Origin of the sequence: Desulfitobacterium sp. THU1 (assembly GCF_038181555.1) — a bacterium.
Taxonomy (GTDB): Bacteria; Bacillota; Desulfitobacteriia; order Desulfitobacteriales; family Desulfitobacteriaceae; genus Desulfitobacterium.
Genome location: NZ_JBBWUA010000015.1, coordinates 1 through 57,671, shown reverse-complemented (window position 1 = coordinate 57,671; position 57,671 = coordinate 1). Strand labels below are relative to the sequence as shown.

The following is a 57,671-nucleotide window of genomic DNA, read 5'->3' as shown; positions in this document are numbered from 1 at the left end:
ACTTGTAATGCAGCATGTTCTTCATTAAGTCCGTGCTGTCTTTGGGGAAAGTCTCCGGCAAACTTGCCGCTGTAGTATATGTATCCAGCAATTCATCAAATAAATCAGAAAGAGTAGTATCGCCATCAGTTTGATAGATGGGGACATTTTCCTGCCCACAAAAATCACAATTGCCAATAGCATTATAACCCTGAATGATCGCCTTGATTTCAGCATCCCTAAAGCAGTTGGCACAGCAATACATATTAACCAACCTCGCTCAAGTATTTTCCCATTAACTCCAAGTGATGCATCAATGATAGCTTTTTTACACTTCCAAGTCCCGGATATGTTTGATTTTCATAGTGATCCAGTAATGTCTTTAGTCCTAGGGTCATCGCAACCTGTTTCGGTTCTGCATTATACCAGACCGCTAGTTTGGAAACCGCTTCATAGAACTTTTTGGCGGGGTTGGCTATATCTTCATTTGAATCAGAAACAAAATGCCTTACTCTCAGTTCATGATTTTCAGCAAAATACACGATATGGATAGCAACTGCATACGGAGCAAAGCCAGCTTCAAGATATTCGTCTCCAATGACCGAATAGTCTGCAAACCCCAAACTACCATCGTCTTTATAATATAAATGGCTGTCAGAAAAGAATTCATCTGGCACTTTCAGATAATCAGCATTACGGCTTTGTTTCTCAAACTTATCGTCGAAAAGGACCCTATTCTGTCTTACTCTGCGTCTGAAGGCACTTTCGTCCAGAATCAGAACATATTTTGGATTAACACTAGCAAATTCCTGCTCATAAAAATCAAGATAATCTCGGTTAGTATTAATAACAAGCATCTCGTCCTTATTAGCATTAATCTTCGCCCAATGTTCCAGAAGCGATTGGGCATTTTCCTGCATGATTATGGACTTAATGACTGTCTTAGTTCCATAAAGCGTTAAGAAATCTTTTTTGTATGAAGCTTTTGAACCCTCTTTAGCGTCCCCCAGATCTTTCAGGAACGAGCCCACCAATGGATTCCTGATAATCGCGATTGGATGGCAAGCTTTAACGTATTCGGTCATCGTTTTAATCAACGTAGGGGAAAGCTTCACCGGCTCGACGATAGGAACTACATAATCTCCTAACAGGTTATTGGATACCAACTCCCGCAGAGCCAACAGTTCATATTGTCTTCCACGTACATAGGGAAAATACATACTCTCATCCCCCAAACTTCTGATTTAGAAAACGATTGAGAGCCTCAAATTCCTTTTTCACTGGATTTAAAAAATATATGAGCGATTTCAGTTCATATGGAACACTTTGAAAAAAACTAGCCTCTATTTTATTGCGCTTTTTCAATTCCTGGAGCGACATAGAATAAGCTTGCTCGATAGGTATCCTCGCAAACCAAGAGAAACACTCATCATAATAAAACACTTGAGAAGTAACGGGTAGTCGTCCAAAGAACCTTTTTAAAATTTGCTCATATTCCCCTTTATGCAACAACTTAAACATTGCCAGATGATTTAGTTGTGAATTATCCTCTGCGGGTTCTTTACGTAAACGTTTGCTAATGGCATTCTTTTTCGTGAGGACGTAAATACCGACCGGAGTATCTTGTAAAATAGCCGATATTTTAGTGAAGTTGCTTGCAGAAGTCACCACACATACATGATTAAACGCCTTATAATAATCCCTCAGTTGAGTATCGAGACGCTCAAATGAATCCAATTCAGTTTTTATTTCATACACGACCGCCTTACCATTAATTAAAATGAAATCAGCCTTGGATTTTCCGATTGGGATTTGGGTCAGTGCCGTTGTGGTGTTAATACTATGCTTACCCAGTAAAAGCTTATTCAGCAGAGTGTTTTGGTAAACATATTCGTTTCTATAGGATGCTGACATGAAACTATATACTTCGCTAATGAGTTCTCCATTATTCTTTGTTTCCGGATCGATAACATATCTTCGCACAACTTGACTATAAGTTGAGTTATTATTGTCATTGAGTAGTTTCTGGAAAATATTTTGGGTAAAGAGTTTATTCAATATCAAATTCTGAGCAGCCACAAAAACCCCCTCCCCTTTTCACTATATTTTCCAGTTCATAATATCATACTCTAAAAAGCTTGGAAACCCCCTTCATTGGACGTATTAGTTATTTTGATGCAAGCTATCGACAGCTCCTTTCACTTCCTGAAAAGCCACCCTCTCCTGTTCCAAACGAACACCCTGACCCCAAGTATTGTTTTGCAGGGAAGATAACATCCGGTGTTCATCTGCTGTCAACCGATTCAACTGTGTAAAGGAAGGCTTTTCTTCTCTGACCCATAAGTGCTGATGACTCATCAGTATCCTTTCATCCATAAGCAGCGACTGGGCCTGAGGTAAAAAGCTGCGGACTAGGTCCAAAATGGCAAATCCGTGGGTATCGATATCTCCCCAATAGTAGATCTCTTTCTCCTTCAACCAAGTCACGGACTTCAACACTTCGACACCGTATCCCAACCCGAAGATCACCAACGCTTCTTTGACATCAGGAAAGCATAAGCCATTGATTTCATTCTCGGTAATAAACACCTTGGATACCAGAGAATTAAATTCTGCCAGCTGTTCCACCGGAACAGTTAAATCAGAAATGCCCTGAAGATACTGCTGCTGATCAAGCAAGCGCAGCCTGACCTGAACCGGCTTGACCAGCAATCCGTAACGCAGCTCGAATGAGGAAGCGCTGTGATCAATGGCCTCGTCCGGCAAAATAATATTTAGTAATTCCGTCAGAAGTCCTTTCCTTTGTTCAATGAACTTGGTATCAATACCGGGAATATCCAGTTGCCGCAGATATGAGCCGCAGCGTGGATGACTGACAAACCAGCTTAGCGCAGCTAGAATACCGCTCCAATCAGCTTCGGCAGCAAGTACTTTGTGGGGAAATTTAACGATCCATTCCTGCAAGGCAGGCCATTTAGGTTGAATCAGCCTAGCTAACTCCAGGAACTTTTCTCCTTCCCGCTCTTTCCTTAATAAGCGCAGGGCATCCTGTATATTAGGGATAAGGGCATGGGTTGGCAGAAGGTTTCGGCCCGATTGACGGTGAACCATTTGCTTCTCCACCAGTTCATAACCAAAGCCAGTCTCCTGCTTGCTCTGATTTTTAAGCGACTTGATCCAGCGGGAGATTTCAGCGAAATTCTCGTTTACCTCACTGCTTCGCGGCCTTTTCAGGGGAATGCTCAAGGGAAATAAATCATCAGGCATCAGCAATGAACGCAAAATTCGACCCGAATCCCACTTCCGCTGTACCTGTTCTCGAATCCATGGAGGATTAGACCACTTAATGGACATATTGAGCCACCTCCCTGGCCTTTCGCTCTTGCTCATACTCCTGGATAGAAATATCCCGTAGCATAGATTGATGTTTAACATCATCATGATGAACGAAGCCCACATGGGCAATAAATTTGGCGATTGTGGGGATTTTGAGAAGGGGAGTGACAATTAGCAGCTGCAATTCCAGCTTTTTAAAGAGTTCCAAACCAAAGCGTGCCGATTCATCCGAACTTTTCAAAAACGCTTCATCAATGACCACGAAACGGAAAGATTGGGGCCGGGATTCCTGTCCTTCTAAACCAAAATGATAGACCAGACTGGCCGCCAGAATGGTGTAAGCCAGCTTTTCCTTTTGACCTCCTGATTTTCCGCCGGAATCAGTATAATGCTCATATTCCTCATCAGTTTCCCGCCATCTTTCCGAAGCGGCAAATAAAAACCAATTGCGAACATCAATGACTTTTTTGGTCCAGCGCTCATCCCTTTCTGTCTCCCCAGGCCGTCCCCGGAAGCGCTCAATAATGGCTTTCACCTGTAAGAATTTTGTTTCAGCATATTGTTCATCCTCAGGGCCACTCAAAGCCCCTTCAGTGCAGGCTTTCAGCTGAACCCGAAATTCTTTAATATCCGTATCATAGGTTTCTGCATACTCTAGACGAATATATCTTCCTTCGTTATAGTCGATGGCGTTCAGAGAACCGTTAATCTGTTCAATCCGGGTCTGGATGGTATCCTGAGCCTGTTTTAATTTGGCCTGGAATAAAGCGATTTGATTGATAGTGTTTTCATGTAGCAGTTGCTTAAATCGCTGTTCAAATGCTGGCAATCCGTCGCCTTGCAGCTGCACCAGCATCCGGTCATATTCAGGCAAGCTCTCCAGATCGGAATCAATCTCTCTTGTTTCTTCTGGGTATTTATAATTATAATCTTGCATGGCCTTAACCATCTTGTTTTTGAGCCGTGAAACTTCATCGGCCAATGTATTGCGTTCCCTTTCAATCCAGTCCAGATAGTCCCGTTCCAGCATTCTCCCATTGTCCAGTGTCAAACCGGAATTCCGAAAAGCGTCTGACTGGTGCTGTTCTAGGTAAGGATAGACCTCTTCCCGCATAGCCAACGTAGCTTCAGCCACAACCTTTACCGTGCTCTCCTTATCGCGCAACAGAGCTTTTCGATCATCTTCCATCGTTCTCTCATCTTTGTGGGCCTTCACCACAACCGTTACATGAGTTTCCTGCTTCTGCATCAGTTCAGTCAACTGATTTTGGAGCCCTTGTAGGATATCGTTTTCCTGCTCCAGTTTCCTCTTCAATTTTTCCTTTTCTTCAATGTCTTTTTCCGCTGTATTAGTGTCAATGTCGGCAAAATCGTCAATATTCACCATACCGGCAACAGCCTGAACACGCTCCTGACTTTCCTGCTGCTTCCGGTAGATTTCATCCATTTCCTCAAGATAGAATTGAGCCTCATCCCTCAAAGTCTGCTCGCTTTCCTCCAAAGCGGCAATTTTTCTCTGGTTGGAAAAGCCCAGCACATAGCGGCGGCGGTCATTGATGCCATGGCGATCGTCTTTTTCATGACGTTTGCCCCCAGTCTTCATCTGCCCAGATTGAGTGATGGCCTGAGCTTCCCGACGAAATTGCTCCATTGTCTCGCAACAAACATGAGCAAAGCGTTGGCGCAGCTCCTTGCTAAGCCAAACGCCGAATGGCGTACCAGGTCTGATGTTCAGCTTTTCGGCTGCAGAGAAAGAATTCTGTAGGCTGGAAGTAGACGGTCGGCCCACATCCTGAACCCGATAATAGACCAGCCGCATCCCCAACTGCGTCCGATCTACCCACTGCATGACGGCCTGATAATGACGCTCCGGCACCAGCAGCGATAGACTGAAGCTATGCAGCAGCCTCTCGATAGCTCCTTCCCAACTCTCCTCCCCTGCTCTGACTTCCAATAGTTCACCGACAAAAGGCAGTTCTTCTTCCCCGATCTGCAGAACCTGACAAAGTTGTCGGCGTTTCTCAACGAATTCCCGGGGAATACTGGACGTGCGGGAGCGAAGGGATGCCAATTCTTCATCTATTTGATCAGCCGCTCTCCTTGCCTTACCCTCCTCTGTAACGGCAGTTTTAAGATCTTCCTTTAAACCTCTCTGCACTTCTTCTTCACTTTGTTTAAATTCCACTAATCTCCTTTGATTAGCTAGAAAGAAAACCAAAGAATTAGGCGTAGGCAGCCTAAGTATTTGGGCATAGCGGGTATAAGTCTCCATATTTTTCTTGAGACGTTCAAGAGTTCGCCTATCAGTCTCAATATCCTGGGCTAATCTTTCCAGAGCATCCCCGCCATTAGCATAAATAGCTCTTTCAATTCCTTTGATCTTCTCAGCCAAATCACGCTGGATTACTTCCGCCTGTTCTCGCGCCGCCACGGCCAAAATAAGTTTCTGCTCCTGTTTGGCTATTTCAACGCTCAGCAAATCTAGCCTCCGTTCGGCGAACCAGGGACCTAGAGCCTGGCGTGCTTGATTTAGCAGCTTTTGTTTGTCTTCAAGCCGGAGACAGTGATTTCCCTGATCAACAAGAGGAGCCAGCAGCTGAATCTGCTGCTTGGCTTTAAGGACTGCTTCATGGGCCCCATTCAGATCGTGAAAATGCTTGATTAGCTTATCCACGTCTTTAGCCGTATCAGGAACTTCCAACATGTTGGTTCGAACAAAATCCGTCAAAGCCTCCACCTTTTTCATAGAGATGGTCTGCTGAAACAGATCCAGAGCCTGCTCCTGAACAATACCAAATTTACGCCGAAAGACTTCAGCATAGCGAGTATAGTCTTCATAGATCTGAATCCGACTGCCAGTCTTTAAACGTTTTTTCAGAGCTCGAACATCGTTGTTAAATCTGGCAAAGTCCTGTGTAATCCACATCTCTTTATCAGCTACAATATAAAAACGGACCGGAGACTTCTGGGGATCTGGAAACCAGAAAAATTGAGCCAGAGTAACATGTTGAGACAGGCCCTGATCCAAAAACGTTGCCAAGATAACGGAATAGTGATTGGTGTCCCGCAAGGAATCAGGCTGACCATTCCCCTCACTGCTTCGTTTCTGGCCAAAATAACCACGCACATAAGAGGTGACTGAACGCTCCTTGGCACTAGAATCAGCTGCTTTGTTATAAGCTACCTTCCGCGGATGGACCAAAAGGGTCGTCAAAGCATCAACTAAAGTGGACTTACCCGAACCCACATCCCCCGTCAAGAGACTGGTTTCTCCTTGGGGAGAAAAGGTCCAGACTTTGCCGTCGAAAGTACCCCAATTATAGACTTCAAGCTTATGCAAGCGAAATCCCGGTGTAGCGCCAAAAAGTCTGCCCGGTTCTTCGGACTCCAGATTTAATGAACTCATGACTTCACCTCTCCGTCCTCTAATTCACCGGCATTGGCGTAACGCCGATATTCTTCGAGTCGCTCGTTGAAATGGCTGAGCCACTCCCCTGTCACAAAATTGCGGAGGATACGCTGAACTTCAAAACGATCTTCATTGCCTCGTAAACGACGCAAAAAGCCCATTCTCTCCACTCGATCGATATGTTTATCAATGTCAGCCATTAATTTTGCTTCATTGGTGGTATCCCTCAAAAACAAGCTCATGCGCTCGGCTATCTGCTGCCTAGTGATAATAAGCCGCTGATCTCCGGTGGTTGAATCAAACTCGACCAATTGTTTCCGTAGGAGCACAAGCAAAAGGCTAACCGGATAGCTCAACCCATGACGAGGCACCAATCGGGGAATAGCCTCTTCACCTTCTCCGTAAGAACGCTGCTTCAAATATCCATAACCGTCCAGCTCATCTACAATTAAGGTGAGTCCAATTTTACCCACATAATCTTCAATTTTATTTTTCTGGACTCGAATAACTTCCCAATGGTCTTGATCCGTTTCTTTAAAGACAATATTTTTAAAAAGTGCGACTACAGTGCGTGAAAATGCCAAATCATCCATTACATTCATGACCTAGTCCTCCCCCACGGTTCATAACCTCCTAAATCTATAACTAGCAAATTCTTAAACCCGCTGAAATATTATTTTAGCCAGCTTGGCTACTCGCTTCGTTCCTTTTTCATCCTGCCATAATACTTCCTCCAGTTCGTCGGGATGAAACGACGCTCGTGAGCTTTCGCTGGCGATGACCAAATAGGTAATAAGTTCGCTCAGCCCCAGCTCTAGAGGAAAATGTCCAATAATTTGCGACAGATTAATCCTATCCTGAGATTGCAACAAGCAGTCAATCCGGTCTTTAAGTTTCTCCTTATCCACGTAGACCTGGGAGAACAGCGCTTCCACCGGAACATCGTCGCTTCCTGCGTCCATGATGTCATCCTTCAGTTCTGGCCGCTGGGGAGGCGAAAATAAAGGTCTATCCAAGGGAAGGCTGATTTCCGGTTTTACCCCATCAATTTCCATTGACCAGTCCGTGGGCGGGGTATTGCGGATTGCCAAAGCTTTTCCTTCAATTTCCCGCACAAGTTGGTTGATCCGGCGCTCTTCCTCCAGATAATTCTCATCCACATACCGCCTTAACTGCTGGGATAGAGCAGCTACAGTTTCTTGGACATGGGCGCCAGCATTCACCCAATCATGATGAATATAGCGGATATTTCGGCTCGGGCCCATTTCCTGCACCGGTTTCATCTGTAAAACTTTATCCAATGTGTCTTTAAAATCATCTTGATAGGATGAAGACATTAAAAATCTCCAGAATGTAGCAAAACTCTTTCCTTGCTCTGATTGGGCAATGCCGTCTTGTTTTGCAAAGATTGATTCCAATAATTCCCCTTTTCCTCGCTCCCAGGTGGCAATCCGTTCCCGCATCCCCCGGTCCAGTTCTCGAAAATTCTGTTCTACTGCCCGGAAGTCGGCCATAATCTCCCGCGCAGTCGTCATCGCCTGCCAAAAACGCTCCTTGATTTGCGTTTCATCCAACAGCTCTACCTGCCCCTTCTGCACTCGGATAATCTCCTGCTCAATCTCAACTTTGCGTCGTTCAAGCTCTGCCAAGCGTAAATTCGGATCGGTTTGAGAACGCTCCACTATCTGGTGCAGGAGTTCAAATACCGTGATCAGGCGTGATTCTGTACCGATAAAAACTTGTTGTCTTAAACTCAGTAACCACTCAATGGCTTTCTGGGCTAGGGAAGTTACATCAAAATAAGGCTCATCCTGTCCCAGTGGATAGAATTTCCGCAGCCAACCATGTTCATCATTGGCCCAGTCATCCAGGTATTCTCGTCCTGAGCGTGGAAAGAGGAAGTCATCACGTCCCTGATTGAGCAGCTCTATAAAGCCTTCCAGGCGGCTGATTAACTCTTGTTCAGCAATTTGCCGCCTGTTTTCGGCAATAAATTCTCTATAGAGAAAAGATGCCACAAAAGGAGCCTGAGATGAGGTTAACAAACGCCAAGCTGGATTCTTCTTGCGTAGTAATTCCAAAAACTCGAAAGACATATGTTCCGAAAACTCAGTTTTTTGCGATACCATCGAACGACTTTCCTCCATCTGATTCCTTCTCTGTTAAAATATAGATTTCGACAACTTACAGCTATTTCCTTTGCAAATCAAGAATTGTCTGAAATTTGATGAACCTAGAGTAGGCTATAGATTTATAGCAGCAAATTTTGAAATCACAGAAAACGTGACACTCGAAATTTCTAATTAAGAAATGGCTTTGTAACCTTTTTTCGCGACTCCATATATCGTTTTAGTAACATGCCAGGTTCAGCGGTTCGAAAGAGTTATCATTCCACTATAATAGCCTATATCGGTGGAGTGGTTACATCCTTACATCATCTCCATCCTTTTCAATTCGCATAAAATATCACACCCCAAACAAGCGACGCCCATGGCCCCGCTCACTTGAGCACCAATCCTTACTTCCCGCCAACCTTACATCTGCCCCTTTAGCCCATTGGTCAAGAAATCAACGATCTTCTTCTTATACGCCTCAAAGGTGTCCGGTTCCTTCTGTTCGAAATCCTTCAGCTCCCTGAGCAATTCCTTGAAGTTGGTGTCTATACTCTCATATAAAAAAGCGATCCGATTGGCTTTGGCCTTATGATAGGCAACTATAAGGTTGTTGCTCATTCTCGTGATGGCCTTGGCCGAGGTATCCTCCTTCTGCGATTTTAACTCCAGGCTCAGCCTCTCGGCTTTCGTCATGGCTTCTGCATAGGACTTGCTTAATCCCTCGGATTTTAGCTTTAGATCAGCCAGCTCCTTGGTCAGCTTGGCGATCTGGCCCTTCTGATCCTCCAGGGTCTTTGAGAGTACTCCAGTTTCCTGCACAGCTTGATCCCGCTCTTCGATCGCCTTGCTTCGCTCCTGAACTGCCTTTTGCAGTTCCCGGGCGGTCATGCTTTCCAAGTCCAGCTCAGCAATGAACTGGGCCCGCTCTTCCTCCGGCACGCCCAGGAGAATCAGCGCTTGGCTATAGCTTAGATCGGGCAGTGCTTGGGAGGTCACGTCCGCTGTGGTGAGCTGTTGACCCCCATAAGCAGTGAAGATGCGCATCAGCTGCTGGGCTGTTCTATCTGAATAATTCACAGACTCTTCCAGCCACTTCAACCATTCCCCATAGGGAACCAGCCCCCTGGCCTCCTTCAATCGGCGGCCGACCTCTATGGCACCGGCCAAAAGGATTTTCCCGGTTTGCTGTTTAATGATATTGATTTCCGACGCAATGACGAGGGGCGTTCGTTCTGTGAGCCATTCATCCATCCTGACTTCAGACCCTTTCCTTACTAACTATATCTCCATCATATGGAATATTGCTCACAGTGGTGAACACCTTCTATCAAACAGCCTGTCCGCCAATGCGAATACATCTTCGTATTGGCGGACAGGCTGTTTTTCACCCTTTAACCCCCTTTATTCTTTTGTTCCCCTCTTTGCCAGGAACTTTTACCTAGTGCCTGTTCATATGCTAAATAGACAGGCCAGAAGGCTATCGTCAATCGATGGAAAAGGAGGTGAGATCAATGGCCATCACGACAACGAAGGTGCTGCGGTTGACGTTTGCCACTTCCGGTGGAAAAAACCTTACCATCACCTTGCCCAATCCCAGAGAAGATCTGACAAAGGCTGAGATTGAAACAGTCATGGATATGATCCTGGCGAAGAATATTTTCTTCACCTCCGATGGCGAGCTAAGTTCAAGCGGGATACGCGGCTCGTGGTACCTCAACGGATGATCTTTACGATCCTCCGTTGGCTAAGTTATACCCCTTTTATTTTTCTGATCCCCCCTTATCAGGGACCTTTGCCTAGTGCCTGTTCATATGCTAAATAGACGGGCCAAGGAAGGCCATCGTCAATCGATGGGAAAGGGGGTGAAGATATGCCAGTTCAGTCGATACCTCTGGGTTCCACCGTAGCGATCAGATACCAGGTCGGGGAGACCCCTGCCGGTTCACCGGTGATCAGACAAAAGAGTCTGAACGATGTCAAAATTGATGCCTCGGATCAAGATATCTACGATGTAGCGGCAGCTCTATTCAGCCTAAGCATTCATCCCGTGATCCAGACGATCCTCAGAAAAAATTACGATTTAGTGGAGGAATAATCCCCCACTGACGTCAAGCTTAAGGAGGTGAGATCAATGGCTATCACGACGACGAAGGTGCTGCGGTTGACGTTTACCACTTCCGGTGGAAAAAACCTTACCATCACCGTGGCCAATCCCAAGGAAGGCCTGACGAAGTCTGAGATTGAAGTAGTCATGGATACAATCCTGGCGAAGAATATTTTCTTGACTTCCGGTGGTGAGCTAAGTTCCAAGCGGGATGCGCGAATCGTGGGTACCTCAACGGATGATCTTTACGATCCTCCGCTGAGCTAAGCCGGGCATAGAAAAACGAGACTGCGGTCTCGTTTTTCCCTCAACTCTTTAGTCGCTATTATCTACCTTTGGGCTATTCCATTTTCTAAATATCCTGGTATTTCTGTCTGCTACTGTTCAATAAAGGCAGCGGGATACACCCATAAATAAAATACAACTTCAGATGAGAGGTAAAGGTTTGCAATAACGTGACTTTTCGCACACCCTCTCTTCTTTCCTCATGCTAAAATAAAAGGATAATCTCAAAGGAGGGTCCAATAATGATCAGAAAGATTATCAAAATCGATAGCGAAGCGTGCAACGGTTGCGGACTATGCATTACCGCCTGTCATGAAGGAGCGATTGTGCTGGTAGACGGTAAAGCCAGCCTGCTCCGCGACGATTATTGCGACGGGCTTGGCAACTGTCTTCCGGCCTGTCCTATGGATGCGATCTCTTTTGAAGAAAGAGAAGCGGCCGAATTTGATGAGGAAGCGGTCAAAAAACATCTGGAAGGCCACCATCACCATCATGAACATCATGAACATACCTTAGCGTGCGGTTGTCCTGGCAATCATGCTGAGTTGCTGAGCCGTCCCGAATCCACCTACAAACCCGAAACTCAGCCGGAGACCAAATCTCAGCTAAACCAATGGCCGGTGCAAATCAAGCTAGCTCCCCCAAACGCCCCCTATTTTGATAATGCCCATCTCTTGATCGCTGCCGACTGTAGCGCCTACGCCTATGGGAATTTCCACAACGAGTTTATGCGCAACAAAATCACCCTGATCGGTTGTCCGAAACTTGATTCTGTGGACTACAGTGAAAAACTAACGGCTATCCTGCAGCAAAACTCACCAAAATCCCTGACCCTTGTCCGCATGGAAGTTCCTTGCTGCGGTGGTTTGGAAAGTGCTGTGAAAACTGCTCTCAAAAACAGCGGCCAAGTCATACCCTGGCAAGTCGTCACCATTACAACCAACGGCCGAATCCTCGAGGTTTAGATTTAACTAGGAGAGGATGGGCAACGAGTATTGGCTATTTGCAGGAATTGCTCTCTAGCATTTCAGAGGTAAACTTTCTTGTGATCAAATACGAGTACGAAGTGGAGCTATCCCTACAATTCTATTCCCCTGAAAGCTGCCATAATCGAGGTCTTCGATCAACTACAACCAAAAGCAGAAGGACTAAACACGCAGTTCAGTCCTTCTGCTTTAATTATTCCTATTCGCTTTTAAGCCAACTAAATATTACTCTGGACTTTCAAGACGCAGCGTTGAACATCTAAACAGAGTTCACACGCTCATGCCTCGCCGCTAGATCGGCCGCCGGGCGGCGTTGCGGCCTGCCAGTCGTCCAAAGGTGGTGCTCCGCCCGGCGGCGGCACCGGCCAGCAGGTTGATGTAGCTGCCGTGAAAATACCCTCCTGAGCAGTCTCCTGCCACGTACAGGCCCTCGATGGCGTTGCCATCTTTATCGACAGCATTCATGTCGGTGTTGATCTTGATGCCATCCATGGTGGCGATCAAGTAGCCACCACACTGGCGAGTGCCATAATAGGGAGCGGTGCGGAGTTGGGAAAGGCGGAAGGGCTCTTTGGCGAAGTCTTCATCCTTTTGCTTATCATAGAGCTCATTATAGCGATCGACGGTGGCCTTGAGGTTATCGGCAGGAATGTTCAGCTTCTTGGCCAGTTCCTCGATGGTATCGGCCTGGACGATGTAGCCCTGCTTCTGAAGATCGGGATTCATGACATTCAGGATATACTCCATGGGGAAAACCGATTCCGTTCCGTTGGCGTGGGGATAGAGGCGGGAGCAACCGTGGCTCTCAAAGCGGTTGATATCTTCAGGATGGTTGGCGTCCCAGATCATGGCATAGGTATGCTCCGGCAACAGGTTGAAAGCGGTATGCAGAATATGGTCATAGCTGCCGGATTCATTGGTGAACCGGCGGCCCTTCAGGTCTACCTTCAGGAAGGGCTGGGAGCCCATCCAGAACCAGCCCGCATCCTCCGGACCGGTGGCATCGGGTTTTACGCAGGCGCGGTCGAAGATCATAGCCGCATGGGTCTCGTCCATTTTACCGCCGGCCCATAGGCAGGCTTTGATCCCCTGCCCGGAACTGCCCGGGAAGGAATAATTGACCCCAGTCATCTTTAGGGTCTCGGGCTGGAGGGCCTGGAGCATCCCGGTGTTGTTGGAGTAGCCCCCCGTGCACACGATCACACCCTTGGCAGCGTTGTAACGGACATATTGATCGCCGGTTTTGGCAAGAATGCCAGTGACCTTGCTCCCGTCCTTGAGGAGCTTGATCAGCTCCGTTTCGTAGTGTACCTCAAGCCCTTTGGCCTTGTAATCGTCCAGGAGGAGTGACATGGAGAATTGGGACTTGTATTCCTTTCCTTCCCATTGGATGGAATGGCCCACATCATAAAATTCGAATTTTTCTCCGGTGTTGTGGTTGTCCACTTCATGGAGGATCTTTACATCATGCTTGGCCATCCGCTCGGTATACCAATCGATCGCCTCCCCGGAATTATCTGCCCACGCCTTGTAAAGCCTCTGGTCGCCATAACCTTGGGAGTGCTGATACATCATGCGTATCACGTCAAATTTATCCGGGTTATCCTTGTTGGCGATCTGCTGTTTGGTGCCAATAGCCGCAATGGTATCGCGGATGCCGGAGCCGCCGAAATCCGTGCCGAATTTCTCGACTAGGACCGTCTTCGCTCCTTCTTCAACGGCTGAGCAGGCCGCAAAGGTGCCGGAGGTGCCGGCGCCAATGACAACGACCTCATAATCATAGGTCTTGACAATCTGGCTGTCCGCAATCTCCGGTGCCTCCCCGAGCCAGTCGGCACCTGTGGCAGCAGAGGAACCTTGGGAGACAAGGACAGCCTTGCCGCCGGCTTGCGTGATGCAGTCGGCTGCTGCTTGCATTACCGCCTTGCTGGTGACGGATGCACCGGATACCCCGTCCACCTGCACGCTCTGACCGTCAAGGATCTGCGCGATCAAGGTATCCTTGGCCGCCTGGCCGATCCCTACCGTCTCGTTGGCTAGGTCAAGGGCTACATCGGTGATGCTGTTCTCATCAAAGGTCATGGTCACGGTAACCTCGCCTATCCCCTGGGCTTTGGCCGTATACGTGCCTGGGGTATAAGTCCCCCTCGGGGCGTTGGTATTCGAACTTGGCGAGCAACCGCCAAGGATACCCAGGGCACCTGTGCTCACGACACCTGCGGCGGCGGCTTTCAAAAAGTCGCGGCGTGAATAATCCCTTTTCATTTTAATCCCTCTCTTTTCGTGCTTATTTGTATTGGCAGCTACATTCTACCAACTTTACAAGTCTTCAAAAAGCAGTTATAATTTTCACAAGGCGCAAGCAATTGCTTGCGTTTGGAGGGATGAAATGGCTATTTTTAAGCTGAAGGCCTTTTTGATTTGTTGCGAGGAAATGAATTATACCAAAGCCGCGAACCGCCTCTTTATCTCCCGGCAGGCACTGAGTCAGACGATTCGTTCCCTGGAGACTGAGCTTGGCACGACCCTTTTCAGCAATTTACACAACCGCCTTTCCTTAACCGCCTCGGGAGAAACGGTGCGAACCTATGCGGAAGAGCTAATTCACACCTATGAATCCATGCTCATGAAGATTAGCGCGGTTGAGGGAAAGACCCTGCGGCTTGGTATTTCCAGCTCCCTTCTGCCGTTCTTCACCCCGAAGCTGCCCGGCTTCTTGGATGAGTTTGAAACTGCTCACCCGGAACTACCGCTGGAGTTATTGCCACTGACAGCTGATCAAACGATTGCCAAGGTCCTGTCCGGAGAACTGAACGCCGCCATTCTGGTCATGATGGACTGCGACATTCCCGGAATCACCGTCGCTCCCATCTGCAGCTTTCCTCTTGGGGTGACCTTTGCCGAAACCCACCCTTTTGCCCAAAAAGAACAGCTCAGCATCGAGGATCTGGCCGGCGAACAGTGTCTCGTTTGGGGTTCCCCAGAGTTGACTATGCAGCCGCTCTATGACGCTATGCAAAAAGCCGGGGTTCAAATCAACTTCGAAGTCATTCCCTCAGCCAAGACGGCGTTTTACCTTATGGAGAACGAGCATCGCGTAATGATTGAATACGCCTATCCGAATACACGGCAACTTCAGGTGGAGCAGAATTGCCCCCTTGCCGATCACGCCTTTTCGTGGAACCTGGCCTTGATCCATAAAACGCAGAAAAGTGTCTTACCGTCGCTTACCCTGCTCCATAATTTTCTGATCGCTAAGTATGAAGATCATACTTTGTCCCGCTCTTGCAAAGGACATTAGTGAGAACCCCTGAAAACATGCTGAAGTTCGTTTCCGCGGAAAGGCGGGCATAAGAACAGGCTACCCTGGAGATCTAGGCATCTCCGGGGTAGCCTTTGTCTTTGCCATTGTGCAGCGCAGTCACTCTCTTACTCAAAAACTGGTGCTGACTATATTTCCTATTGTTGCTCCGCTACAAAGCTTTGGGTTGGTCATTGTTCCCTTCAAGGAAACACCAAACTCCCTACGATCTCCAAGTCAGGAAACGCATACGACTGCACTGTATCCTTCTTCCGATAAGTCATAAAATAGTCTATATCCAAATCTTTAAACCCATACACCAAGATAACCTCCTGATCGGGATCAACAATCCAAAACTCCCTGACCCCGGAGATCATAAATGTGTTCAGTTTATCCACCATGTCTTTGGTCCGGGTGCTTGGGGATAAAATCTCCACAACTAGGGTTGGTGTGCCCATGTAGCGGCCTTTCTCATTTGTATTCCCAGCCATATCACAGGCCACAATCAAATCGGGCTGCATCACGTCAGGGTCTTTGAAGCCTTCTTTCCGGAAATGGACATCGAAAGGGGCATAAAACACTTTGCACTGTTTTCCTTTGAGATACTCCTTGAATTCAACATACAAGTTTCCCGAAATCTCCTGATGGATAGTGCTAGGAGAGCTTAACTGCACGATTTCACCGTTAATGAATTCTAAACGCAAATCGCTCGTTTCGTAGATTTCCATAAATTCTTCATAGGAAACCTTTTTGCCTCCATACTGATAGTCCAGAGCCTTCTCCTTCATGAGAAAATAACGGTCGCTGTCCGTGATATAGGGAGCGAGCCTTGCTGCCTTTTTACCGTTTTTAGTGATGACCACTTCATTGTCACTAATCACATAGTCCAAGTAGGCGCCAAGATTACTCTTAAGCTCCGTAGCAGTAATCGTATCGTGCAATTTATTTGTATTTTTATCTTCTAGTTCGTCCACAAGTCCAATCACCTCCGTACGATAATTATATAATATCGTACGATTACCATCAAGGTCGTTGAAGAGAACGATGGATCTATTTTCCTATGAAGATACCCAATTAAGATACCCAATTAAGATGCCCTATTAAAATAGCCCATCAAGACACCATTTCATCAGCCTTAACAACCGGCGCCTCCTTGCTCACGGGTGCCTCATTGCCTCGTACCGCACCCTTATCGCATTTGTTCCCCCAAGCATCAATCAACTCGTCATTCCGGTAAACACAAATGACCTCACAGTTATTGGGGCACCCCTGACATTCTACGCCACGGGTGTCAAACTGCATCTCCGTCATACTGAAGCTAAAATCCTGCTCCTGACCTGAGCTTTTAGCAAGCAGGGCCACCCCTAAGGCCCCCATTAAGTGAGCATGCTGATCCACATGAATGGTTTCCCCGGTTGCTTCCTCAAAGGCTTTAATCACCCCGATATTTTTGCTGACTCCCCCTTGGAAGACGATGGGGGCTTTAGTACGTTTGCCCTTGCCCACATTGTTCAGGTAATTCGCCACAACCGCCTTGCATAGTCCAGCCACAATATCCTCCTTCTTATGCCCGATCTGAGCCTTATGCACCATATCGGACTCCGCAAAAACCGTACAGCGAGCCGCTATTTTGGTGGGATTCTGGGAACGCAAAGCCAATTCCCCAAATTCCTCAACTTCCAGCCCCAGCCGCTTAGCCTGGGAAGACAGGAAAGAACCTGTTCCGGCGGCACATAAGGTATTCATGGCGTAATCCACCACGATACCGTCATCGACAATAATAATCTTGGAATCCTGACCGCCGATTTCAAAAATCGTCCGGACATCAGGGTACACGGACAGGGTTCCCACCGCATGGGCGGTAATTTCATTTTTAACCACCTGAGCATTGAGCAAAGCACCGACCAAGCGCCGGGCTGATCCAGTGGTGCCCACGGCTTTAACCTGGATATCTCGACCTTCAATCTGAGTTTGGAGACCCCCGATCACATCTTTAACGGCCTCCACCGGATTCCCTTCTGTCCATAGGTATTTCTCAGCCAATATCTTATTGTTTTGATCTATGATGACACCCTTTGTAGAAATGGAGCCGCTGTCCACTCCTAAATAACATTTTGCCATTCTTCTTTTTCCCTTCTCATTAGAAGCATGTCATGGAACGCTTCCAGTCTTGTATGCACACCGGTTTCTGAGGTCTGAGCATCAAAGCTGAAATACAAGATCGGCATCTTATAATCACTGCTAATATTTTGCATCATGGGCATGGAATTGACTTCAGGGGTGCAACCAAAGGGTTTGATGTGAATGACCCCGTCATATCCTGCCTCAGCCAGCATTCTCGCCCGGGCCACACTATCTGTACCATCAGCACCGATTTCATACTCTAGGTATTTCCCTGCCCACTTTAGCAAATCGCTGGATTTGGGATGATGGCGCAGTAAATAGGATACGGTGATAAACCGGGTGACTTGGATGCCCTTTTTAGCTAACTCCTTTTCGATAAAACAGCTACTAAAAGGCTCCATAAGGGTGTAGAGCTCTCCCACGATCCCTACCCTGAGAGGATTTTGGGGTTTATTGACCTCTAGTTGGCGAAACAGCGCATCGTATTTCCGATAAATCTTGTCCAACTGCCGGAAGCCTTCCACAGCTGGAAGCTCTTTGAGAAATTCTTTCTGTAGCCTTTCAAAGCTGCCCTCCTGAACTTCAAAACCAATGTTGGCCCGGATAGTGGCATCGATGGAATCCATGGCTTCGATCATTTTAAAGGTCAGTTGAAAGTAATAGGCGAATCGGACAAAGGATAGCTTGGGATTCAAACGCTTGAAGCGGTTAAAAAAGGCAACCGGGTTGACATTTTTGTTGTCGATGATGCTGATGAATTCAAAATCATAACCCAGATCTCTTAAGATCTGTTCTTGAATTTCACCATAATACCCGAAACGACAGCCGCCGCCGGACTGAACTAAGATATTCGCTCCTTTTTCTAGGGCCTCAATATAGTTGCCCAGATTATACTTAAAGGGCACACACACAAAGTCCGGGCTGTACTTTGAGCCTAGCTCTAAGGTCTTCTTAGTCGTTGGTGGCGGGGACAAAATCTGAATGTTTTCTAAGACATGTCTGATCAGAAATTCGATGGCGATATGATAATTTCCCATGTGGGGGAAACTCATGATCTTTTCCTGGCTAACCAATTTGCGCGTTCCTCCCGGCTTTTTTTCTTTCCATGATGATGTCAACGAAGCTTTCAATTCTTGTCTGCAAGCCTGCTTCTCCCTGCAGTTCATCCACAATCAGATTAGCCATGGGAACACCTTTTATTTTTCTCAGGCATAATTCATTGACTAGGGAATCAGGCCCGCAGGGGAAGGTAGAAATGAAGATGATCCCGTCTATTTCTCCCTGATAATGATCAATGGCACCAATGAGCTCTTTGTTGTAGGTCCAATATAGGTTCTCGGAGATGAGCTTTGACTTTTCGGACGTTTTCTTCTTATCAGCGATATTGGCATAAATCGGCACAATATCTAAGCTTTCCAGGTAATTGATAATGGGATAACCCACCACCCTGTCATAGGTGTTATAGTCATGAGAAACAATCAGGATCTTCAGCTTGTCTCCTGTCCGGATCAGGCTCTCCTGCTCTGCAGCCAACTGGTGTTCCTTCTTTGTTTGGATTGCTTTCGCTTTAAGATAGGCTTTTAATACCTGGACAGGATTTTTGCCCAGTTCTCTACCCATCCTCATAAACCCTTTGAATTCACTTTCCTGATTAGCCACATCAACGTTGTAGCTGAGCAGGTTCACATCTTTGAAGGTGTTTTTGACGATATCGTAGAGGGCATTGAACTTAGTGCATACTTCTTCATTTTCGCCAAAGCCGACAATCCGGGGCACTAAGATGTAATCTGCTTTTCCTCTTAGGTAAGCAAGATGGCCCATGTAAATCTTTGCCGAAAGGCAACTCTCGTCTATGGAATGATCAATGCCATCCTTCAATATCTTCTTATTGGTTTCCGGACTTAAAATGACCTGGCAGTTTAAGTCCGCAAAAAATGTCTGCCATAGGTATTGGTATTTAAAGTATAAAAAGGCCCTGGGTATGCCTATGGTGATTTCACCTTTCAATAGTCTGTCACTTCTTTCTGTCCATTTTATCGATTTGGGCCAATGTTAGCGAAATGCGGTTATTTGCGACTTTAGCCTCAACTGTTAATGCCCTAATGGTAATTCTAACCATTTAGGCGAAAATTACTCCATTGCGGCGTCAAATTACATTCTTAGAGGCAAATTAAAAACGCCGGCCTATTTGCCGACGTTGATTAATGAATCATCAGGTTATATTAATTTGCATTATGGAATAAATCGATTGAGCAAAATATCCTCCATATTTCTCCTGCCATCGATTACGGCAAGAATCCAAACCTTGTTTTCTTCAATCTTATATAAAATCCGCCAAGGCTGGATAATTAACTCCCGATAAAGGGTAATACCATGATATCTCAACTCCGGAACAACTCGACCTTGATGAGGTAGTTGCCGTAAATTGGCGGATTTTTGCCTGATAGTTGTATATATCCTTGCTGCGATATCTTTATTATCATCGACAATATAACTAATAATATTTCTTAAATCCCGCTGAGCGGTTTGCGTCCAAAGAACCTGATAGATCATATTATTCATGATTTTCCACTGTGTTTTGCATCGCCGATATGCCTAATTCTCGGTCCATGCTTGAGAAAAACTCTTCTTGGGATAGGAATTGGCCTTTAGCAATATCCTCTTCTCCCTGAGTCAGAAGCTTTAATAGCCCAACAGCATTTTTTAGTCTTTCGTAGGACTCTGTGTCCAGTAAGACAGCTCTGGCTTCTCCGTTTTGTGTAACGTAAACAGGCCGTCGTGATTCGTTAACCTGGTCCAGTACCTCGGCTGCATTGGCTTTTATATAAGAAATAGGTCTAATATCTTCTTTACCCTTCAATGCTAGATCACCACCCTATACAAATATAGTACCAAATATGGTCCGTCGAGTCAAAGATTTCTTGCCGAGACGGCTAATGCTACAAGGTGAAAAGTTATACTTACAAAACCTATTGACAACATAGGAGAGAATACGGTCTAATTGTTGTATTATTCTGAAGTGAGAGGAATTTTGAGATGGCTGTTGCAAAGTTATTAATAGTATTCGTAATAATGATGATTCTTCTTTGGCGAAAGATTCCTTTAGTTTACGTAGTCATCGGAGCTTCTGCGGTTTTAGCGTTTCTTTTCGGCACTGATTTGCCTGGATTTGCAAAAATGGTATGGGAGGCAACCAAGGATCCATCCACCATAGAAATCGAAGTAATTTTGGCCTTAATCATGATTCTTGAGCTTATATTGCGTAAGCAGGGTTATCTAGAACGTATGCTCAATGCTCTAACCTCCTTAATAAAGGATCGTCGGATTGTCATGGCTATCATTCCTGCCTTTATCGGACTCATGCCCAGCGCCGGAGGTGCCCTTTTTTCGGCACCCTTAGTGGAACAGGCCGTGGGCAAAAGCGTCTCTGCAGTAAACAAAACCTTTATCAATTTTTATTACCGTCATATTTGGGAGTATTTTCTACCCATTTATACAGGGGTACTTCTTGTCTCAAATATTACGGGCATTCCGCTTCCTCGTGTACTTATGGGGCTTATGCCCTTTGGTCTCTTGGTGATTCTTCTTGGACTTCCCTTTCTCTTCCGTATCAAGGTTGATGAAGAATTAGCTGAGGTTACAGAACCACCTAAAGCGGCAACCCTTAAAAATGGTGCTAAGGGTTATCGGCTGAAATCAATCAAGGATGTATTCTTTAGCACTCTGCCTGTCCTAGCAGTGGTTGGCCTTGTTATGGCAAGGGCACCTATTACCTTAGCAATAGCTGCTGTACTCATAGTACTCATTCTAAAGCATCGCTTTACCTTATCTGAACTTCTCGAAATAGCTCGCAAAGCAATCGTTATTAAAACTCTAGTTATGATTTGGGGAATTATGCTTTTCAAGCAGGTCATGGAAACAGTCGGTTCCTTCGATGAATTGCCGAACTTATTAAGCACACTTCCTGTGCCGGAATTTCTTATCTTTGCCTTAATTGCCTTTTTCATCTCCTTTCTAACCGGGCAAACCGGCTCTTATATCGGTATTGCTTTTCCGGTTGTGATGGCAGCCACCGGAGGACAGTTAAGTTTACCTCTGGTAACTTTAGTTTTTATGGCAGGTTCAGCAGGAACGATGCTAAGCCCGATGCATCTTTGTCTATCCCTGACAGTTGATTATTTCAAATCCGATATAAACAAAGTTTTGCGAATGCTGATTATCCCCGAGTCCATTATTGTTGGAGTAGCAGTTCTCGCCTATCTCTTCTTATCTTAAAAGGTTAAAGACGGCCAATTAGCTGAGCACTTACGCACGATCCATGGACCTATGGACCCATGAACCCATGACATCTCAAAGTGAGACTCTATATATTTAGAATACTCTCCAAAATTATTATATTGACATCTGCTTGTACGGACAGTTACAATGTAGGTAATATGATTCATTCCTACCTAAATCATTCTAATGAAGCGCTTATAAGCTCATTGTAATAATCTACAAAAAAAGCTCAGTTCTTTGTAATTTTCTACAAAAGACTGGGCTTTTTCTTTCGTTATTAAGCATCCTAGTTGTTTAATGTAGCTAGAATATATACGTTTAATATTGCTGGAAGATTTTCGCCTAAGCTGACTAAAGGATCTTTGTCCCCTTCGGCGGATAATAAAACGTGGAGGGCCTAGTGAGGCGCAAGGTAGGCGTGGGAGCAGTCAACCGCAAGAGCTTATCTGTCGGATTGCCATAAATCTCTCTTAGCTGTATTGCCCCGGTCACACAGGCCTGAACACAATGGGGCAGGCTTCCCCGATCGATTTCTTCATAGCAGAGCTGGCACTTGCCGGCCTTTTCAGTCTGGGGGTTGATTTGTGGTGCGCCAAAAGGGCAAGAGGCCACGCAGGATTTACAGGAAATGCATTTGTCAGGATAATGAAGCACGATTCCATCCCGCCGCTTGGCATAGGCACCAGAAGGGCAAACCCTCATGCACTCGGGGTTCGCGCAGTGATTGCACGATGTGGAGAGGAAAAAACGCGAGATCTGACCCTGGTCAACTTTTGCATCTTCCTTTTGCCATATTTTGCGCCAAGTTAACGGGGTAGGCAAACGGTTAGCACTGGCACAGGCTTTGATGCAAGTTCCACAACCTAGGCATCGATTCACATCCAGGAAAAAACCCAATTGCTTTGCCATATCTCCCCTCCATTCATCGCCGCTTTATTCTTTGATCTTCTATGCCTTACGAATCCCTACAAAGGTGTCGTTTAAGGCTAATCCATAGGCCCCTGTGGCATAGTTTCCCATATCCGTTAGGGCGCCAAGGTTGAGAAGGTTTGGATGGGGAGCTTTTATATCAGAGAGATTCTCTTGATAGATAATCACTACTCCCGCCGCGATACCCTGCTCTATTTCTATGGTTACAGGGAGGGTTCCCCCATGATTCCACAACACTGCTCTATCTCCGCTTTTTAAGGCATACATCCCTGCGGTTCCAGGATTAAGCCTCGCTAGCAATGGCGGCTTATTTTCGGCAGTGCTTCCCTCAGTGTCTAAGCGATAGCTTTGAGAGTTCAACCCCGAGCCATGATGGGGGGTGAGAAGTCGCAGTGGAGCTTCTAGATGAGGCTTGCGAGGTAGTCGGCAAACGGGCAGAGCCGGTAATCCTTGCTCTCTTGCCTTCTCAGAATAAAACTCATACTTCCCGGAGGGAGTCCGAAACTTCCGCTCCTGCCAAGCCGTAGCCGGAAAGCTTACTCTTAGGGGACCCTTCAGCAATTCCTCAGGGGATTTGAGGTCAAGCATTTCGAGCATCTCCGTCCCTAGTGCTTGAAGTACAACCTCTTTTTCTGAGCCGCCTGTAGGAAACGCCGAGCTTCCTGAGGAAAGCTGGTTAAGTCGTTTGGATAAATCCCAGGCAATTTGCAGATCGGAATGGGCTTCTCCTACGGGTTCGATGGCCGGTTCATTGATTCCAACGTAATAATGCCAGTAGCTAGCATTTAGATCCCAGTGCTCATAATGGGTAGTCACCGGGAGAACCAGATCCGCCGCTAAGGTCGTGCGGGTCTGGAAGAGGTCACTCACCACCACAAGATCCAATCCCTCAAGGAACTTCTGCCACTGGGCTTGGTTACCATCCTGCTGAAGAGGATTGCGACCGGCAAGCCAGAGCATTTTCACAGGGGGTTCAGCTTCTAAAGCAAGGACAGGAAATTGGTTAATATCCAGATTCCGATCCTCGGGATGGCCGCATCGGGCATGGGATAAGGGGCCGGAAAAACGCCAAGTTTCCATTTGCCCGTACTGAACTCCACCACCCGGACAGCCAATATTGCCGGTTAAGGCTCCGAGGGCATCGATGGCCCGAAGATTCTGTCCTCCGTTAGCATAACGTTGGAGCCCAAAGCCCACCCAGATGCAAGCAGGCTTAATGGCGCCATATTCTAAAGCCAGTTCTTCAAGTGTGCTTAGTGTGACCCCCGTGATTCGAGAACATTCCTTTAAATCTATTTCTCGGTTAAGGTAATCGATAAACTCCTTATGCCCCAGGGAGTACTCCGACAATGATGGGTCAAGAAGATGATGATCAACCAAGATCTTGGCCATACCTAAAGCCAACATTCCGTCCGTTCCGGGATTGACCTGAACAAACTGGTCAACCCGAGCTGCGGTGGCTGTAAAATGGGTGTCAAAGCAAACGACCTTGGCCCCTTTGTCCATCGCCCGAAAAATAATGGGCATCTGATGGACGGCGTTCCAAGCTGGATTTGCCCCCCAGATCCAAATCAGTTTGGCTTGCTCCATATCCAAAGGATCCGAGCAAAAAAAGGCGCCAAAGTCAAAGGCCTGAGCATCTACTCCTGCCGACCAGCAGGGTGAACCTACGGCTCGCGTCGTGGGACCAAGACCTGTCATAAAGGCCTCAAGAGCATTATGCATGACTCCAAAATTACCGGAGTATTTATTATGGGCAATGGGAAGAGTTGTCCCATAGTTTTCTTTGATGGAAAGAATCTGCTGACTAATGGTATCTAAAGCTTCCTCCCAGCTAATCCGCTCCCATTGGCCGGAATACCTCTTGCGCTGTCGCAAGGGGTATTTGACTCGGTGAGGGCTATAGACTTTCTGAACTTCATCCATAACCTTCGAGCAGAGTTTACCACGAGTATAGTCCTGGACAGGGTTTCCCTCGATAGATACCAGCCGTCCATTGCGGGTTGTACTAAGGATACTACAGGAATCATAACAATTCCGGGGACAAATATGATGGTGCAAGAAGTCCATACTGAATTCCCCCTCGTGTGGAGACGCCATACTTTATTTCTTCGTTAGCATTTCCTTAAGCATCCCATTGACGGCACCTGGATTGGCCTGCCCCTTGGTGGCTTTCATGACTTGACCCACCAAAAAGCCGATGGCTTGCTCCTTACCGGATTGGAAGTCCTCCACAGACTTAGGATTCTTAGCGATAACCTCCGCAAGAATCTCTGTTAACTGTCCCTCATCGGAGATCTGAACTAGGCCCTTCTCCTTGACGATTTCCTCCGGCTCATTACCTTCCTTAAACATCAGTTCAAAGACCTCTTTGCCGATTTTATTGCTAATGGTCCCCTTCTTAATCAACTCAAGAAGCTTGGCCAATCGATCAGGGGTAACCTTAGCCTCACTCAGCTCCATACTGTGAGCCTTCAACAAACGTAATAGCTCCCCCATAATCCAGTTGCTAATTAATTTAGCATCTGGGAATTGAGCCAATGTGGCATCAAAGAATTCGGCCAAATCCAGTGAGCTAGTAATGACGACCGCATCATAAGCCGGCAGCCCGTACTCCTCAACTAGCCTTTTCTTGCGAGCATCGGGTAATTCCGGCAAGGAGGCTTTCACCCCTTCGATCCACTCCGGTGTCAGCTTGATATGGGTGAGCTCGGCATCAATGAAGCATCGATAGTCCGGGTTTTCCTTATTGCGCATGGATAAGGTGATACCTTTATTCTCATCCCATCCTCGGGTCTCTTGAATCACGGCCTCCCCATCTTCCACTACAGCAATCTGTCTGTCTACTTCATACTCGATAGCCCGCTGTACTGCTCGGAAGGAATTCATATTTTTAATCTCCGTTTTTGTGCCTAGAGTCGTGGTTCCCACCGGGCGAATGGAAACATTCGCATCACAGCGTAGGGACCCCTGCTCCATCTTCACATCGGAAACCCCGGTATATTCTAAGATGGCCTTCAGCTTCTCGAGATAAGCTTTAGCCTCAGCACCTGAACGGATTTCCGGTTCGGAGACGATTTCTACGAGAGGGATTCCTGAGCGGTTATAGTCCGCACAAGAAGAATGGGAAGTGGTGATCGAGGCCCCGGAATGAACCAGCTTACCAGGATCTTCTTCGATATGAGCTCGGGTAATATTAATCCGCTTCTGCTCATCCTCTACCTCGATATCCAAGTATCCCTTATAGGCAATGGGCCGGAAGACCTGGGAAACCTGATAGCCCTTAGGCAAATCGGGATAATAGTAGTTTTTGCGATCAAACCAGGTATGGGTGCCTATTTCGCAATTTAACGCTAGTCCGGCCTTGGTAGCTAGCTCGACGACCTTTTTATTTACAACCCCCACACTACCGGGCAACCCAAGGCAAACCGGACACACTTGCGTATTGGGCTCTTTGCCAAATTCAGTAGAGCAGCCACAAAACAACTTGGACTGGGTTTTTAACTCTACATGAACCTCTAAACCAATAACTGCTTCATATGTACTCATTTTGACCCCCTATTAATAATCATCCTGATAATCCACTGAATTAGCCACGGGCTAAGCTAGGTTTTAGACGAGTTTGATCTGTATTTTGCTCCAAAGCATACCCTACCCTCAGCAAGGTCTTATCTTCAAAGTGGCGAGCAATCAGCTGCAAGCCCACAGGCATTTGATCGACTAATCCAAAAGGTAGCGACATGGCTGGCAAACCGGCTAAGCTAGCGGGTATGGCACAGACATCGGACCGATACATGGCCAAGGGATTCCCAGTCATCTCACCCCGTTTATAGGCCGTTGTAAGGGTAGCAGGTGTCAAAAGACAGTCTACTTTTTCAAAAGCTTGCGCAAAATCCTCTTTGTTCAGAGTTCGAACTTTAAGAGCTTCAGTATAATACTCATCATACTGGGCAGTGCTCAAGACATGAGTACCCAGTAGGATTCTTCTTTTCACTTCTTCGCCAAAGCCTTGGCCGCGGGTCTTCATAAACAAGCTCAGCACATCTTCCCCTTCGACCCTTTGACCAAACCGCACTCCGTCATAACGTGCTAGGTTAGAGCTAGCTTCGGCACAGGAAATGATGTAATGAGCAGTTACCGCGTATTTGGTATGGGGTAAAGAAACCTCCACACAGCTAGCTCCCAATGACTCCAGTATCTTGATGGCTTCTTGAAGCTTAGTCGCCACCTTAGAATCCACACCTGCTGCAAAATACTCCTTAGGCAAACCTATTTTTAAGCCTTTCACATCGTTGATGAGGCTTTCTCTGAAATCGGGCACATCCACCACAGCCGATGTTGAATCATAAGCATCATGGCCGCAGATTGTGTTTAAGACCAGAGCCATATCGGTCATATCTCGAGAAAAGGCTCCCAGCTGATCCAAAGAAGATGCCGAAGAAATCAGACCGGTTTTTGGCACATAGCCGAAAGTGGGCTTAAAGCCTATCACGCCGCAAAAAGCCGCGGGCTGGCGGATATCCCCTCCCAGGTCTGAACCTAAGGCAAAAGCAGCCTCCCCAGCCGCTACTGCAGCAGCCGAACCGCCACCAGCTCCTCCGGCTACATATGTAGAATCATAAGGATTCTTGGTAGTAAAAAAAGCTGAATTCTCAGTTGAGGAACCCATACCAAACTCATCCAGATTGGTTTTTCCGATTAAGATCGAGCCGGCTTTCTTTAACCGAGCAATCGCTGTGGCATCGGTGGGCGGAATATAATTATTGAGCATTTTTGATGCACAAGTCGTCTTAACTCCACCTGTGCAGATATTGTCTTGAACGGCCATCGGTATACCTGCCAAGGAAGATAGGTCTTCCCCCCGGGCTCGCTTCTCATCTATAAGCTTAGCCTGAGCTAAAGCCTCCGCTTCTGTAAGGGTTACAAAAGCTTGGAGGTCACTGTCGATTCTTTTAATTCGGTTCAAATAATCCTGGGTTATTTCAAGACTGCTGACTTCCTTCTTCTCCAGAAGTTCACTCAGCTGCTGAACTGTTAATCTATTGAGTTCCATGAAAAGCCTCCTGTCTAGATAATACGGGGAACTTTAAAAGTCCCTTCTTCTTCCTCCGGGGCATTAGCAAAAACCAATTCCTTGTCCATGCCGGCCTGTGGTACGTCCTCTCGGAACACGTTAGTTATGGGAAGTACCACGGAGGCCGGCTCTGTGGTCGATAGATCTAGTTCTTTCAAGCTATTCATATAATCTAAGCTTTCCTCAAGGGACTTAGTGTAGGCGGCTTTTTCCTCGGGAGTTAGCTCCAGGCGGCTCTGCAGAGACAAACGCTCCATATCTTTTTCTGTAATGTTCATGGGTTCACTCCTTTACAAGCAAAATCATACTAAATAATGAATTGCACTATTTTCCCATTAATTTATAGCATAACACAGGATTTTCGCCAATATTCACATTTCAACAAATTAGAGATCAAATCCTTCTCAGATAAGCAAATTTCACTCAAGAATAAACAAAACTTGGCTGGCACCAGGTCAGCACGGCTTTCGCACTTGTTGTCCTTAGACGTCGACGGCTGCTGCCCTCCAACTACTTTCCTTGCAATGTATGCGCCGCTCTTAGATTAGCTCTCCGCAAAAAGAAGATCCGCGAAATCGAATAGACTGCTAAGGCAACCCAAATAAATCCGAAGCTCCAGGCATGGGTAGCCGTAAATTCTTCATGGTAGACAAAAACACCAAGTAAGAGGTTTATAGTAGGAGATACGTATTGGATGAAGCCAATCGTTGCAAAAGGAACACTCTTAGCCGCATTGGCAAACCAGAGCAGGGGAAAAGCAGTGATGATTCCAGTTCCCATCAATAACAGCATAGTACTCACTCCAGTGCCGCCGATTACACCTCCACCGTTTACCCCTACCAAAAGATAAATTAGTGCAATAGGCGTAACAACAGCCGTCTCTAAGGCCAGGCCAAGTAAGGAGTCCACATTCACCAGCCGCTTTGCCAAGCCATATAAAGCGAAGGTTACTGCCAGCCCCAAGGAAATCCAGGGAATTTTCCCGTATTCTAAAGTGAGGATAAGAACCCCTATGGCAGCTAAAATAAGCGATACGATTTGCCAGCGATCGATTCGTTCTCCCAAGACAATAATGCCCATCAAAACTACGAGCAAAGGGTTAAAATAATAGCCAAGGCTTGCTTCAACGACTTTGTTGCTGTTCACTGCCCAAATATAGATATACCAATTGGCAGTGATTAATAAAGCACTTAACAACAGGCCAAACAATTTTGAGCGATCTCGGAGCACAATGCCAATTCTACCCCATTGCTTTTTCAACAGTATTAAGATAGCGACAAAAGCAAAGGACCATACAATCCGGTGAGCTAAAATTTCACGCGCCGGGACACCTTGCAAAGTCTTCCAATAGATGGGCAGCAGTCCCCAGGCAATGTAAGCCGCAAAGGCGTAAAGTACCCCAATCTTTGATGATTTTTCTTCCATTTTAACCTCACAAATGTCTCCTAATAATTAGAGCACCTTTAGAACACCTGATAAAAATGCCCGATACCACATTATACACTCTTTTCTGAGACATGCTATATTTACGCTTTATCCCTTTAAAATGCCTTAATGACCCTCTTGTTTATGCTATAATTTCCTTGCTATGTCTCAGTAATGTAAAGTCGCCATGCGTGGCGCACTTAAAAAATGCACCGAGGCAACTGAACTGCCTCGGTGCATTTTTATAACTATTTGTATCCGTTAGGATTTTAATACTCCTAGATCATCAGTATATCCTGCTCCAGGAACAATATCTTGAATCACATAAATGCCCCATGTTACATCAAAGCCGTAATATGCATTCCCATAGCACTGACATAGAAGAGTCCTCGGCCCAAGAGTTCCCCCGCTACACCACAGGTGAGGGCGAAAAGAATGATTTGGGGTTGGGGATTTTCCTTTTTGAGTACAGCATTCATGATGAGGAAAATAGGAATTACCCAACCAACTGCTACTCTGACCAAAAAGACGGGGCTTGTCAGGAGGTACTGAGCTGTGGCAGCACCTTCCGGTGTAGCCTGTAGAAGGGAGAAATAGAGGAGATAGAGGATAGCACTGCCGATAACACTACCTAAGGCGATATTGAGCAGCTGCTTCACTTCAGCGGAGGCCAAGACCTTGCGACCTAAGAAGGCCGTAACCAGTGTACCTAAGATAATGCTGGTCATCAGGAAGAAGATTACCGGTCCAAGGTTGTTCCAAGCAGGAACTCGGGGAAGGGTGTAGATCAAGGCACTGCTGATAATCCCTAAGAAGCCAAGGCCTGAAGTCAGAGCCATCATTCCAGACATTTTGCTGCCTGGTTTTCTGGAAAGGAGGGCGAGATAAGCCCAAGCACCAAAGGCAAAGACGAAGAGAAGTATTTCCCGGCTTAACCAGGAGGTACCCAAATGGGTTAGGGCCCGATATGCTGCAAAAGGATGTCCTAAGTGGAAGAGGGAGGCGATCATCGCCACCGCCAGCAGGACCCCTGAGACAAGGATCGAACTTTGGATAAAGCCCTGATACTCAGTGGTGGTGGCAGTTGCCTGCTTACCACGTTTTCTTTCCAGTAGCCACAGACAGAAGATGATACCAACCGAGGTTTGACCGAGAACGGTAAAAATGACTAATGGCCATTCCCAATTTCCCATTATACATCCCTCCTTATTTGCTTGCCTTGTTTCGGCCCGATGAACCGTATCGATGGATTCGTCACTGAAGGGTTGGGCATTCCCGGTAAGGTTTTCAGGACACCAACCTTTAGATCTAATTCCTCGTTGATCTCTACCAACTCTAAGGCTTCGGGTACACAAGCAGCCACACAAGCCGGTTGTTGTCCCTGATCCAGGCGCTCATAACATAGATTGCATTTCTCTACCTTTTTCAGTATTGCATTGAATTGCGGCCGATCGTACGGGCAAGCCATGGTACAGAGTTTACAGCCGATACAGCGGTCCTGATCATGGACAACAATACCATCCTCACGTTTGGTATAGGCCTTAACCGGGCAAACCCTCAGGCATTCCGGGTTCTCACAGTGATTGCACGCTATGGAGATAAACATCCGAGTGGGTTGGGAAAAATCCTTTTCCCGTAACTGATAGACTTGACGCCAACGAACCGAGGCATCGCTTTGATATTCATTTTTGCAGGCCATCTCACAGCCTCTACAGCCAATACATTTTTCCGAATTATGCAAGAAACCTAATTGCTTACTCATGATTTATCCCCTCCTTACGCCTTTTCGATGGCCACAAAATTATCGTGGAAGGCAATCCCGTCCATGCCTGTGGCTTGTTTCCCCATATCCGCAGGAATGGCTTTCACAGTAAAGTTCACGTTGAACTTTGAATCTTTATACCAGGCCTCGTAGCTGACAATTACGTCCGGTGAGGTGGTCTCGGTGAGACGGGCCTTAATGGTTACTTCCCCTAAGTCATTGTAGACTCGGACCATATCCCCTTCGCCAATCCCATGTTCAGCGGCTAGCTTGGGATGAATTTCTAAGAGAGGCTCCGGATTAGCGGCCATCATCCAATCAAGATTTTGGAATTGAGAGTGGAGACCGTGTTGAGGGTGAGGTGTCATAAAGCGGATGGGATATTGATTAGGAGCCTTCATCTCTTCGACCCAGATGGGGATAGCCGGAAGACCATTTTGGGCAGCACGTTCGCTATGGACTTCAAACTTCTTTGAAGGAGTACGGAAGTTGCCATCGGCCCAGGCTGCCGGTGAAAATTTAGCTTTACGAGGTCCATCCAGTAATTCTTTGTAATCAGAAATTCCTAACATATTAAAGACACCATCATTGAACTCTTTGGCTGTCCATTCTTCGGGATCACCCTCAGTTGGGTAGGTACAGGATCCAGGCTCTAAGGCATTCATGGCTTTCGATAGGGCCATGGCGATCTCCACATCACTCTTGGACTCATACATGGGGTCGATGGCTCGTTGATTGATGCCGACCCAGTAATGCCAGTAGCTGGCCATAACATCCCAATCCTCAAAATGGGTGGTCGCAGGAAGGACAATATCGGATAACTCCACTGTCTTGTTAAAGAAGGAATCGACGGTGACCACTAATTCCATGGAGTTAAACATTTTGATGATGTCGTTAGTATCTGGGTCTTGGGAAACCGGATTCCGACAAGCGAGCCAGAGCATCTTTACCGGAGGATCTGTTAAGGCCTGGACATCACCAGCAAAGTTATTCATATTGACTGAGCGATTGGTATAGGTGCCATCTGGACCCGGCATACCTACAGAGCCTTCCGGAGCGGGCATGACCATCGCGTGGTAGTTAAAGCCCCAAGTCTCCAGATGAGCGTAGTTGACGCCTCCGCCAGACTTACCGATATTTCCAGTCATTAAGCCGAGGGCATCGATGATGCGGACATTTTGACCTCCGTTAGTGTGGCGCTGCATCCCATAGCCCACCCACATGGAGGCGGGTTTAGCGGTAGCATACTCATGAGCTATTTGGATAATTACATCCTTAGGAATTCCGGTTTTTTCTGCAGCCCAATCCAAGGTGATATTCTTCTTTACATAGTCCGCCCATTCCTCAAAGCCAATGCTGTTAGCGTTGACATAGTCCCAATCGACCAGATCATTGTCGAGAATATAGCGAGCCATACCAAGAGCTAAGGCTCCATCGGTACTGTTTTTAATCTGGATAAAGAGATCGGCCTTGGAAGCTGTGGAGGTTAGAATCGGGTCGATCACCACCAATTTGGCTCCCCGCTCCTTAGCTTTCATAATAAAGGGCAGACTGTGGACACCAGTCCAGGCGCAGTTCGATCCCCAAAGGATAATATAATTGGCATTGGCAAAGTCCTCTGGATCATTATTGAAGATGGTACCAAAATCATAGGTCTGAGAATCGATACCCGCCGGCCAACAAGGAGTCCCTACCGCTCTCGTAGTATAGCCGATACTGGACAGGGTTCCTTCAATACCGTAATGAGTAATCCCGAAGTTGCCGGAGTATTTGTCGAGGCAAACGGGCAGCGTGGACCCATAACGTTGTTTTAGATCAAGAATTTTCTCAGCAATGGTATTCATGGCTTCGTCCCAGGAAATACGCTCCCAATTGCCTGAGCCACGTGGGGTTTGCTTCATGGGATATTTAATACGATCCGGACTGTACACACGACGGGTATAGTTATAGCCCTTCAGACAGAGCTTTCCATTGGTATAGGTACTCTTGGGGTCCCCTTCGACTTTTTTTAGCACCCCTTCTTCCACATATGAGATCTGGGCACAGGTGTCATAGCAGTTACGAGGACAAACATTGCGGAAGGTTTTGACTCCTGTCTGGTTGCTGGCGGCATTTGCTACATCTGATTTAGCAAGCATGTTAAAGCCAAACAACCCGGCTCCGGCGGTGATTGCTGCAGTACCGCCGATAAATTGACGACGCGTGATCTTCATAATTGACCTCCTTCTTTGTCTTAAAACTCCCTACAACCAACAAAGGTTGGGTGACTGTAATGAATTACACTAAACAGGCCTGACTACTCGCAGAATAATCTTTCCCAAGGTAATAAACAGCGGCTCTCGAGTCGATGCGGATAAGGTCTCAACAAAACTGGGGAGCCATACAGCCAAGTGCTCACGATAAAATGTGTTGTATTTATCTTTATAGATTTTTGCCTGTTGGGGTTGGTCCTTCCGATACTCCTCGACGGCCTTGGACAGGAGATAAGCCGCAAATTCCAATTCAGTAGCGATGTAATCATCAGGTTCGTTGCTTCGACCTGCTAGAGATAAGCCTTCTGAACGGTACCACTGCCGAACATCAAGGGTGGATTCTTGCATAACCAAATTTTCACTGTAGCGATATACCGACTCATAAAGGGGGACGGGTGGCGACTGCGGTCCCACAAACAGTCGATTGAATTCATAGACTAGGCTCTTGGGCTCTTCACCCTCTTGTTCCTTAGTCAGCTGATGAAGTATTTCACGGTCCTCGGGGTGCTCGCCTAACCTTTCATCAAGCCACAACCCATAGGCTGAACTTAAGCTCCCTAGAGTCTTATCAAGATTCTCTCCACCTGCTGAGAATACCCGACTGAGTGCGATCAGTGCCTCCATACAGACCACAAGACCTCGATCTTGTGCAGCTCCACTAGGTGGACACTTGAGCTCTGTCATTAGAACCCTCCTTTGCTTACTTGATGTCGTGAATTATTTCTTTTGTCTGACTTCACTTTACTTGTTTCCTTTTATAAAGCTTCATGAATTTTTCTAGCTTCTGTTGTAATAAAAAACAAAACCCTTGCACTCTATAGGGTGCAAGGGAAACGATTCGTCAAATTCTTTTGACTTTTTAATTTAATGGTTCCTCGAAGGGTTTATTCCTCCCATTTTACCACTCTTGGATTGGGGTCAAGAATCGATTCGTACTGCTCTTTCCATCCATAGCGGGCCTCCGGGTCCAATTCCCTATATCGCTGATATTTGAGAATACGATCCTTGGGATCCGCCCAGCCCAAATGCTTTAGCCTTAATGGCGATAATTTGTAAGGGAGATTCATGATGTTTTTAGGGAATCGGCCACAATGCTGGGTAAATTCATTCCAATCAGCAACAAAACCTGATCTGTAGCGCACCAAAAAGGGCCGATAGGTGGATTGAGCATTCCAATATTCATCTTCCCGGTAATGGTTCTCGTTCCAAAAGTCGTAAAGTCTGAAATACCATACATCAGCGTCAGGATCCTCGATCAACATCCTGACCTCCTGCCTAAACCTATTCTCGAAGAATTCATCGCTATCAAGGTTTAAGATCCATTCCGGATGGGTTGCCACAGTAGCATTCCATTGCTGCTTCCTAAGCTCGACCTCATTGGAAAATTTAGAAGCCGAATTCTGAATGATATGCAGAGGGATCCCTTCAAGTATGCTTCGGCATAGCTCTATACTGTTATCCGTACTTCCATCATCGATGATCACCGCTTCATCGATGTAGTTTTTGTGCTCCTGAAGCACCTTCCACAAATATCTGTCCGCTTCATTTTTCATGACCATGGATAAGGTAAGTTTCGGTGTATGCCGCTCTTTAATGGTGTAGTTCACCTGACTTGGCGGCATTTCCCCTTTACAGATTGCCTTAAACTCCTCAACCCCTGCCAGTGATGATTCCCGGTAGATATGATAGGCCGGATAATGGGTGTCCACCCACAGACTTAAGCCTAAGGCATTGGCCCTTACACAAAAATGCCGATCTTCTCCCCAGAGGGTCAGATTTTTTATTTCACTAAAACTGATTCCTGCCTGCAAAGCTTGACGACTCATCAGGGTACAGGCTCCCAGTCCCCCTACTTCGTAGATACCGGGTTTTCTCAACCGATCAACAAACCCCTGCATTCTCGCATCCATATCTTCCTGGCTTAGATTTTCTCCCCTTTGCCGAAGAGACATGTCGTAGTGATCATAAAGCCATACATTGGGAAGCTCCGGACTCGCCGGATACCACGAGGTCCAGAAAATTTCCGAAATAATGTCTTTTCCTGTCTTCACAAGGTGTTGAAGCGTTGCCGGATGCAGGACTAAATCCGAATCAATCAAAAACAGATAATCATACCCCGACTGCAGAGCCTTTTCGATCATGAGATTTTTAAACCCGGCTACCTTCCAGATCAGATGCTCCTGCCAATAGTGGGTGATATCGTCACATACATAGTTCCCCCGCAGCTTATCAGCCTTCTCCCCTTTAATCAGGGTGGTCAAGCCATTCTCCTCAAAGCTCAGTAACTGCCTGCTAGCTTCTTCACTCTCGTTATCATCAACAAAGATATAGCTCAATTCCAAATCCTCTTGATCGAGACAGCACAGAGAGTCCAAGAATTCTTTCAGTATTTGGGGGTTTTGTCGGATCGGACTTCCGATTAATACTCTCTTTTTTTCCATAACCCTCTCCTGTTTTGAACTTAATGTTAAGCAGACTTCTTCTTAACATGTTATGTCCCATTTGAAGGTCATGTGATTATTCTAACTCTACAGCATGGTTTATTCTTGCCACAAGGACTTAAGACGACCGATTTTTAGAGCGATAAACAAATTCATACGGTTTTCCAAGCTACCTAGATCTCGATCCAGAACCTCGGCAACCTTTTTCAAACGATAGCGCAAGGTGTTGGGATGGAGATACAACCGATCCCCTGCCACATTCAAATCTCCATCCGAGGCGAGATAGGCTAACAGGGTCTCCTCCAGATGAAGATTGTTTTCTTGATCGAACTTAAGCAAAGGACCTAACACCTCATTGCGAAAATCCTCCAGCTCCTGTTCCTCGAGTTTCATTAAAAGCCGCATTACCCCAAGATCCTGAAATAAAATGACCCGCTCTTGGAGATTAAACAATTGCCCCAGCTCCAAAGCCGACTTGGCTTCTTGAAAACTGCGGTGGATATAACGCGCGGAATCATAAAGATTGCCCACCCCAAACATCATGGACCGTTCCTCATGGTGGCTTCCGGGTAAGGTCTTAAGAGGACTGAGAAGTCTTTTAGCTGTGGCTTCCCATTGGCTTAAGGGTATCATCCCTTCCAAGGGGTAAAGGAGCACAATCTGATCGTTGCGTTCTAAGAAGATGGTCCGAGGCTGGTTCCGTAGAATCAGGGCCACTGTATCTAAAAGCTCTTGAAAAGCCACCCGATCCGCCGAATCCGGATCATAGCCCGGAATCTCGCCAACGATCACCATATGAGGTTTAGTCAGATCCATTCCCCAAAGCTTGCCCCGTGACTGCACCACTTCCAGAGAATCAAAGTTATTATAGAGAAGATCAAAAAGAAAATCCCGATAATGCTGGCGTTCCGTATCCTCGACGGATTGGGCTTTAGCCAGCTCAAAATAAAGCAAGACCGCTGTCTTATAGAGGTATAGCCTTCCCACAGGATTGAGCTCCTCATAATCTATCCCTAAACCTATATATCCCAAAACTCCTTGTTGTCCTGCCAAAGGATACCAGCTTAGAGGGACGTCCCTATACTGAGGATCATTCCATTTTCCTAGACTCAGGGGGGTTTCCGGCATTAAGTCCATGGTTTTAAAGTTGGACAGCTTCGGTGTCACAAAGGCAATGGGATTAAGGGGCAGACGCTCCCCACCTTCCCAAGTCAGTACCTTAAAGTGTTTATCCAAAAGAAAAAGGTCAATTCCCAGACTTTTTTTAAGCTCGGTCAGAATACTCAACCCATATCCCCTCGTGATCAGCTCGGTTAAATGCCTGGTGAAATCTTCACAGGCACCAAGGATTCTTCCCTTTTCCCGCTCCACCCAGTCAGTCACTTGCGCACGAAAATCTTCCCAATTCATAGGGAGTGGGCACATAAAGCTTCCTTGGGTATTGTCAGCCCGATTCCCTGGATCAAGCTCGGTAGGATATCCTTGATTCTTCCTCTGACCATCTGTTATACGAAAACGAAGGAGTTTCCCCTCACATTCTAGGTTTAAATGCTTACCAACTAAGGGCAAGCTTAATGGCTTATCGATCGACGTACCCTTTGAATCACCAAAGAATATCGTTTGAATCGGTAGAGCCAGCATCTCCTCCTGAAAGAGCGCATCCTCCCGGAGAGGTTCAATCCTCTGCTGTTCAAGAAAACGCCCCAGAGTCGCTACCTCAGGCAAAGTATAATTCAAGCTGCACACCTCCCCATGATGCATTTGACTTTATTAGATCCTATTAGACAAGCGGATGGGTTCACTGATAAAACTCTGGAAAAATATCCTTGGGCAGTTCTTCTCCATAGTGGACATAGCTCAGAGTAAGTCCTCGCGGAGCTGCCGTGGGTCCCCCACGTTTCCGTTCCCCCCGTTCGAGAATACCAGGGATCGCTTCCGGTGGAATGCGTTTTCTCCCTACATAAATAAGGGTGCCGGCAATAATGCGCACCATATTATACAGAAACCCATCGCCGATACAGGTAATCCGGATAAGTCCTTGATGCTCGGTTACTTGGCAAACATAAAGGGTGCGTTCAAAGGTCTTACTGTTCCCACCCACGGAGGAGAAGGCTTTAAAATTATGCCGACCTACCATCAATTGAGCGGCCTGCTGCATCTTTTGCCAGTCCAGGGGGACCGGTACATGCACAGCGTAAAGGCGATTAAAGACATCCGCTATCTTATGGTTATCTATCTGATAATCATAGCGTTTCCAGCGGGCTGAAAAACGGGCATGGAAGCTTTCAGCCACTTCCTCAGCTTCGAAGACCCGAATGTCTCGGGGCAACAAGCTATTCATGGCCTTAGGGATTTTATCCACAGGAATGCGGGTTGAGGTCTGAAAATTAACAACTTGCCCCGTTGCATGGACCCCTTTGTCAGTTCGACCTGCCATATTCAGGGTGACTACTTCTTCCACCAGCTCGGCCCATACCGACTCCAAAGATCCTTGCACAGTGGGGCCATGAAACTCCGGCTGACGTTGAAATCCGTGATAATGGGTTCCATCATAGGCTACTTTCAAGGCGATATTGCGTTGGTTCATTTCTGTTGTTATTTCACTCAAGGAAGTTCTCCTTCATCTATTACCATTTAGTTTATAGTTACTTTTACTTTTATCTTACTATCCCTATTTGAGGACAAGACTTTAAAAACTATTTGTTTTGATCGGCTTACTTTTCGTATTAGCGACTAAGATTCTTAAGCTATTCGGTTTGATTGGCTTATTATTCCTATCTAGCAACAAAACTTTCAAAGCTATTCGGTTTTCATCGGCTTTAACACCGATTATGTGCGTTTTACCTAGTTTTACCCCTCTCGTACATATTAAAACGACCGTTCAATCGCGTCAAGACGCCTTTGACCCAGCAAATTTCCACCGTTCCCGTTACCCTGTGAAAATCGACCATTCGCCCGACCTGAATTTCCATCTTACGACTTGTGAAACGGATAACCTGTCAGAAATCTCCGTTAATCTCCATTCTTTGGTTTTCTACCCTGATTCCGTGTTCTTCCTGCGGTTCCTTTGATAGAATGCAGTAAATTAAAGGAACTAGAGAGATAATTGCGGGATGATAGAGGGAGGAATAACTATGTTGGAAAGTAATCTTGAGGCTCTGCTCAATGAAAATCGAGAATTTACACCTCATGAAGCATTTCGAAGAAGCGCTGTGATTCAAAGCGATGCAATATATGACCAAGGTCATAATCATTTAGCTTTTTGGGAAGAACAAGCGAAGACCCTTAATTGGTTCAGTCCTTGGGAAAAAACTCTCGAGTGGAATGCTCCTTATGCCAAGTGGTTTGTCGACGGCAAGCTCAATGCTTCCTATAACTGTCTGGATCGCCATCTTAGTGATTGGCATCGCAATAAAGCAGCCCTCGTCTTTGAGGGGGAAAACGGGGATAGCCGCGTTCTTACCTATCAGGACCTTCATCGAGAAGTCTGCAAATTCGCTAATGTTTTAAAGGCCAATGGCATAGAAAAGGGCGACCGCGTCACGATCTATCTGCCGATGATCCCCGAAGCCGTGATTTCCATGCTGGCCTGCGCCCGCATCGGGGCTCCCCACAGTGTGGTCTTTGGCGGTTTTAGCTACGATTCCCTGCGCGATCGCGTGATTGATGCCCAAGCTAAAGCCATCATCACCTCAGATGGTAGCTTCCGCCGTGGCAACACGATCCCCCTCAAGGACAATGCGGACGCAGCACTGGAAGGTGTGGACTGTGTCGATCACGTCTTCGTTATCCAGCGTACCCATCAACCCGTTCAGATGAAAGAGGGTCGGGATCTCTGGTATCACGAGGAAATGAAAAAAGCCTCCTCCGTCTGCCCGGCTGAGCCCATGGATGCCGAAGATATGCTATTTATTCTTTACACTAGCGGAACCACCGGCAAACCCAAAGGAGTCGTTCATACCACCGGTGGCTACATGGTCGGTGTATCCTCCACCCATCGCATGGTTTTTGACCTGAAAGAAGAGGATGTATATTGGTGCACGGCGGACGTAGGCTGGGTCACCGGACATTCCTATATCGTCTACGGTCCCCTTGCTAATGGTGCTACAGTCGTCATGTATGAAGGAAGCCCTGATTATCCACAGCGAGATCGTTTCTGGGAAATCGTTGAAAAATACAAGGTCTCCATTCTCTATACAGCGCCTACCGCCATTCGTACCTTCATGAAATGGGGACCACAGTATCCCCAAAGTCGGGATCTTTCCAGTCTACGACTCCTCGGTACGGTGGGCGAGCCCATCAACCCCGAAGCCTGGATGTGGTATTACAAATATATTGGTGGAGAAAGATGCCCCATCGTGGATACCTGGTGGCAAACCGAAACCGGCATGATCATGATGACTCCCCTTCCCGGCATCACCTCCCTAAAGCCCGGCTCCTGTACGACACCCTTCCCCGGTGTCAAGATCGAGGTAGTCGATAGCGACGGCCATTCTGTGCCCAAGGGGAGCGGAGGCTACTTGGCCATCAAAGAACCATGGCCTGCTATGCTTCGCGGAGTTTACGGCGACAATGATCGCTTTGAGAAGACCTATTTTGGCAACTGGCCGGGCATCTATTTCCCCGGCGACGGTGCAAAATGGGATAAGGACGGCTACTTCTGGATTATGGGTCGCGTAGACGATGTCATCAATGTCTCAGGACATCGGATTGGTACGATGGAAGTGGAAAGCGCTTTGGTCGATCATCCCTCCGTTGCCGAAGCAGCTTGTATCGGCAAACATCATGAGATCAAAGGGCAAGCCCTTGCTGCCTTTGTCACCCTAAAGGAAGGCATCGAGGTTAGCCCGCAGTTTGTCAATATCCTTAAAAAGCATGTGGCCCAAAAAATAGGAGCCCTAGCCCGTCCTGATGATATCTTCTTTACGGCTGAACTGCCCAAGACACGAAGCGGTAAAATCATGCGTCGCCTCTTAAGGGATATTGCCGAGGGTCGTGCCATTGGTGATACCACCACCTTATCGGATGTTTCTGTCATCAATATGCTTAAAGCCAGCTATCAGGATTAAGCCAGGCTCATAGCTAGGACTTAGAAAGTGCTTTGATGGACTTTGAAGTGCCTTGATGGACTCTGATGGACTCTGATGGACTCTGATGGACTCTGAGAGAGTTTGAACGGACTTACGAATTAAAAGGCTAGGGTTTTCCCCCTAGCCTTTCTCTGACTCTATCACACATTACTTCCTTAGAATCTCGGAGATTAATGTCAAAGACTCTGACTAAATAAACCGACAGAAATATGACTTAGGTCATATTAATCCAATTCCACTTTGGACCTAAGCCTTTCTTACAAAGTCACCTCGATAATTCACATTATTCCCCTTCTAAGGAAAGGAGAGAGACTATGAATAAGACGACCCGCGGGTGGACTGTGACCCTAGCCGGCACGGGTATTAATTTGGCCCTAGGAGTACTCTATACCTGGAGTGTTTTTGCCGCTGCCTTAACGGAGCAGTTAGCCTGGTCGAAGACTGCTGCCTCCCTTCCCTATACCGTAGCCTGTGCTGTATTCGCTCTGATGATGGTACCCGGCGGTCGCTTACAAGACCGCTTTGGTCCCCGTTGGGTCGCCACGGCAGGTGGAATTTTTGCCGGTGGTGGGCTGATTCTGAGCAGCTTTACTGATTCGCTCTTTATCCTCATTCTAACCTTTGGTCTGATTGCGGGCATGGGTATCGGACTTGGGTATTCAGCAGCTACTCCGGCCGCTGTAAAATGGTTTCCTCCCCAAAAGAAAGGCCTGATCTCCGGAATTGTTGTGGCTGGATTTGGCCTCGCTTCCCTCTATATCGCTCCCCTAACTAACGTTCTCATCGGCAATTTCGGTGTCAAGGGTGCCTTTCGCATCGAAGGTTTACTTTTCCTCTTCGCCATTGTTGCTCTCTCCCAAATCCTCGCAGTTCCCCTCAGTCCGTCAATCAACAACTCAATATCATCTCGGAAATCCACACCTTCTTCCCCAGACTCTACTCCTACCTCCGCTTCCACATCTTCAAGCGCTACATTACCATCCCTAGGACCTGTAGCAACTGATTTTACCTGGCAAGAAATGCTTAAGGATTCCCGTTTCTTTTTACTCTGGCTAATGTTTGCTGCCGGTGCCACAGCAGGTCTCATGATCATCGGGCAACTTTCCACCATCACCAAACTTCAGACTGGGGTCTCTTGGGGCTTTGCCATGGTGGCCCTATTGGCCATCTTCAACGCCGGAGGTCGCGTATTAGCAGGCTGGCTCTCGGATCGGATCGGCAGAGGCTGGACCATGCGCATCTTTTTTACCCTGCAAGGATTTAATATGCTAGCCTTCGCTTTCTATAGCAGCCCCGCCCTGATTGCCCTTGGTGCTATCATGACTGGCTTAAGCTATGGTTCACTCCTTTCTCTCTTCCCCTCAGCCACCTATGATTTTTTCGGCACAAAAAATGGCGGGGTTAACTACGGACTGGTCTTCACTGCTTGGGGTGTGGGTGGAGTTTTCGGCCCCCTCATGGCTGGAACCGTTGTCGATCTCACCAATAGTTACTTCTATGCTTATCTGATTGCTGCTTCTCTCTGCCTTGTAGCCGCTTTTCTCACTATCTTTTTAAAGAGTGAGCCACTAGAGTATAAGAAGTGCGCAACTTCATCTTGACTCGTGTCATGTTTATGAGTGAAACCAGGCTTTTTTTAGACCTGGTTTCTTCAATTTCAGGCTTCTCGTGTATTTAGAAAAATTAAGCCAATTTAAGAAGGGATGTTGGCGCGTAGTGTCGAAATAGGTGAACTGGAAAAACATCACAGTTTAGGGAGGAACTTTATGTCTGAGACGACCTGGACACCCTGTGAGCAAGCAATAAAAAAGGTTCGCTCCGTAATATCGACTAGAATCAAAGCCAATGCAGCCAATGAAATTGTCGAAATTCATATACTTGCGAATTCAGATCGAAACCCAAAACAAATCGTCCGAGATGTAGAATCGATGTTAGCCGCTCAATTCGGTATAGAAATTGACCATAAAATTATTAGTGTTGTGCAAATAGAGCAGCTAGAACAGCAGGAGAGTGAAACAGAAACATCCAGTCCTTCTCTAGATGGTACACAACTGCGACCAAAGCTCGTAAGTGTATCTCTCCGTACCATCAACACGAAGGCTGAAATAAAGGTAGAACTCTCGATTGGAAATGAGATATACGAAGGTGTCGCCTCTGGAACCTCCACAACCTATACCAAACTCCGCCTTTTGGTGGAGGCCACCATCAATGCTTTACACACATCCCTAACGAATAAGCTGGTCTTCGCTACTGAGGATGTAGCGATTACACGTCTAGGCAAGCATCATGTCGCACAGGTGGTGCTCAGCTTAATTACACCTATTGGAGAACAAAGCTTAGTCGGTTGTGCTTTAGTTAAAAATGACGAAAGAGAAGCTGTGGTTAAGGCAACTTTGGATGCTGTGAACCGTAAGTTGTGGTTCTATTAAGCACCAAAACCGTTATTTATAGCCGTTATTTTTGGCCGGCTAAAGTAGCAAAGATTTGCGCCTTTTCCTTTTTAGCGAAGCGGAAAAATGAGCGAAGCGGTTAAACCTGATCTATTTATAGATAAAGGGGGTAACCGTAATGAGCAAACTATACAAGGTACTTGCTATTCTTGTAACTCTAGTTCTCGCTGGTGGCGCTAACTACAAAATCTAATTGTAACTTTGCCGGCCAATCTATAAATTTTTATGATTGCAGAGGATAAAAATGAAAGAATTACCTTCCAGCTTCAAAAAACTTTTTTATGTTGTTGTGACTCTCGGCCTAGGGCTTTCATTTTGGTTTATCTCTAACCATTCCTGGCACCTTTCCGATGTAATGGGTTTGTTTGTCTTTGCTCTTCTAGCAGTGATTAGCGAATCCCTACCTGTATCGCTTCCTAAGGGAGGATATGTAACAGTTGGCTATGCAATTTTTATGGCCTGTCTTATTCTTTTTCCTATAGGCATAACGATCCCCGTTGTTTTAGTAGCCGGCATGCTGGTTTGTGGCAAGGGCGGAAAGGAACAATTGCTTTACAAAAGGATTTTTAATACCTCCCAATATGTAATTTCCATTTCGTTTGCCTACTTGGTTTTTAATCTTCTTCAAGCTCAGCACGCTCGATTCGATATAGTCAATCTAATCAGCTATTTTGCTGCTGCTTTCTCCTATAGTCTTCTGAATGTAACCATTGTCTCTATTGCACTAGGAGCACTGTTTGATAAATCTCCATGGTTCATGTGGAGAATCAATATTCGTTGGTCAATTCCTAACTTTTTAGCCCTTGCTCCCCTGGCAATCCTTACTTCCATGATCTATCGAGAGTTTGGGGAATTGGCCTTACTTCTCCTATTTGTTCCCCTACTCCTCGCACGCCATTCTTTCCAACTTTATATGGATATGCGCAAGAACTACCTTAACACGGTCGAAGCACTTGTCACTGCTTTGGAAGCGAAGGACTCCTATACTAGTGGTCATTCCAGTCGGGTTGCCGAGTGGTCGGTCAAAATTGCCGAGGAGTTAAAGCTCGCTGAGGATCGTGTCGAGTTTATCAAGTATGCCGGGGTTCTGCATGATGTGGGCAAAATCGGGGTCAACGAAGACATTCTAAATAAAAGTGGGAAACTCACCGAAGCGGAGTGGGAGATTATTCGCAACCACTCGGCCATTGGGGAGCAAATTGTCCGAAGCATTGACTTTCTCTTTGATGTAAGCACCACGGTGCGTTCTCATCATGAGCGCTTCGATGGTAATGGCTATCCTGACGGCATAAAAGGCCAGGAGATACCCCTAGAAAGCCGGATCATTGCTGTGGCCGATGCCTATGACGCCATGACTTCAAGCAGAAGTTACCGAGAGCCTCTTTCCCCGGTCGAAGCCTTAACCGAATTGCGACGTGTCTCAGGCAGTCAGCTGGATCCGGACGTTGTAGCTGCGTTTGATAGTATAGTGCAAAGAGAAAATCCTCAAAAGCTACTATCGCCACGTAAAGACGTACAAATAGCTAAATGTTGAATGAGGAAAAAGAGAGGAAAGAAATAAATGCTGCTCGAATCAGTGATAATAGCTGTACTTATCGGTTTTTTTTCCGGCGGCAGCTTTAATTCTCTTATAAGTACAAATTTTAAACGTTTAGAGCTCTTATTCTTAGGAGCTCTTTTGCAAATCTTTGCCTTTTGGTCCGTAAAGTTTAGCCTCGGCTGGTCAAGCCACTGGATTATTCCTCTTGCTCACTCTCTCTCTTACCTTTTCTTGATGGGTTTTACATGGACGAATCGAGCTTTTCGGGGCTTTCGTTTGGTTACTCTGGGAATCGCCTTAAATTCTGCAGTGATTATTCTCAATGGAGGGCTAATGCCCGTCGATCCAACCTTTGTCCCGGAATCAAGCCGGCAGCTTCTCGAGACAGGAACGGGCACCCATGGAATCCTTACAGAAGCAACTCGGTTAGGCTTTCTAGCCGATATTTTTTATGCTAATATCCCTATTTTCGGGAAACAGCTTTTCAGCTTAGGGGATGTTCTTATCGACCTAAGCATGGTAGTTTTTATAGTCAAGCAAATGCGCCGACCAACGGCATATAATGCTGTGAAGGAGGGCGACACTCATGTCAAATCAGGGATTTTTAAGCCATAATCACGGTAGCGTGACACATACCTCATGTGACAATGGACATTCCCATCAATGCCTAGATATCACCGGACCAGCAATACCTACTTCTGACGGTAGTCACATTCATCAATCTGAGAGCTGGGTCATGTACGAACATGGTCATTCCCACTATTACAAGTCCACTTCTGGCCCTGCACTGAGTATTCCGGGAGGGTACCACGTGCACAATTGGGACTTCTATACCACTTATGATGTCGGACATCGCCATCATATTACAGGCCCCGATATGCCAGCCTACAATAACTAAGTAATAAGGTAATAAGGAGTCCCGACAATAGAAAACGCGACATGCGATTTCTTATGTTCCCCAACCACCCTCTGCCTATAACCAATCTGACTCTGCAGGATATCTTCGAGTAGAAAAGTAATTCGAAAATGCAAAAAGAGCATTTTACCATTTTTCCATTGTAAAATTTAGTGGTGACTTTTCGCGCACTTGTAAGAAACTGCGAAGTAAAGATTATTTATATAAACTGTAGATAAATAGTAATTTCGGGAGCATTTTTATGATAGAAAGAGAAGAAATTTTTGCTTATGTAAAGGAAAAATTTGATACAGAACCAGACTATCCTTGGTTTAAATATCCAGATTATGCGGTACTTAGACATGATGGTGGTGGTAAATGGTACGGACTAATTATGAATGTACAAAGAATTAAATTAGGCTTAACAGGAAAAGGAAGTGCTGAGATATTAGACTTAAAGTGTGACCCAGCATTAAACAGTTTATTAAGAGGTCAACAAGGGATTTTGCCTGCATACCATATGAATAAAGAACACTGGATCACAATTGTTTTGGATAGCTCTTTTCCTAAAGAGGAAATCTACGATTTAATTAATATGAGTTATGTTTTGACAAAATAGAAATTACTGAACAAGAATTAAATATAATTCACAAATTCTAATTTGTCTGATTGAACAAAACGAGCATAACGTGTGGTTGGGTTAATGCATATTTTTCCCATTAAGCGACATAAGGTGGTTCAACCAACTCGAAGTGTAATTAGCCACGATTTATTAAACCAAATCGTGGCTAATTTTCTACTAAAATCTTGCGATTTTAGATATGAATAACATGCTAGAAATCTGCTATCATCCCTGCGATTTTTCGTTTTCAACTCCAAAATGGAACCCCTTAGTTATGTGACGGTCACGCTTTGATATTTCGGTTACTCCTCTTCTTTAATCCGCTCGATATACTCCACAAGGTCATTGACGCACCTGAAGCGATAGACATCCTCATCATGAATGGTAATCTGAAATGTCCGCTCACATTCGATAATTAGTTTGGCAAGGTCCACCGGCTTGATTCCGTATTCACGGTTCAACTCTGTGTTGGGGGTGATATCCTCATCATCAATGCCAATGATCTCAGCTAAAATCGCCGCTATTTTTTGGAAAACCAAGCACCTCACTCCTTAACTTAATTTTACGTAGTTGCTGCCTTATATCGTGAATCCATCAATATATTTAGCCTTTTCTTCAGTAAATTAGCTTCGCATAATTTAATCAGTCGCGCTAACTACTCAGCTGATAGCAAGGGACTCCTATCCCCGGTGTAAAACAAATTAAGGCGGTGTAGGGCTCTGGTGCAGGCAATATATAAGAGATTTCTATCATCTTCACTGTGAAAATGTCCCTCATCTACATCACAGATTAGTACCGCATCAAATTCCAGACCTTTGGACAGGTATACAGGGATGATGAAAACACCTTTTAAGTCCACTTCGGTATCACTATTAATCAATTGAAGGGATAGCTTATCCTTCAGGCGTCCATATATAGCATTAGCGTCTTTCTCTGCTTTGCAGATTAGCCCGATCGACTGATAGCTTTTTTCTTGACAGTTATTAATCTCGTTGAGGATTATCTGATCAAGTGCCGCTTGGTTTGGAGCAGTAAAGACCTCGGGTGCGTCTCCCTTTCGGCTAAAACTGTTAAGGGTGAAACCCGGACTAAGAAACTGAGCGCTGTACTCCAATATGTCCTGGGTACAGCGAAAACTTTTAGCCAAGGTGACCAGGGTCGATTTTTCTTTAGCTAAGATTTTTGCGACCCGATCATAGAGAGCTATATCCTCCTGTTTGCCGATGGTTTGATTGATATCACCTAATACGGTATAGCGGGCTTTGGGAAACAGTGCCTTTAGAATTTCAAAATGGATGGAATGATAATCCTGCGCTTCATCGATGACCACCTGTTTTATAGCTTTAGAATCAGCTTTACTCTTGGTTTTTAACTGTAAGAAAGCTAGGGCTAGAGCATCATCATGCTGCAATTCCCTTTTTTGCAGGTTTTTGCGCGTTAGGCTAAGGATATCCTCGATACAAGCCGGCAATTCCAAACCTTCGGCTAAGCTGTAAAAATAGTTTTTGTCACTGAAGAGCTTCCTGTAGAGTTCAACGTAATCCAATTCAGTAAACTTGTGGATGGTCTTGATCAGGACTGTACTTTCCTGAATGGATAACATTCGGGCCACTTCTTCTACTTCAAACTCATGCTCGGGCTTTTCAGCAACATAACTTCTTAGCTTTTCCAAGCGCTCTCCGCGCTGTTTATGAACGGATTTTAAAATTGATTTTTCCAAGTGCTGCAAGCGAACGCTTAAAGGAAGTTCTGGGTTTCTTTTTAAGAGCTCGATTTTTAATAATTGGCGGCTGGCCAATACTTTCCCATCATAATAAATATCGGTGAACTCAATCCAGTGCGTAGGCAAATCCGCGATGAAGCGTCTTAAAATCTCTACAAACTGGCTGGACCCTTTGAATTTCATGGCGTTCTTAAGGATTGTTCCTCCTCCTTGACTTTCGGAGGTGAGCACAGATTCCAAAAATTGATTCCTAGTCTGGATATCCTCTCGCTGTAAAAGGTTACTCAGTATATCATCAAACAAAAGGGAATTGACTTGGCTCTCCCCCAGCTCTGGCAAGACATTGGCAATGTATCGTTCAAAAAGTCGGTTAGGTGAGATCACCACGATATTGTTATGGGTCAATTTCTCGGTCAGTCCCTGATACATTAGATAAGCAGCCCGGTGCAAGGCCACTGAAGTCTTGCCGCTTCCGGCTGCTCCTTGGACCATCATTAGATCTACTTCCATATCCCGGATAATCATATCCTGTTCTTTTTGAATGGTTTCCACGATGGTTTTCATCTGGGAGGAAGCATTTTGCGAAAGGAGTTTTCTAAGAAATTCATCAATAATCTGAACATCAGCATCAAAATAGTATTCCAGTTGACCCCGTTTGATTTCATACTGGCGCTTAAGATTCACTTGGCCGGTGATCCTGCCGCTCGGGGATTCATAAAACGCTTCTCCTAGGGTAAAACGGTAAAAGACGCTGGAGATTGGGGAGCGCCAGTCGTAGACAACCATTTCATAGCCTTGCTCATCTTGGAGGGATGACCGTCCGATATAGATCTTTTCAAAGTCCGCCTCACCGTCAAACTTAAAATCAATCCGGGCAAAATAGGGCGAATCGATCAATTTCTCTAAAGCCAACATTTTCTTGGCTTGCAGATCATACTCCGAGAGCTTGTCAGATACCTGGTTCGCAAATTGACTTAAATTGACAAGGTCGAGAAAGTCATCCTTGGACCAAAGATTCGCGATTGAATGGGAGGTATCTTCTCTCAGTTCTTTTTTGGCTGCGATAATATTCGCCTTATTTTCTTCATTTTTCCGTCTTATGGCTGCTAATTGTTCTCTGGCTATGGCTATCGTATCCTCTAGGTGACTACTTTCAAAAACTTGCTCTGGCTGTCTCTTCTCCAATATTCAAGCCCCCTCTAGCTTTACCTTGTTCCTTCTGCTAAGTATCATACACACTCCAGACTGGAATTATAAGGCTAATATTTTTGTAAAAATAGTGGTATAATATAAGTGAGGAAAAGATCTCCTCAAGGGTTATAGTATTTCGAAAGTATAAGGAGTTGTCTCTCTACTTTGTGTAGAGTGACAACTCCTTTTTTGGCATATCAGACTCCCATGCCGCTTTACGGCATCACTGATGAATGAGAAATTTTTGTTGACTTTCACGGTGTACAAGGGAACCAACGACTTCGCCCCCACTATACGACAAAGTATCTTGCGAAGTCGGGTTTTCTTTACCATGGCTTTATTGTGCGCTTTGTTCACTGTAGGAACCAAATCTTCTTCCCTAGTCAAATAGATGGCAAGAGACCCAGTGTCCGGGCGTAATTTCCTTGAGTTCCGGTGCCAGGCTCTTACACTGCTCCATTTCCCTAAAGCAACGAGAGCAGAAACGGCAACCATCAGGAGGATTAATGGGACTGGGCACATCTCCCTCTAAGATAATCCGCTGCTTTTTCTTCTCCGGATCAATGATAGGTATTGCAGAAAGTAAAGCCTGGGTATAGGGATGTAAAGGATTGGCATATAACTCCTTCTTAGGGGCGATTTCTACTAACTTCCCTAGATACATTACCCCGACCCGGTCACTGATGTGCTTAACCACGTTCAAACCATGGGCAATGAACAGATAGGTCAGTCCGAATTCATCCTTTAAATCAGCCAAGAGATTCAACACCTGAGCCTGAATAGATACATCCAAAGCCGAGACCGGTTCATCGCAGACGATCAGCTTGGGCTCCACAGCTAGGGCCCGGGCTATCCCAACCCGTTGGCGCTGGCCCCCTGAGAATTCGTGGGGGTAGCGATTTCTTTGGTGCTGGGCGAGGCCTACACAGTTTAACAGATAGGTAACTCGTTCCTCCACCTTATTAGGCGGTAGCAGCTTATTGATGATGATGGGCTCAGCAATAATGTCTCCGACAGTCATGCGTGGATTAAGTGAGGCATAGGGATCCTGAAAGATCATCTGGATATCTTTGCAATGAGCTCTCCGCTCGTTATCCTTCAGGGCGGTGAGATCTTTTCCCTCAAAAATCATTTTCCCGCTAGTCGGACTATGAAGATTGACAATGACTTTTCCTAGGGTAGTTTTACCACAGCCTGATTCACCCACTAAACCAAAGGCCTCACCCTTCTGGATGGTGAAAGAAACCTCATCGACTGCCTTAAGTAAAGACACCGTCTTGCCAAAAAAACTAGTTCCCACAGGAAAGTGCTTGGAAAGGTTTTGAATATCTAACAATACTTCGCTCATTCTGCATTCAATTCCCCTTCCTTAGTATCTTCGTACAAAAAGCAACGCACCTTATGCCCGTCGACCTCGCGAAGCTCCGGCATTTCTTTAGTGCAACGCTCCATCGAACGGTCACAACGATCGGAAAAAGAGCATCCTGAAGGCATATTTAAGGGATTGGGAACCATGCCCTTGATCATATACAGACGCTCATCACTATCATCGTCAATCTGAGGAATGGAGTTGAGCAATCCGACCGTATAGGGATGAAGAGGGTTTTTGAACAGTGACTTGACTTCGGCCTCTTCCACAATCTTGCCACAGTACATGACGATAACCCGGTCGGCTGCTTCCGAAACGACACCAAGGTCGTGCGTAATCAACAAGACCGCCATATTGAATTTTTCGCGCATGTGATAGAGCAGGTCAAGAATCTGGGCCTGAATCGTCACATCAAGCGCTGTGGTCGGTTCGTCAGCAATTAAAAGCTGAGGCTCGCAGGACAAAGCCATGGCAATCATAACTCTCTGGCGCATCCCCCCGCTCATTTGGTGAGGATAGTCATTTGCTCGTTCGGCTGCCGAGGGTATGCCCACCATGTCCAACAGCTCAATCGCCCTGGTCAATGCTTGCTTTTTATCCATATTCTTGTGGATCATGAGACTTTCCATGATCTGATCCTTGATGCGCCAGACCGGGTTCAAAGATGTCATGGGCTCTTGAAAGATCATGGAGATTTTATTGCCCCGGATATCTCGCAATTCTTTTTGGCTCATCTGGGCTAGATTCTGTCCTTCAAAGACAATTTCACCATCGGCGATGCGGCCAGGTTTCTGTAATAGCCCCATAACTGAAAGCGAAGTGACGCTTTTACCCGAGCCGGATTCGCCGACGATAGCCAGTATTTCACCTTTATCGACTGAAAAACTTATATCATCGACGGCTCTAACCGTGCCACGTTTCAGTTTAAATTCTGTTTTTAAGTTTTTTACTTCCAATAACATCGTACTCATACCCCTACTTTATTCTGGATTTCGGATCAAGAGCATCGCGAAGCCCGTCGCCCAGTAAGTTAAAGGCTAAAACGGTAATCGTAATCGCAACACCTGGGAAAATCAAGGTATAGGGTGCGGTAAAAATAAAACCTCTTGCCCTTCCCAACATATCGCCCCACTCAGCAAAGGGCGGTTGGACACCTAGACCCAAAAAGCCAAGAGCTGCTGTGTCAAGCACCGCGGTGGAAATTCCCAAAGTGGCCCGGACAACAATCAAGGAGATGATATTCGGTAAAATATGCTTAAAGATAATTCGGCTGTCCTTGTTACCGATGACTTTAGCGGCATGCACATAATCGCTTTCTTTGATGGACAGAATGCTGCCCCTGACGATACGGGCATACTCCGGAATGGACACCAGCCCGATCGCAATAACCGCTTTATCTATTCCTTTTCCCAGAGCAGCCATGAAGGCGATCGCTAACAAGATGGAAGGGATAGCTAAAATCATATCCATAAACCGCATGATGATCGTATCTGTGCGACCACCGCGATACCCCGCGATAGCACCGAGAATAACACCGATGGTGAGAGAAATAGAGACCGCCGCTACCCCAACAGAGAGAGAAATTTTCGTTCCGTCAAGAACCCTGCTGAACATGTCTCTTCCTAATTGATCTGTACCAAACCAATGCTCTGAGTTCGGTGGGGTGAAGCTTTTCGACATATCTGAGTAATTGGGATCATAAGGCAAGACCTGGACTCCTAAAAGTTCACTTACCCAGACCACAAGGGCGATAAGAACCAATATAATTATGATACACAAGCCAACGACCGCGGCCTTATTCTGCTTCAGGGTATCCCACATTTCCTTAAGCTGCGACTCTGGTTTTTCCACGTATTCAGCAGCCTGCATCAGATTAACATCTGAACCTGAACTCGTATCCTTTTTCATACAAGCAACCTCCTACTTGGAATATTTTATACGTGGATCTAAAAAGGCATAGATCACGTCTACTAGCAAATTCATGAGCACAAATATTGTGGCAATAAGCAGGACAACTCCCTGTACCACCGGAAAATCGGACTTCAAAATGCAGGCAACCGTATAAGAACCAATGCCAGGCCAAGAGAAGACGGTTTCCGTCAAGACAGCTCCACCGAGCAGACTCCCCAATTGGAGGCCAATTACCGTCACAATCGGAATCAAGCCATTGCGAAAGGCGTGCTTGCGAACCACATTCCCCTCGGAAACCCCCTTAGCTCGTGCTGTCCGAATGTAATCCTGCTGCAAGGTCTCTAACATGCTGGAGCGAGTCATCCGGGTAATAATGGCCATCGAATACATGGCTAGGGCGACTCCCGGCAAGATCAGATGCTGGAACGCATCCGCAAAGGCCTCCATATCTCCTGCAATCAAGCTATCAATAAGATAAAACCCTGTAACATCCATAGGCCTTAACAAGGGATCGATTCTCCCGCTGGAGGGAAGCCAATGAAGTGTGCCTGAGAAAAAAATAATCAACAAAATACCCAGCCAAAAGATGGGCATCGATACACCAACTAAGGCTAGAAGCATACCCGCGTTATCAAATACGGAATTCTTTTTTACCGCGGAAATAATTCCAATGATAATTCCAAACCCAGAAGCCAAAAGAATAGCAAACATCGCTAACTCGATAGTGGCCGGAAAGCGTGCCATAATTTCATCAATGACGGGGGCCTTCGTATAATAGGAGGTCCCGAAATCGCCTTGAATTGCGCCGACAATAAAATTCAAATATTGAAGAGGAATAGGATCGTTTAATCCGTTAGCCTGTCTCCAAACATCAACCGCTTCTTGAGTCGCATGTTGACCTAAAACAATCGGGGCCGGATCAGGTGATAAAACGCGCATAATAAGGAAAACAATAATGGATACACCGATTAGTACAGGAATCAACATCAAGATTCTATTAACGATATACTTTAACATCTCCAACACCCTTCGGCTCTTAAGATATAGATACATGAAAAAGCAAAACCGGGAACCGGCACAAAGACCGGTTCTCGGCTGCCAACTTCTTCTTTTTACCTTATTATTGTTTGGATACTCCAGCAAATGGGGTAACACCAGTCATATGGTACAAGAAGTTTTGAACTTTAGGGCTATAAGCTGCAAGGGTCTGAGCATGGGAAATAGGAAGCCAAGCAGCATCTTCAGCAGCTATTTTCTCTAGGTTGGTATAGATAGCATTGCGATCTGCGCCTGCAGGAGCTTTAATACCTTCTGTGATTAAAGCATTGAATTCTGGGTTCTTATAACGAGCTACATTCATAGTAGGATCTTCATGAGCTAACAGATACATGAAGTTGTCTGGGTCTCCGTTGTCACCGATCCAGCCATAGAAGCAAATGTCATAGTCACCAGCTTTTACTTTTTCTTTATAGGTTGTCCAGTCGAAGGAGTCGATAGTAGCGGTTACGCCAACTTTGGAGAGATAGCCTTGGATAGCCTCTGCAAGAGCTTGACCGTTAGCGGCATTATAAGGTCTTGGATTAGTGTATGTAATGATGTGAACATTAGTTAAACCAGCGGCTTTGAGAGCCTCTGTAGCAGCGGCGGGATCATAAGCGGCTTGAGCAACACTTGCGTCATAGCCTTCCATAAAGGTTGGAAGTACGGAGGTTGCGGGTTCAGAATAACCTTGATAGAGGCTTTGTACTAACTCAGGAACGTTGATAGCCTGAGAAACAGCTCTGCGGACCTTTGCATCATTAAAAGGTGCTTTAGAGGTGTTATAAGCCATATAGTTGATGTTCATTCCAGGAGCTTGGAATACTTTGTTTCCTGCGCCGGTAATTTGATCAACGACTGTAGCATCGATTCCATCGATCATATCGGCTTCACCGTTGTTTAAGGCAACGACACGAGCTGAGTTATCTTTGATGAATTTGAAAATAACATTCTTGGTCAGAGCTTTCTCGCCCCAATATTCTTCATAGCGTTCTAAAACGATGTTCTCATCTTTTGCCCAGCTCACAAATTTGTAAGGGCCTGTTCCAACGGGAGCTTGGTTAAGATTGTTGCTTTTTTCTTGCAAAGCTTTAGGACTAACCATAGGAGCAGCCATAACCATAGCCAGGTTATTGAGGAAAGGAGTGCTAGGAGCAGTCAGATTGATCTTAACAGTATTCGTATCTACTACTTCTACATCCTTAACTGATCCATAAACAAAAGAGCCATATGCCATGTCTGGCGTAGCTTGCGGTGGGATTTGACGATCAATGTTGATCTTTACAGCTTCAGCGTTAAAGTCAGTACCATCGTGGAACTTGACGCCTTCTTGAAGCTTGAAGGTATAGCTAAGACCATCTGGGCTTACTTCCCAACTTTTTGCCAGTGAAGGTTCAACTTTAGTTGAATCATCAGCATACTTTAAGAGTCCCTCATAGATGTTGATCATAACCTTAGCAGATTCACCATCGTCGACGAGGGCTGGATCGAGTCCTCTTGGCTCGGCGCCTTGAGCGTAGATTAGGGTCTCTTTAGCCTTATCTACTTTGTCTCCAGTGTTTGTACTGCCAGCTTTACTTCCTCCGCAACCAGTTAATGATACGCCGACCAAAAGCACGCTTAGGGCAAGAGCAATAATCCTTTTTCCTTTTTTCACATTCTTCTCTCCTTTTTATATATAATAGACAACCTACGATTTATTTTATCACTCCATAGTACTGTGTCAATAACTCCGGGCAAGAAATTAAGTACACTTGTCCTTCTGACGTGCACATAGGACAGGGCGTAGGATAATAGACAAAATGAACCGATCACTTATTTTTAGTCGGTTCATTTGTCTGTTATTTTATAGATTTTATATAGATCTACTTGTCGGTAATTACAGCCTTCACAAAGGGAGCGAGCACCCCTTAAAGGGCAGGAAGATAACATTCCCTTCTTTTTCATACGCATTACGTGCCGAGCGCTTTGCGAAGCTTGGCTTAGAGGTCGGTGAACAAGGTGAATACTGTCGAGACTGTGGTCTATGTAATGAATGTGGTCTATGTGATGGATGTGATGGATGGGAGGGAGGTGATGACTGTGGAGATTGTAGGGACTCCCGAGGCACTACAGATTTTACAGGGATTGTGAATTCCTTTAGTCTCATAGCATGCTTTGTAATTTCCACTGTGATATCAGCATGAAGTTGGTGCCCAAAGAAGTAGTCGTTTAAGGTATCCTCACTCATTGCCGCCAATCTAAGGGAGATATGCTTCTCCGTCACCTCGAGGATTTCTTGGCGAAATTCCTGATAGCTTGGATAGTATCGCAAAAAACCATCGAACACTTCATTAACTTTCATGTTTAAACCCGCATACGGCATCATTGGCCCTGCCCCCTTTACTATCCATTTCATTTAAGCATAATAGGAGGTTGCTAGCGTCAAACAGGCAAGCTTACCCTGCTTGTCATAGGTTGTATGGTTCTTAGCCTCCATAGGCTCTGGCAATGCTTTGAAATGCATTGCTGCTTTTGTAAGCTCGACTGTGATATCTACGCCGAGCTGATATTCAACAAATTGTTGATCTATGGTGCACATGTCCTTATGGCATTCTCTGTGAGCCATCCGTTTTTCTGTAAGTCCAAGGATTTCTTTTTGATATTCACGATACATCGGGTAAAGTTGCAGAAAACTTGTCAAAGAACCATTTATCTTTTGGCTTAAATTAACATAATGCATCATTTAGTCCTTACCTCCAGTAACTTTAACGTGTTAGCTTATTATCTAATTCTTCCCAATTGATTTCTTCGACCCTAGGAACACCCTTTTATACCTCCATGTAGGTAAAAGTCATGGTACTTATGGATAAGTATGTACCAACATGAAGATATATGAATGAAACCGATTCACCTTGAATGGATAAATCGTTTCAAGAGAACCCTATTGGTCAGACGCTATTTATAGGAATATATTTTGTCTAGCACTTGCTCACTCACGGCGCCTTCCCCGCCAAATACGTAGGGAATGCGGATGGACCCTTTATACTTAGTCAGGAATTCTAAGACTTGGGGTTCTGAGAGAGTTTTATCCACTAAGAGCATATTGCTACCGGTTTTCACTGCGAAGGCTGCGCCGACCAGGGCGTCAGGAAAATCTCTTCCTGTGGCCAAGCATAGACTGTAGTCACCGCCGACAAGATTTTCAAGTATCTCGATATTGGTCTGATAACGATTGTTGCCACCGTATCGAACCATACCAGAAAGATTACTTACAACCTCATCACTGATTACACTTACTCCCCCGATAACTATGGTCTCCCGTATATTAAGTTCCTTTAGCGCTTCATCTGTAACTGGGGAAAGATAACTATTTTGTGTCAATAAAATGGGTACAGAGTGCGCTGCTGCCCAAGGTGAAATTGCCAAGGTATCGGGGAAATCATATCCGTAAGTAAGCACTGCTTTTCCCTGGGTATTTATCTGTCTGGCAATCAGTGCCGCCGTTTCGAATCGATCGACCCCACCAATTCGGATGACTTCTAGTCCTTTTCCAACTAACTTATCCTGGATGTCTTGGGAGACTGCACCCGTCCCACCGAGGATATAAATTGTTTTTGCCTTAAGCCGCTCGATCTCAGTCTCTGTTCCAGGACTTAATACACTCTTATTAGTGAGTAGGATCGGCGCGTCTAGTTTTCGTGACAATGGCACACCACAAAGTGCATCAGGAAAATCGTCATCCCGTGCTACAATTACAGCCACGGCACCATTAGGCCAACCTTGTTGACTAATTTCGATAGCTGTATTAGTTCGATCATCACCGTCGAGGCGCTCAGTGTCATCACCTGGGTCGTCCCCTGGGTCATCTCCTGGGTCATCTCCTGGGTCGTCTCCTGGGTCATCTCCTGGGTCATCTCCTGGGTCGTCTCCTGGGTCATCTCCTGGGTCATCTCCTGGGTCATCTCCCGGGTCGTCTCCTGGGTCATCTCCTGGGTCATCTCCTGGGTCATCTCCCGGGTCGTCTCCTGGGTCATCTCCTGGGTCATCTCCTGGGTCATCT

The 57,671-nt window shown here is 46.0% G+C and carries 52 protein-coding genes (1 of these 52 running past the window's edge); 15 read left to right on the top strand and 37 right to left on the bottom strand.

What is annotated here, in order from left to right:
- The 8 genes from AAC978_RS12110 to AAC978_RS12075 form a co-directional block, all read right to left on the bottom strand.
- Positions 1-244, bottom strand: partial view of an RES family NAD+ phosphorylase gene (locus AAC978_RS12110; protein WP_341548309.1) — the start only. 842 nt of this gene lie to the left of the window's left edge; only the first 244 of its 1,086 coding nucleotides appear in the window; its start codon is at positions 242-244; its stop codon lies beyond the left edge, outside the window.
- A gap of 1 nt (position 245) precedes the next feature.
- The gene (locus tag AAC978_RS12105) at positions 246-1,199 is read right to left on the bottom strand and encodes a sce7725 family protein (protein WP_341548308.1); all 954 of its coding nucleotides are present in this window, start codon (positions 1,197-1,199) and stop codon (positions 246-248) included.
- Positions 1,200-1,203: 4 nt separating this feature from the next.
- Positions 1,204-2,058 carry a sce7726 family protein gene (locus AAC978_RS12100; RefSeq protein WP_341548307.1) on the bottom strand — a complete coding sequence of 285 codons (855 nt, stop codon included), beginning with the start codon at positions 2,056-2,058 and terminating at the stop codon, positions 1,204-1,206.
- An 84-nt stretch (positions 2,059-2,142) separates the two neighbouring features.
- On the bottom strand, positions 2,143-3,333 hold the full coding sequence (locus AAC978_RS12095) for a DUF3322 domain-containing protein (RefSeq protein WP_341548306.1): 1,191 nt from the start codon (positions 3,331-3,333) through the stop codon (positions 2,143-2,145).
- Positions 3,323-6,721 carry an ATP-binding protein gene (locus AAC978_RS12090; protein ID WP_341548305.1) on the bottom strand — a complete coding sequence of 1,133 codons (3,399 nt, stop codon included), beginning with the start codon at positions 6,719-6,721 and terminating at the stop codon, positions 3,323-3,325. The genes AAC978_RS12095 and AAC978_RS12090 overlap by 11 nt, the downstream gene beginning before the upstream one ends.
- Positions 6,718-7,326 (bottom strand): DUF4194 domain-containing protein, encoded by a 609-nt coding sequence (locus tag AAC978_RS12085; protein WP_341548304.1) that lies wholly within the window; start codon positions 7,324-7,326, stop codon positions 6,718-6,720. Before AAC978_RS12085 ends, AAC978_RS12090 begins: the two co-directional genes overlap by 4 nt.
- A gap of 54 nt (positions 7,327-7,380) precedes the next feature.
- On the bottom strand, positions 7,381-8,871 hold the full coding sequence (locus AAC978_RS12080) for a DUF3375 domain-containing protein (RefSeq protein WP_341548303.1): 1,491 nt from the start codon (positions 8,869-8,871) through the stop codon (positions 7,381-7,383).
- A gap of 387 nt (positions 8,872-9,258) precedes the next feature.
- Positions 9,259-10,089: a DUF3102 domain-containing protein gene (locus AAC978_RS12075; RefSeq protein WP_341548302.1), complete on the bottom strand. Its 831-nt coding sequence runs from the start codon at positions 10,087-10,089 to the stop codon at positions 9,259-9,261.
- A gap of 260 nt (positions 10,090-10,349) precedes the next feature.
- Here AAC978_RS12075 and AAC978_RS12070 point away from each other — a divergent pair, with 260 nt between their 5' ends.
- From AAC978_RS12070 to AAC978_RS12055, 4 genes are all read left to right on the top strand, one after another.
- Complete coding sequence (locus AAC978_RS12070) at positions 10,350-10,562, top strand: DUF2922 domain-containing protein (protein ID WP_341548301.1); 213 nt, start codon at positions 10,350-10,352, stop codon at positions 10,560-10,562.
- 146 nt (positions 10,563-10,708) lie between these two features.
- Entirely contained in the window at positions 10,709-10,933 is a 225-nt protein-coding gene (locus tag AAC978_RS12065) for a DUF1659 domain-containing protein (RefSeq protein WP_341548300.1), read from the top strand.
- A 36-nt stretch (positions 10,934-10,969) separates the two neighbouring features.
- Positions 10,970-11,209, top strand: coding sequence for a DUF2922 domain-containing protein (locus AAC978_RS12060; RefSeq protein WP_341548298.1), 240 nt, complete (start codon positions 10,970-10,972; stop codon positions 11,207-11,209).
- Positions 11,210-11,469: 260 nt separating this feature from the next.
- A complete protein-coding gene (locus tag AAC978_RS12055; RefSeq protein ID WP_341548297.1) occupies positions 11,470-12,192 on the top strand; it encodes an ATP-binding protein in 723 nt (240 codons plus the stop codon).
- A gap of 312 nt (positions 12,193-12,504) precedes the next feature.
- On the opposite strand, the gene AAC978_RS12050 is transcribed toward AAC978_RS12055, so the two are convergent.
- Entirely contained in the window at positions 12,505-14,478 is a 1,974-nt protein-coding gene (locus AAC978_RS12050; RefSeq protein WP_341548296.1) for an FAD-binding protein, read from the bottom strand.
- Positions 14,479-14,602: 124 nt separating this feature from the next.
- On the opposite strand from AAC978_RS12050, the gene AAC978_RS12045 reads away from it, so the two are divergent.
- Positions 14,603-15,514, top strand: a complete 912-nt coding sequence (locus AAC978_RS12045) for a LysR family transcriptional regulator (RefSeq protein ID WP_341548321.1) — start codon at positions 14,603-14,605, stop codon at positions 15,512-15,514.
- Positions 15,515-15,717: 203 nt separating this feature from the next.
- Here the strand turns inward: AAC978_RS12045 and AAC978_RS12040 are convergent, their stop codons facing one another.
- The 6 genes from AAC978_RS12040 to AAC978_RS12015 form a co-directional block, all read right to left on the bottom strand.
- A complete protein-coding gene (locus tag AAC978_RS12040) occupies positions 15,718-16,488 on the bottom strand; it encodes a type II toxin-antitoxin system Phd/YefM family antitoxin (protein WP_341548295.1) in 771 nt (256 codons plus the stop codon).
- Between the two features lie 139 nt (positions 16,489-16,627).
- Positions 16,628-17,635, bottom strand: a complete 1,008-nt coding sequence (locus AAC978_RS12035; protein ID WP_341548294.1) for an acyl-CoA dehydratase activase — start codon at positions 17,633-17,635, stop codon at positions 16,628-16,630.
- Positions 17,617-18,711 (bottom strand): hypothetical protein, encoded by a 1,095-nt coding sequence (locus AAC978_RS12030; protein WP_341548293.1) that lies wholly within the window; start codon positions 18,709-18,711, stop codon positions 17,617-17,619. The genes AAC978_RS12035 and AAC978_RS12030 overlap by 19 nt, the downstream gene beginning before the upstream one ends.
- Complete coding sequence (locus AAC978_RS12025) at positions 18,704-19,645, bottom strand: acyl-CoA dehydratase activase-related protein (protein WP_341548292.1); 942 nt, start codon at positions 19,643-19,645, stop codon at positions 18,704-18,706. Before AAC978_RS12025 ends, AAC978_RS12030 begins: the two co-directional genes overlap by 8 nt.
- Before the next feature lie 225 nt (positions 19,646-19,870).
- Positions 19,871-20,200, bottom strand: coding sequence for a type II toxin-antitoxin system RelE/ParE family toxin (locus AAC978_RS12020; RefSeq protein ID WP_341548291.1), 330 nt, complete (start codon positions 20,198-20,200; stop codon positions 19,871-19,873).
- Positions 20,193-20,498, bottom strand: coding sequence for a type II toxin-antitoxin system Phd/YefM family antitoxin (locus AAC978_RS12015; RefSeq protein ID WP_341548290.1), 306 nt, complete (start codon positions 20,496-20,498; stop codon positions 20,193-20,195). The genes AAC978_RS12020 and AAC978_RS12015 overlap by 8 nt, the downstream gene beginning before the upstream one ends.
- Before the next feature lie 176 nt (positions 20,499-20,674).
- Between AAC978_RS12015 and AAC978_RS12010 the strand changes: the two genes are divergently transcribed.
- Entirely contained in the window at positions 20,675-21,913 is a 1,239-nt protein-coding gene (locus AAC978_RS12010; protein WP_341548289.1) for a DUF401 family protein, read from the top strand.
- Between the two features lie 354 nt (positions 21,914-22,267).
- On the opposite strand, the gene AAC978_RS12005 is transcribed toward AAC978_RS12010, so the two are convergent.
- The 13 genes from AAC978_RS12005 to truA all read right to left on the bottom strand — a co-directional run bounded on the left by AAC978_RS12005 (position 22,268) and on the right by truA (position 38,387).
- Complete coding sequence (locus AAC978_RS12005; RefSeq protein ID WP_341548287.1) at positions 22,268-22,825, bottom strand: 4Fe-4S dicluster domain-containing protein; 558 nt, start codon at positions 22,823-22,825, stop codon at positions 22,268-22,270.
- A gap of 39 nt (positions 22,826-22,864) precedes the next feature.
- Positions 22,865-24,916 carry a molybdopterin-dependent oxidoreductase gene (locus AAC978_RS12000; RefSeq protein WP_341548286.1) on the bottom strand — a complete coding sequence of 684 codons (2,052 nt, stop codon included), beginning with the start codon at positions 24,914-24,916 and terminating at the stop codon, positions 22,865-22,867.
- A 33-nt stretch (positions 24,917-24,949) separates the two neighbouring features.
- A complete protein-coding gene (gene gatB, locus AAC978_RS11995) occupies positions 24,950-26,395 on the bottom strand; it encodes an Asp-tRNA(Asn)/Glu-tRNA(Gln) amidotransferase subunit GatB (protein ID WP_341548285.1) in 1,446 nt (481 codons plus the stop codon).
- 40 nt (positions 26,396-26,435) lie between these two features.
- Positions 26,436-27,899 (bottom strand): Asp-tRNA(Asn)/Glu-tRNA(Gln) amidotransferase subunit GatA, encoded by a 1,464-nt coding sequence (gene gatA / locus AAC978_RS11990; protein ID WP_341548284.1) that lies wholly within the window; start codon positions 27,897-27,899, stop codon positions 26,436-26,438.
- Between the two features lie 14 nt (positions 27,900-27,913).
- Positions 27,914-28,198, bottom strand: coding sequence for an Asp-tRNA(Asn)/Glu-tRNA(Gln) amidotransferase subunit GatC (gatC, locus tag AAC978_RS11985; RefSeq protein ID WP_341548283.1), 285 nt, complete (start codon positions 28,196-28,198; stop codon positions 27,914-27,916).
- 232 nt (positions 28,199-28,430) lie between these two features.
- Entirely contained in the window at positions 28,431-29,345 is a 915-nt protein-coding gene (rarD, locus tag AAC978_RS11980) for an EamA family transporter RarD (RefSeq protein WP_341548282.1), read from the bottom strand.
- Positions 29,346-29,683: 338 nt separating this feature from the next.
- Positions 29,684-30,538, bottom strand: a complete 855-nt coding sequence (locus AAC978_RS11975; RefSeq protein ID WP_341548281.1) for a dimethyl sulfoxide reductase anchor subunit family protein — start codon at positions 30,536-30,538, stop codon at positions 29,684-29,686.
- Positions 30,538-31,107 carry a 4Fe-4S dicluster domain-containing protein gene (locus tag AAC978_RS11970; protein ID WP_341548280.1) on the bottom strand — a complete coding sequence of 190 codons (570 nt, stop codon included), beginning with the start codon at positions 31,105-31,107 and terminating at the stop codon, positions 30,538-30,540. The genes AAC978_RS11975 and AAC978_RS11970 overlap by 1 nt, the downstream gene beginning before the upstream one ends.
- A 14-nt stretch (positions 31,108-31,121) precedes the next feature.
- Complete coding sequence (locus AAC978_RS11965; protein ID WP_341548279.1) at positions 31,122-33,320, bottom strand: molybdopterin-dependent oxidoreductase; 2,199 nt, start codon at positions 33,318-33,320, stop codon at positions 31,122-31,124.
- Between the two features lie 69 nt (positions 33,321-33,389).
- Complete coding sequence (locus AAC978_RS11960; protein WP_341548277.1) at positions 33,390-34,043, bottom strand: TorD/DmsD family molecular chaperone; 654 nt, start codon at positions 34,041-34,043, stop codon at positions 33,390-33,392.
- A gap of 200 nt (positions 34,044-34,243) precedes the next feature.
- Entirely contained in the window at positions 34,244-35,800 is a 1,557-nt protein-coding gene (locus tag AAC978_RS11955) for a glycosyltransferase family 2 protein (protein ID WP_341548276.1), read from the bottom strand.
- A 99-nt stretch (positions 35,801-35,899) separates the two neighbouring features.
- The gene (locus tag AAC978_RS11950; RefSeq protein WP_341548320.1) at positions 35,900-37,546 is read right to left on the bottom strand and encodes a PucR family transcriptional regulator; all 1,647 of its coding nucleotides are present in this window, start codon (positions 37,544-37,546) and stop codon (positions 35,900-35,902) included.
- Between the two features lie 52 nt (positions 37,547-37,598).
- A complete protein-coding gene (truA, locus tag AAC978_RS11945) occupies positions 37,599-38,387 on the bottom strand; it encodes a tRNA pseudouridine(38-40) synthase TruA (protein ID WP_341548319.1) in 789 nt (262 codons plus the stop codon).
- A 118-nt stretch (positions 38,388-38,505) separates the two neighbouring features.
- Between truA and AAC978_RS11940 the strand changes: the two genes are divergently transcribed.
- From AAC978_RS11940 to AAC978_RS11905, 8 genes are all read left to right on the top strand, one after another.
- Complete coding sequence (locus AAC978_RS11940; RefSeq protein ID WP_341548275.1) at positions 38,506-38,871, top strand: hypothetical protein; 366 nt, start codon at positions 38,506-38,508, stop codon at positions 38,869-38,871.
- Positions 38,872-38,934: 63 nt separating this feature from the next.
- Entirely contained in the window at positions 38,935-40,869 is a 1,935-nt protein-coding gene (acs, locus tag AAC978_RS11935; RefSeq protein WP_341548274.1) for an acetate--CoA ligase, read from the top strand.
- A gap of 335 nt (positions 40,870-41,204) precedes the next feature.
- Positions 41,205-42,491 (top strand): L-lactate MFS transporter, encoded by a 1,287-nt coding sequence (locus AAC978_RS11930; RefSeq protein WP_341548273.1) that lies wholly within the window; start codon positions 41,205-41,207, stop codon positions 42,489-42,491.
- 165 nt (positions 42,492-42,656) lie between these two features.
- Complete coding sequence (locus AAC978_RS11925; RefSeq protein WP_341548272.1) at positions 42,657-43,319, top strand: hypothetical protein; 663 nt, start codon at positions 42,657-42,659, stop codon at positions 43,317-43,319.
- 265 nt (positions 43,320-43,584) lie between these two features.
- Entirely contained in the window at positions 43,585-44,874 is a 1,290-nt protein-coding gene (locus tag AAC978_RS11920; protein ID WP_341548271.1) for an HD-GYP domain-containing protein, read from the top strand.
- A 27-nt stretch (positions 44,875-44,901) separates the two neighbouring features.
- Positions 44,902-45,495 (top strand): DUF5317 domain-containing protein, encoded by a 594-nt coding sequence (locus AAC978_RS11915; protein ID WP_341548270.1) that lies wholly within the window; start codon positions 44,902-44,904, stop codon positions 45,493-45,495.
- Positions 45,467-45,778 (top strand): YmaF family protein, encoded by a 312-nt coding sequence (locus AAC978_RS11910; RefSeq protein ID WP_341548269.1) that lies wholly within the window; start codon positions 45,467-45,469, stop codon positions 45,776-45,778. The genes AAC978_RS11915 and AAC978_RS11910 overlap by 29 nt, the downstream gene beginning before the upstream one ends.
- A 259-nt stretch (positions 45,779-46,037) precedes the next feature.
- Positions 46,038-46,394 carry an MmcQ/YjbR family DNA-binding protein gene (locus AAC978_RS11905; protein WP_341548268.1) on the top strand — a complete coding sequence of 119 codons (357 nt, stop codon included), beginning with the start codon at positions 46,038-46,040 and terminating at the stop codon, positions 46,392-46,394.
- Positions 46,395-46,699: 305 nt separating this feature from the next.
- Here AAC978_RS11905 and AAC978_RS11900 read toward each other — a convergent pair whose 3' ends face one another.
- The 7 genes from AAC978_RS11900 to AAC978_RS11870 form a co-directional block, all read right to left on the bottom strand.
- Positions 46,700-46,936 carry an acyl carrier protein gene (locus AAC978_RS11900; protein WP_341548267.1) on the bottom strand — a complete coding sequence of 79 codons (237 nt, stop codon included), beginning with the start codon at positions 46,934-46,936 and terminating at the stop codon, positions 46,700-46,702.
- A 116-nt stretch (positions 46,937-47,052) separates the two neighbouring features.
- Complete coding sequence (locus AAC978_RS11895) at positions 47,053-49,305, bottom strand: HelD family protein (RefSeq protein ID WP_341548266.1); 2,253 nt, start codon at positions 49,303-49,305, stop codon at positions 47,053-47,055.
- A gap of 385 nt (positions 49,306-49,690) precedes the next feature.
- Positions 49,691-50,659 carry an ABC transporter ATP-binding protein gene (locus AAC978_RS11890; RefSeq protein WP_341548265.1) on the bottom strand — a complete coding sequence of 323 codons (969 nt, stop codon included), beginning with the start codon at positions 50,657-50,659 and terminating at the stop codon, positions 49,691-49,693.
- Positions 50,656-51,642, bottom strand: coding sequence for an ABC transporter ATP-binding protein (locus AAC978_RS11885; RefSeq protein WP_341548264.1), 987 nt, complete (start codon positions 51,640-51,642; stop codon positions 50,656-50,658). The genes AAC978_RS11890 and AAC978_RS11885 overlap by 4 nt, the downstream gene beginning before the upstream one ends.
- A 13-nt stretch (positions 51,643-51,655) precedes the next feature.
- Positions 51,656-52,588 (bottom strand): nickel transporter permease, encoded by a 933-nt coding sequence (nikC, locus tag AAC978_RS11880; RefSeq protein WP_341548263.1) that lies wholly within the window; start codon positions 52,586-52,588, stop codon positions 51,656-51,658.
- Between the two features lie 12 nt (positions 52,589-52,600).
- Positions 52,601-53,608 (bottom strand): ABC transporter permease, encoded by a 1,008-nt coding sequence (locus AAC978_RS11875; RefSeq protein ID WP_341548262.1) that lies wholly within the window; start codon positions 53,606-53,608, stop codon positions 52,601-52,603.
- Positions 53,609-53,711: 103 nt separating this feature from the next.
- Positions 53,712-55,286 carry an ABC transporter substrate-binding protein gene (locus AAC978_RS11870; protein WP_341548261.1) on the bottom strand — a complete coding sequence of 525 codons (1,575 nt, stop codon included), beginning with the start codon at positions 55,284-55,286 and terminating at the stop codon, positions 53,712-53,714.
- Between the two features lie 335 nt (positions 55,287-55,621).
- Here AAC978_RS11870 and AAC978_RS11865 point away from each other — a divergent pair, with 335 nt between their 5' ends.
- On the top strand, positions 55,622-55,762 hold the full coding sequence (locus AAC978_RS11865; RefSeq protein WP_341548260.1) for a hypothetical protein: 141 nt from the start codon (positions 55,622-55,624) through the stop codon (positions 55,760-55,762).
- A gap of 265 nt (positions 55,763-56,027) precedes the next feature.
- Here AAC978_RS11865 and AAC978_RS11860 read toward each other — a convergent pair whose 3' ends face one another.
- Positions 56,028-56,354, bottom strand: a complete 327-nt coding sequence (locus AAC978_RS11860) for a hypothetical protein (protein ID WP_341548259.1) — start codon at positions 56,352-56,354, stop codon at positions 56,028-56,030.
- Between the two features lie 212 nt (positions 56,355-56,566).
- A partial coding sequence (locus tag AAC978_RS11855; RefSeq protein ID WP_341548258.1) for a cell wall-binding repeat-containing protein occupies positions 56,567-57,671 on the bottom strand: 1,105 nt, incomplete at its 5' end.

Excerpts from the sequence above, each read along its gene's own strand:
- AAC978_RS12105 (WP_341548308.1), bottom strand. The coding sequence starts at position 1,199 with ATGTATTTTCCCTATGTACGTGGAAGACAATATGAACTGTTGGCTCTG.
- AAC978_RS12095 (WP_341548306.1), bottom strand. The coding sequence starts at position 3,333 with ATGTCCATTAAGTGGTCTAATCCTCCATGGATTCGAGAACAGGTACAG.
- AAC978_RS12090 (WP_341548305.1), bottom strand. The coding sequence starts at position 6,721 with ATGAGTTCATTAAATCTGGAGTCCGAAGAACCGGGCAGACTTTTTGGC.
- AAC978_RS12085 (WP_341548304.1), bottom strand. The coding sequence starts at position 7,326 with ATGAATGTAATGGATGATTTGGCATTTTCACGCACTGTAGTCGCACTT.
- AAC978_RS12080 (WP_341548303.1), bottom strand. The coding sequence starts at position 8,871 with ATGGAGGAAAGTCGTTCGATGGTATCGCAAAAAACTGAGTTTTCGGAA.
- AAC978_RS12075 (WP_341548302.1), bottom strand. The coding sequence starts at position 10,089 with ATGGATGAATGGCTCACAGAACGAACGCCCCTCGTCATTGCGTCGGAA.
- AAC978_RS12070 (WP_341548301.1), top strand. The coding sequence starts at position 10,350 with ATGGCCATCACGACAACGAAGGTGCTGCGGTTGACGTTTGCCACTTCC.
- AAC978_RS12065 (WP_341548300.1), top strand. The coding sequence starts at position 10,709 with ATGCCAGTTCAGTCGATACCTCTGGGTTCCACCGTAGCGATCAGATAC.
- AAC978_RS12060 (WP_341548298.1), top strand. The coding sequence starts at position 10,970 with ATGGCTATCACGACGACGAAGGTGCTGCGGTTGACGTTTACCACTTCC.
- AAC978_RS12055 (WP_341548297.1), top strand. The coding sequence starts at position 11,470 with ATGATCAGAAAGATTATCAAAATCGATAGCGAAGCGTGCAACGGTTGC.
- AAC978_RS12050 (WP_341548296.1), bottom strand. The coding sequence starts at position 14,478 with ATGAAAAGGGATTATTCACGCCGCGACTTTTTGAAAGCCGCCGCCGCA.
- AAC978_RS12045 (WP_341548321.1), top strand. The coding sequence starts at position 14,603 with ATGGCTATTTTTAAGCTGAAGGCCTTTTTGATTTGTTGCGAGGAAATG.
- AAC978_RS12035 (WP_341548294.1), bottom strand. The coding sequence starts at position 17,635 with ATGGCAAAATGTTATTTAGGAGTGGACAGCGGCTCCATTTCTACAAAG.
- AAC978_RS12020 (WP_341548291.1), bottom strand. The coding sequence starts at position 20,200 with ATGAATAATATGATCTATCAGGTTCTTTGGACGCAAACCGCTCAGCGG.
- AAC978_RS12010 (WP_341548289.1), top strand. The coding sequence starts at position 20,675 with ATGGCTGTTGCAAAGTTATTAATAGTATTCGTAATAATGATGATTCTT.
- AAC978_RS12005 (WP_341548287.1), bottom strand. The coding sequence starts at position 22,825 with ATGGCAAAGCAATTGGGTTTTTTCCTGGATGTGAATCGATGCCTAGGT.
- AAC978_RS12000 (WP_341548286.1), bottom strand. The coding sequence starts at position 24,916 with ATGGACTTCTTGCACCATCATATTTGTCCCCGGAATTGTTATGATTCC.
- gatB (WP_341548285.1), bottom strand. The coding sequence starts at position 26,395 with ATGAGTACATATGAAGCAGTTATTGGTTTAGAGGTTCATGTAGAGTTA.
- gatA (WP_341548284.1), bottom strand. The coding sequence starts at position 27,899 with ATGGAACTCAATAGATTAACAGTTCAGCAGCTGAGTGAACTTCTGGAG.
- gatC (WP_341548283.1), bottom strand. The coding sequence starts at position 28,198 with ATGAACATTACAGAAAAAGATATGGAGCGTTTGTCTCTGCAGAGCCGC.
- rarD (WP_341548282.1), bottom strand. The coding sequence starts at position 29,345 with ATGGAAGAAAAATCATCAAAGATTGGGGTACTTTACGCCTTTGCGGCT.
- AAC978_RS11975 (WP_341548281.1), bottom strand. The coding sequence starts at position 30,538 with ATGGGAAATTGGGAATGGCCATTAGTCATTTTTACCGTTCTCGGTCAA.
- AAC978_RS11970 (WP_341548280.1), bottom strand. The coding sequence starts at position 31,107 with ATGAGTAAGCAATTAGGTTTCTTGCATAATTCGGAAAAATGTATTGGC.
- AAC978_RS11965 (WP_341548279.1), bottom strand. The coding sequence starts at position 33,320 with ATGAAGATCACGCGTCGTCAATTTATCGGCGGTACTGCAGCAATCACC.
- AAC978_RS11960 (WP_341548277.1), bottom strand. The coding sequence starts at position 34,043 with ATGACAGAGCTCAAGTGTCCACCTAGTGGAGCTGCACAAGATCGAGGT.
- AAC978_RS11955 (WP_341548276.1), bottom strand. The coding sequence starts at position 35,800 with ATGGAAAAAAAGAGAGTATTAATCGGAAGTCCGATCCGACAAAACCCC.
- truA (WP_341548319.1), bottom strand. The coding sequence starts at position 38,387 with ATGAACCAACGCAATATCGCCTTGAAAGTAGCCTATGATGGAACCCAT.
- acs (WP_341548274.1), top strand. The coding sequence starts at position 38,935 with ATGTTGGAAAGTAATCTTGAGGCTCTGCTCAATGAAAATCGAGAATTT.
- AAC978_RS11930 (WP_341548273.1), top strand. The coding sequence starts at position 41,205 with ATGAATAAGACGACCCGCGGGTGGACTGTGACCCTAGCCGGCACGGGT.
- AAC978_RS11925 (WP_341548272.1), top strand. The coding sequence starts at position 42,657 with ATGTCTGAGACGACCTGGACACCCTGTGAGCAAGCAATAAAAAAGGTT.
- AAC978_RS11920 (WP_341548271.1), top strand. The coding sequence starts at position 43,585 with ATGAAAGAATTACCTTCCAGCTTCAAAAAACTTTTTTATGTTGTTGTG.
- AAC978_RS11915 (WP_341548270.1), top strand. The coding sequence starts at position 44,902 with ATGCTGCTCGAATCAGTGATAATAGCTGTACTTATCGGTTTTTTTTCC.
- AAC978_RS11910 (WP_341548269.1), top strand. The coding sequence starts at position 45,467 with ATGTCAAATCAGGGATTTTTAAGCCATAATCACGGTAGCGTGACACAT.
- AAC978_RS11905 (WP_341548268.1), top strand. The coding sequence starts at position 46,038 with ATGATAGAAAGAGAAGAAATTTTTGCTTATGTAAAGGAAAAATTTGAT.
- AAC978_RS11890 (WP_341548265.1), bottom strand. The coding sequence starts at position 50,659 with ATGAGCGAAGTATTGTTAGATATTCAAAACCTTTCCAAGCACTTTCCT.
- AAC978_RS11885 (WP_341548264.1), bottom strand. The coding sequence starts at position 51,642 with ATGTTATTGGAAGTAAAAAACTTAAAAACAGAATTTAAACTGAAACGT.
- nikC (WP_341548263.1), bottom strand. The coding sequence starts at position 52,588 with ATGAAAAAGGATACGAGTTCAGGTTCAGATGTTAATCTGATGCAGGCT.
- AAC978_RS11875 (WP_341548262.1), bottom strand. The coding sequence starts at position 53,608 with ATGTTAAAGTATATCGTTAATAGAATCTTGATGTTGATTCCTGTACTA.
- AAC978_RS11860 (WP_341548259.1), bottom strand. The coding sequence starts at position 56,354 with ATGATGCATTATGTTAATTTAAGCCAAAAGATAAATGGTTCTTTGACA.